At 63.1% G+C, this 56,491-nt stretch carries 53 protein-coding genes and 1 pseudogene; 38 read left to right on the forward strand and 16 right to left on the reverse strand.

Going from position 1 to position 56,491, the window contains the following annotated elements; all coding sequences use genetic code 11:
* The 4 genes and pseudogenes from GM676_RS19300 to GM676_RS19315 all read right to left on the reverse strand — a co-directional run.
* A pseudogene (locus GM676_RS19300) lies at positions 1-591 on the reverse strand (tetratricopeptide repeat protein); the annotation flags it as partial.
* Positions 588-2,453 carry a pilus (MSHA type) biogenesis protein MshL gene (gene mshL, locus GM676_RS19305; protein WP_229262771.1) on the reverse strand — a complete coding sequence of 622 codons (1,866 nt, stop codon included), beginning with the start codon at positions 2,451-2,453 and terminating at the stop codon, positions 588-590. The gene mshL (GM676_RS19305) and the pseudogene GM676_RS19300, both read right to left, overlap by 4 nt.
* A gap of 62 nt (positions 2,454-2,515) precedes the next feature.
* A complete protein-coding gene (locus tag GM676_RS19310) occupies positions 2,516-3,439 on the reverse strand; it encodes an ExeA family protein (RefSeq protein ID WP_229262772.1) in 924 nt (307 codons plus the stop codon).
* Entirely contained in the window at positions 3,436-4,152 is a 717-nt protein-coding gene (locus GM676_RS19315; RefSeq protein WP_155465520.1) for an ABC transporter ATP-binding protein, read from the reverse strand. The genes GM676_RS19310 and GM676_RS19315 overlap by 4 nt, the downstream gene beginning before the upstream one ends.
* A gap of 113 nt (positions 4,153-4,265) precedes the next feature.
* On the opposite strand from GM676_RS19315, the gene GM676_RS19320 reads away from it, so the two are divergent.
* The 15 genes from GM676_RS19320 to GM676_RS19390 all read left to right on the forward strand — a co-directional run bounded on the left by GM676_RS19320 (position 4,266) and on the right by GM676_RS19390 (position 17,473).
* Positions 4,266-5,972 carry a GspE/PulE family protein gene (locus GM676_RS19320; protein ID WP_155465521.1) on the forward strand — a complete coding sequence of 569 codons (1,707 nt, stop codon included), beginning with the start codon at positions 4,266-4,268 and terminating at the stop codon, positions 5,970-5,972.
* A 3-nt stretch (positions 5,973-5,975) separates the two neighbouring features.
* On the forward strand, positions 5,976-7,208 hold the full coding sequence (locus tag GM676_RS19325; RefSeq protein ID WP_371866298.1) for a type II secretion system F family protein: 1,233 nt from the start codon (positions 5,976-5,978) through the stop codon (positions 7,206-7,208).
* Positions 7,209-7,215: 7 nt separating this feature from the next.
* The gene (locus GM676_RS19330; protein ID WP_155465522.1) at positions 7,216-7,734 is read left to right on the forward strand and encodes a hypothetical protein; all 519 of its coding nucleotides are present in this window, start codon (positions 7,216-7,218) and stop codon (positions 7,732-7,734) included.
* A 28-nt stretch (positions 7,735-7,762) separates the two neighbouring features.
* On the forward strand, positions 7,763-8,293 hold the full coding sequence (locus tag GM676_RS32805; protein ID WP_155465523.1) for a type II secretion system protein: 531 nt from the start codon (positions 7,763-7,765) through the stop codon (positions 8,291-8,293).
* Positions 8,294-8,318: 25 nt separating this feature from the next.
* Complete coding sequence (locus GM676_RS19340; protein WP_267875646.1) at positions 8,319-8,906, forward strand: pilus assembly FimT family protein; 588 nt, start codon at positions 8,319-8,321, stop codon at positions 8,904-8,906.
* The gene (locus GM676_RS19345; protein WP_155465525.1) at positions 8,896-9,546 is read left to right on the forward strand and encodes a type IV pilus modification PilV family protein; all 651 of its coding nucleotides are present in this window, start codon (positions 8,896-8,898) and stop codon (positions 9,544-9,546) included. Before GM676_RS19340 ends, GM676_RS19345 begins: the two co-directional genes overlap by 11 nt.
* A complete protein-coding gene (locus GM676_RS19350) occupies positions 9,543-10,433 on the forward strand; it encodes a type II secretion system protein (RefSeq protein ID WP_155465526.1) in 891 nt (296 codons plus the stop codon). The genes GM676_RS19345 and GM676_RS19350 overlap by 4 nt, the downstream gene beginning before the upstream one ends.
* A complete protein-coding gene (locus GM676_RS19355; protein WP_155465527.1) occupies positions 10,430-10,885 on the forward strand; it encodes an agglutinin biogenesis protein MshP in 456 nt (151 codons plus the stop codon). The genes GM676_RS19350 and GM676_RS19355 overlap by 4 nt, the downstream gene beginning before the upstream one ends.
* Positions 10,886-11,069: 184 nt before the next feature.
* Entirely contained in the window at positions 11,070-11,948 is an 879-nt protein-coding gene (pilM, locus tag GM676_RS19360; RefSeq protein ID WP_371866299.1) for a type IV pilus biogenesis protein PilM, read from the forward strand.
* Positions 11,945-12,655: an MSHA biogenesis protein MshA gene (locus GM676_RS19365; RefSeq protein WP_211923265.1), complete on the forward strand. Its 711-nt coding sequence runs from the start codon at positions 11,945-11,947 to the stop codon at positions 12,653-12,655. The genes pilM and GM676_RS19365 overlap by 4 nt, the downstream gene beginning before the upstream one ends.
* Positions 12,652-13,401, forward strand: a complete 750-nt coding sequence (locus GM676_RS19370) for a type II secretion system protein M (RefSeq protein WP_155465529.1) — start codon at positions 12,652-12,654, stop codon at positions 13,399-13,401. The genes GM676_RS19365 and GM676_RS19370 overlap by 4 nt, the downstream gene beginning before the upstream one ends.
* A complete protein-coding gene (locus tag GM676_RS19375) occupies positions 13,398-13,724 on the forward strand; it encodes an MSHA biogenesis protein MshK (protein WP_229262773.1) in 327 nt (108 codons plus the stop codon). Before GM676_RS19370 ends, GM676_RS19375 begins: the two co-directional genes overlap by 4 nt.
* 13 nt (positions 13,725-13,737) lie before the next feature.
* On the forward strand, positions 13,738-15,519 hold the full coding sequence (mshL, locus tag GM676_RS19380; RefSeq protein WP_155465531.1) for a pilus (MSHA type) biogenesis protein MshL: 1,782 nt from the start codon (positions 13,738-13,740) through the stop codon (positions 15,517-15,519).
* Between the two features lie 2 nt (positions 15,520-15,521).
* Positions 15,522-16,415, forward strand: a complete 894-nt coding sequence (locus tag GM676_RS19385) for an ExeA family protein (protein WP_155465532.1) — start codon at positions 15,522-15,524, stop codon at positions 16,413-16,415.
* The gene (locus tag GM676_RS19390) at positions 16,412-17,473 is read left to right on the forward strand and encodes a tetratricopeptide repeat protein (protein WP_155465533.1); all 1,062 of its coding nucleotides are present in this window, start codon (positions 16,412-16,414) and stop codon (positions 17,471-17,473) included. Before GM676_RS19385 ends, GM676_RS19390 begins: the two co-directional genes overlap by 4 nt.
* On the opposite strand, the gene GM676_RS19395 is transcribed toward GM676_RS19390, so the two are convergent.
* The 3 genes from GM676_RS19395 to GM676_RS19405 are packed head-to-tail and all read right to left on the reverse strand — an operon-like array spanning position 17,474 to position 20,110.
* Positions 17,474-18,457: an HD-GYP domain-containing protein gene (locus tag GM676_RS19395; RefSeq protein ID WP_155465534.1), complete on the reverse strand. Its 984-nt coding sequence runs from the start codon at positions 18,455-18,457 to the stop codon at positions 17,474-17,476.
* 14 nt (positions 18,458-18,471) lie between these two features.
* Positions 18,472-19,650, reverse strand: a complete 1,179-nt coding sequence (locus GM676_RS19400; protein WP_155465535.1) for a pyridoxal phosphate-dependent aminotransferase — start codon at positions 19,648-19,650, stop codon at positions 18,472-18,474.
* 25 nt (positions 19,651-19,675) lie between these two features.
* On the reverse strand, positions 19,676-20,110 hold the full coding sequence (locus GM676_RS19405) for a putative toxin-antitoxin system toxin component, PIN family (protein ID WP_155465536.1): 435 nt from the start codon (positions 20,108-20,110) through the stop codon (positions 19,676-19,678).
* A 36-nt stretch (positions 20,111-20,146) separates the two neighbouring features.
* Between GM676_RS19405 and yaaA the strand changes: the two genes are divergently transcribed.
* Positions 20,147-20,917 carry a peroxide stress protein YaaA gene (gene yaaA / locus GM676_RS19410; protein WP_155465537.1) on the forward strand — a complete coding sequence of 257 codons (771 nt, stop codon included), beginning with the start codon at positions 20,147-20,149 and terminating at the stop codon, positions 20,915-20,917.
* A gap of 35 nt (positions 20,918-20,952) precedes the next feature.
* Here yaaA and GM676_RS19415 read toward each other — a convergent pair whose 3' ends face one another.
* Positions 20,953-21,768: an outer membrane protein assembly factor BamD gene (locus tag GM676_RS19415; protein WP_155465538.1), complete on the reverse strand. Its 816-nt coding sequence runs from the start codon at positions 21,766-21,768 to the stop codon at positions 20,953-20,955.
* An 87-nt stretch (positions 21,769-21,855) separates the two neighbouring features.
* On the opposite strand from GM676_RS19415, the gene GM676_RS19420 reads away from it, so the two are divergent.
* Together GM676_RS19420 and pgeF are read left to right on the forward strand one after the other, a co-directional pair.
* Entirely contained in the window at positions 21,856-22,866 is a 1,011-nt protein-coding gene (locus GM676_RS19420; protein ID WP_155465539.1) for an RluA family pseudouridine synthase, read from the forward strand.
* Positions 22,866-23,654 carry a peptidoglycan editing factor PgeF gene (gene pgeF, locus GM676_RS19425; RefSeq protein ID WP_155465540.1) on the forward strand — a complete coding sequence of 263 codons (789 nt, stop codon included), beginning with the start codon at positions 22,866-22,868 and terminating at the stop codon, positions 23,652-23,654. The genes GM676_RS19420 and pgeF overlap by 1 nt, the downstream gene beginning before the upstream one ends.
* 2 nt (positions 23,655-23,656) lie before the next feature.
* On the opposite strand, the gene GM676_RS19430 is transcribed toward pgeF, so the two are convergent.
* Complete coding sequence (locus GM676_RS19430) at positions 23,657-23,854, reverse strand: hypothetical protein (protein ID WP_155465541.1); 198 nt, start codon at positions 23,852-23,854, stop codon at positions 23,657-23,659.
* A gap of 30 nt (positions 23,855-23,884) precedes the next feature.
* Here GM676_RS19430 and phaC point away from each other — a divergent pair, with 30 nt between their 5' ends.
* The 8 genes from phaC to GM676_RS19470 all read left to right on the forward strand — a co-directional run bounded on the left by phaC (position 23,885) and on the right by GM676_RS19470 (position 34,633).
* A complete protein-coding gene (phaC, locus tag GM676_RS19435) occupies positions 23,885-25,534 on the forward strand; it encodes a class I poly(R)-hydroxyalkanoic acid synthase (RefSeq protein WP_155465542.1) in 1,650 nt (549 codons plus the stop codon).
* A gap of 201 nt (positions 25,535-25,735) precedes the next feature.
* A complete protein-coding gene (gene phaR / locus GM676_RS19440; protein ID WP_155465543.1) occupies positions 25,736-26,287 on the forward strand; it encodes a polyhydroxyalkanoate synthesis repressor PhaR in 552 nt (183 codons plus the stop codon).
* 166 nt (positions 26,288-26,453) lie between these two features.
* On the forward strand, positions 26,454-27,812 hold the full coding sequence (locus tag GM676_RS19445; RefSeq protein ID WP_371866300.1) for a GH1 family beta-glucosidase: 1,359 nt from the start codon (positions 26,454-26,456) through the stop codon (positions 27,810-27,812).
* 50 nt (positions 27,813-27,862) lie between these two features.
* On the forward strand, positions 27,863-29,104 hold the full coding sequence (locus GM676_RS19450; protein ID WP_155465544.1) for an ABC transporter substrate-binding protein: 1,242 nt from the start codon (positions 27,863-27,865) through the stop codon (positions 29,102-29,104).
* Positions 29,105-29,107: 3 nt separating this feature from the next.
* Positions 29,108-29,992 carry a carbohydrate ABC transporter permease gene (locus tag GM676_RS19455; protein ID WP_155465545.1) on the forward strand — a complete coding sequence of 295 codons (885 nt, stop codon included), beginning with the start codon at positions 29,108-29,110 and terminating at the stop codon, positions 29,990-29,992.
* 80 nt (positions 29,993-30,072) lie between these two features.
* Entirely contained in the window at positions 30,073-30,951 is an 879-nt protein-coding gene (locus GM676_RS19460) for a carbohydrate ABC transporter permease (protein WP_371866305.1), read from the forward strand.
* A 3-nt stretch (positions 30,952-30,954) separates the two neighbouring features.
* On the forward strand, positions 30,955-32,040 hold the full coding sequence (locus GM676_RS19465) for an ABC transporter ATP-binding protein (protein ID WP_155465546.1): 1,086 nt from the start codon (positions 30,955-30,957) through the stop codon (positions 32,038-32,040).
* Between the two features lie 199 nt (positions 32,041-32,239).
* Positions 32,240-34,633, forward strand: a complete 2,394-nt coding sequence (locus GM676_RS19470) for a TonB-dependent receptor (protein ID WP_155465547.1) — start codon at positions 32,240-32,242, stop codon at positions 34,631-34,633.
* 118 nt (positions 34,634-34,751) lie between these two features.
* Here GM676_RS19470 and GM676_RS19475 read toward each other — a convergent pair whose 3' ends face one another.
* Entirely contained in the window at positions 34,752-35,225 is a 474-nt protein-coding gene (locus GM676_RS19475) for a TspO/MBR family protein (protein WP_155465548.1), read from the reverse strand.
* A gap of 120 nt (positions 35,226-35,345) precedes the next feature.
* Here GM676_RS19475 and GM676_RS19480 point away from each other — a divergent pair, with 120 nt between their 5' ends.
* The 3 genes from GM676_RS19480 to GM676_RS19490 are packed head-to-tail and all read left to right on the forward strand — an operon-like array spanning position 35,346 to position 38,789.
* Entirely contained in the window at positions 35,346-35,729 is a 384-nt protein-coding gene (locus GM676_RS19480) for a nitrogen regulation protein NR(II) (RefSeq protein WP_155465549.1), read from the forward strand.
* On the forward strand, positions 35,726-37,030 hold the full coding sequence (locus tag GM676_RS19485) for a sensor domain-containing diguanylate cyclase (protein ID WP_155465550.1): 1,305 nt from the start codon (positions 35,726-35,728) through the stop codon (positions 37,028-37,030). Before GM676_RS19480 ends, GM676_RS19485 begins: the two co-directional genes overlap by 4 nt.
* Position 37,031: 1 nt before the next feature.
* Positions 37,032-38,789 carry a putative bifunctional diguanylate cyclase/phosphodiesterase gene (locus tag GM676_RS19490; RefSeq protein WP_155465551.1) on the forward strand — a complete coding sequence of 586 codons (1,758 nt, stop codon included), beginning with the start codon at positions 37,032-37,034 and terminating at the stop codon, positions 38,787-38,789.
* Here GM676_RS19490 and GM676_RS19495 read toward each other — a convergent pair.
* Complete coding sequence (locus GM676_RS19495) at positions 38,758-39,765, reverse strand: LacI family DNA-binding transcriptional regulator (RefSeq protein WP_371866301.1); 1,008 nt, start codon at positions 39,763-39,765, stop codon at positions 38,758-38,760. The two genes, GM676_RS19490 and GM676_RS19495, sit on opposite strands and share 32 nt — an antisense overlap.
* 94 nt (positions 39,766-39,859) lie before the next feature.
* Here GM676_RS19495 and rimO point away from each other — a divergent pair, with 94 nt between their 5' ends.
* The 7 genes from rimO to GM676_RS19530 all read left to right on the forward strand — a co-directional run bounded on the left by rimO (position 39,860) and on the right by GM676_RS19530 (position 48,339).
* Positions 39,860-41,251, forward strand: coding sequence for a 30S ribosomal protein S12 methylthiotransferase RimO (gene rimO / locus GM676_RS19500; protein WP_155465552.1), 1,392 nt, complete (start codon positions 39,860-39,862; stop codon positions 41,249-41,251).
* Positions 41,252-41,319: 68 nt separating this feature from the next.
* Positions 41,320-42,156, forward strand: coding sequence for a creatininase family protein (locus tag GM676_RS19505; RefSeq protein WP_155465553.1), 837 nt, complete (start codon positions 41,320-41,322; stop codon positions 42,154-42,156).
* On the forward strand, positions 42,153-43,409 hold the full coding sequence (locus tag GM676_RS19510; protein WP_155465554.1) for a YncE family protein: 1,257 nt from the start codon (positions 42,153-42,155) through the stop codon (positions 43,407-43,409). The genes GM676_RS19505 and GM676_RS19510 overlap by 4 nt, the downstream gene beginning before the upstream one ends.
* A complete protein-coding gene (locus GM676_RS19515; protein ID WP_155465555.1) occupies positions 43,406-44,572 on the forward strand; it encodes a cystathionine beta-lyase in 1,167 nt (388 codons plus the stop codon). Before GM676_RS19510 ends, GM676_RS19515 begins: the two co-directional genes overlap by 4 nt.
* The gene (hisC, locus tag GM676_RS19520; protein WP_155465556.1) at positions 44,572-45,630 is read left to right on the forward strand and encodes a histidinol-phosphate transaminase; all 1,059 of its coding nucleotides are present in this window, start codon (positions 44,572-44,574) and stop codon (positions 45,628-45,630) included. The genes GM676_RS19515 and hisC overlap by 1 nt, the downstream gene beginning before the upstream one ends.
* Before the next feature lie 46 nt (positions 45,631-45,676).
* Positions 45,677-46,909, forward strand: a complete 1,233-nt coding sequence (locus GM676_RS19525; protein ID WP_155465557.1) for a putative DNA modification/repair radical SAM protein — start codon at positions 45,677-45,679, stop codon at positions 46,907-46,909.
* Complete coding sequence (locus tag GM676_RS19530) at positions 46,906-48,339, forward strand: UdgX family uracil-DNA binding protein (RefSeq protein ID WP_229262778.1); 1,434 nt, start codon at positions 46,906-46,908, stop codon at positions 48,337-48,339. Before GM676_RS19525 ends, GM676_RS19530 begins: the two co-directional genes overlap by 4 nt.
* Here GM676_RS19530 and GM676_RS19535 read toward each other — a convergent pair.
* Both GM676_RS19535 and GM676_RS19540 read right to left on the reverse strand, forming a co-directional pair.
* A complete protein-coding gene (locus tag GM676_RS19535; RefSeq protein ID WP_155465558.1) occupies positions 48,311-48,673 on the reverse strand; it encodes a DUF4870 family protein in 363 nt (120 codons plus the stop codon). The two genes, GM676_RS19530 and GM676_RS19535, sit on opposite strands and share 29 nt — an antisense overlap.
* Positions 48,674-48,705: 32 nt before the next feature.
* Positions 48,706-49,605: an alpha/beta hydrolase family protein gene (locus GM676_RS19540; RefSeq protein WP_155465559.1), complete on the reverse strand. Its 900-nt coding sequence runs from the start codon at positions 49,603-49,605 to the stop codon at positions 48,706-48,708.
* Between the two features lie 55 nt (positions 49,606-49,660).
* Here GM676_RS19540 and GM676_RS19545 point away from each other — a divergent pair, with 55 nt between their 5' ends.
* Together GM676_RS19545 and GM676_RS19550 are read left to right on the forward strand one after the other, a co-directional pair.
* On the forward strand, positions 49,661-50,146 hold the full coding sequence (locus GM676_RS19545; protein WP_155465560.1) for a low molecular weight protein-tyrosine-phosphatase: 486 nt from the start codon (positions 49,661-49,663) through the stop codon (positions 50,144-50,146).
* Positions 50,147-50,173: 27 nt separating this feature from the next.
* On the forward strand, positions 50,174-51,142 hold the full coding sequence (locus tag GM676_RS19550) for a sensor domain-containing diguanylate cyclase (protein WP_371866303.1): 969 nt from the start codon (positions 50,174-50,176) through the stop codon (positions 51,140-51,142).
* On the opposite strand, the gene serB is transcribed toward GM676_RS19550, so the two are convergent.
* The 3 genes from serB to GM676_RS19565 are packed head-to-tail and all read right to left on the reverse strand — an operon-like array spanning position 51,143 to position 56,425.
* Positions 51,143-51,985 carry a phosphoserine phosphatase SerB gene (serB, locus tag GM676_RS19555; RefSeq protein WP_155465599.1) on the reverse strand — a complete coding sequence of 281 codons (843 nt, stop codon included), beginning with the start codon at positions 51,983-51,985 and terminating at the stop codon, positions 51,143-51,145. It lies immediately after the preceding gene.
* A gap of 36 nt (positions 51,986-52,021) precedes the next feature.
* Positions 52,022-55,471 (reverse strand): transcription-repair coupling factor, encoded by a 3,450-nt coding sequence (gene mfd, locus GM676_RS19560; protein WP_155465561.1) that lies wholly within the window; start codon positions 55,469-55,471, stop codon positions 52,022-52,024.
* Positions 55,472-55,495: 24 nt separating this feature from the next.
* The gene (locus tag GM676_RS19565) at positions 55,496-56,425 is read right to left on the reverse strand and encodes a 5'-nucleotidase (protein ID WP_155465562.1); all 930 of its coding nucleotides are present in this window, start codon (positions 56,423-56,425) and stop codon (positions 55,496-55,498) included.
* Positions 56,426-56,491 lie beyond the last annotated feature (66 nt).

A 56,491-nucleotide genomic window follows, 5' to 3' on the forward strand; every position in this document is an offset into this window, starting at 1 on the left:
TGCGGCGGCCGGCCCATGCCCGGTCGCGCCGCCGGCCGAGGCCGGGCTTGGCCGGGCCTGGCTGGCCGACGCCGTGGCTGCGCCAGCGATGGCGCCAGATGTGCGGAACGCCATCGCGTCGGCATCCGCGCCAGATGGGCTGGTTCCAGGCGCCGAAGCACCGGCGCCGGCCGGGCTGAGCGCGGACGCTTCCGCAGCCGCGCCGGATTTGGCGGCCGGGGTAAAGGCGAGCGTGTCGTCCGGCGCCGCAGTCGCGGGGCTGGCCGGCGCGGACGGATCGGGGGCGAAGTCCAGCGTCAGGCCGGGGCCCTTATGGTCGCTGGCGGCCGGCAATGGGCTGGGCGACGGGCGCGGCTCCAGGCTGGCCGCCACCGGCGGCGGCGGCTGGTCCGACATCGGTTCCAGGCTCAGACTATCCAGATTGAACTCGCGCTTGGCCGGCGCCGGGGCTGGCGCGGCGGCGGGCGCCGGTTCCGGCGTCAGCGCCAGAATCTCGTCGAAGGCTTCCGACGGTTTATCCAGCTCCTCGTCGGAGATCGAGTTTTGTTTTGCGCGCTCGGCTTTCTTGAGCGCTTGCATCAGGAGACTCATGATCCATTAGCCTTAGGAACGGGATTCGATTCAGGAGCGGTCTGGCCCGGCAGGATGTAGCGGTAATCCTTGTAGTCGCCATTGATGCTGGCGTCCTTGACCACCACCGGCCGCATGAAAATCACCAGCTCGGTCTTGGTGGTGTTCTCGTTACGGTAGGAGAACAGATCGCCCAGCAGCGGAATGCGGCCCAGCACCGGCACGCTGTCGCGCGCGTTGTCGATGGAATCCTGCATCAGGCCGCCCATCACGGCGATCTGGCCGCTGTTGACCTTCATGATGGATTCCAGCTCGCGCGCCTGGATCACCGGCACTTCGCTGGTGACGTTGGCGGTGGCCAGCGCCGGATTCGGGTCCCTGACCTTGCCGACCACGCGGGTGATGGTCGGGCGCACGTTAAGGGTGACCTCGTCGTTGTCGGAAATCTGCGGCGTCACACTCATCACAAAGCCCACCGGCACGGTTTCCAGGTGCGATTCATAGGTGGCCGGCGTGGTAACGCCGCCATTGGGGTTGAGGATGGCCGGCGTCACCTTGATCGAGAAGAAGACGTTGTTGTCGACCACCTTGAGCAGCGCGGTCTGGTTGTTCAACACGCTGATTTTCGGGCTGGACAGCACCTTCACCTTGCCGAACGATTCCAGCAACTGGATGGTGGCGGCCACGCTGCCGAGGCGGCTGGTCGGGTTGGTGTAGTTGAGCAGGAAGATGCCCGGGGTCGAGCCGACCGTCACGCCGCTTGGCAGGGCGCCGACCTGGCCTTGGGTCAGCTTGAGGTTGCTGTTGCTGGTCAGGCTGGACCAGTTGATGCCCTGCTGGTAGGAGTCGCTCAGCTTGACTTCAATAATGGTGGCCTCGATCAGCACCTGGCGCTTGGCCGCGCCCAGCACCAGGTCGAGGAATTGCTGGATCTTCTCATGCTGGCGCGAGGTGGCGCGCACCGCGATCAGGCCGCCCTCGGGATTGACGATGACCGAATTGGTGCGATTGGCGTTGCTGGCCTGTTGCAAGCCGCCCAGGTTCAGGGCCGGCGCCGGCGCGGCCGGCTGGCCCAAGCCGTTGGCCGGCAATCCGCCCGGCTGCGCCGCCTGCTGGCCGCCCAGCGGATCGATCGGGTTGTCGCTGATATTGGTCGCGCGCAGCATGTCGCGGATATTCTTTTCCAGGTTAAACCAGAAATTATTGTCCGAGCGGTTGTTCACCACCGTGGTGGAGTTGTTGGTGCCGTTGGCGGCCGGGCCGTTGTTGCCGGACTGGCCCTGCTGGTTCTGGCTGTTGGCGCCGCCGGTGACATTGACATTGACGTTGTTGCTGGTCGACTGCAGTTGCTGCTGCGACGCCTGCACCGGGTTGGAGCTGCTATCGCCGCCGCCACCGGTGGTGGAAATCTGCGTGGCGATATTCACGCTGCTGGCGGTGCTGCGCGCGATGTTGACGTAGTCGACCTTGTAGTTGCGCCATTCCGGCGTGTCCGGCAGCACGGTCAGGGTTTCGCCGTTGATTTCATAGCGCATGTCGACCTGGCGCTGGATGCGGTTGAGCAGCTGCGGCAGGCTCTGGTCCAGCGCGTTCAACGTGACCAGGCCGTCGATGCCGGGGTGGATGTCCACGTTCAGGCCGGCGTCGCGCGCCAGCGCGAACAGCAGCGACTGCACCGGCACCTTGTGCACCGTCACCGAGTAGGTGGCGACCTTGGCGGCCGGCTTGGGCGGCGGCAGCGCGATGCTTTGCTGGACCGGCTCGGGAATCGCGCCGGCGGCCGGCGGCGGCTCGCTGATGTGGGCCGGGGACGGCGTGATGGGATGGCTGGCGCAAGCACTCAGCAAGACGCTGCAAACCACGGGGACGAAGGGAGTGCGCATTATTTTCATCGGTTCAGGTCGCAGATTTTTGTTGTGCTTTTGCAATTATAGCTGGCATGATCTTACAAATTCCGTGCCGCCGCAAGGAGCAACAGGCAAATCAAGGCCAGCGCGCCCCCTATAACAACAGCGCGGGGCGGCAGGCGCCCGCCCCGGCGGCGGAATGGCGATTCCGAAATGGCCTGGCGCGCGTGGCTGGCCTCGACCGTGTCGGCATCGTCGGCAAACGCCGCCAGCAGCGCCTTGTCGGCCAGGATGTTGATGCGGCGGACGATGCCTTCCGAGGCCTCGGCGATCAGTCTGGCGGCGGCCGGGCTGAACAGGGCGGGGCCTTCGTGGCCTGCCGCGCGCAGGCGGAACGCCAGGAAGTCGCCGGTCAGGTCGGCCTGCAGGGCCGGCACCCTGAAGCTGTGGGTGATGCGTTCCTTCAGCTGACGCATGCTGGACAGTTCCAGATGCGTATCCAGCTCCGGCTGGCCGAACAGCACGATTTGCAGCAGCTTGCTGCGCGCGGTTTCCAGGTTGGTCAGCAGGCGGATCGCTTCCAGCGTGTCGAGCGGCATGGCTTGCGCCTCCTCGACCAGCAACACCACCTGGCGGCCGGCGCTGTGCCTTGCGATCAGCTCGGCATGCAGGCCGCGCTGCACCTCGTCGGCGCGCAGGCCGCTGGTCGGCAAGCCCAGCTCGGCGGCGATGGCATGCTGCACTTCCAGCGGATTGAGGTTGGGATTGACCAGATAGATGACGTCGATGTGCGGCGGCATGCGGCTTTCCAGCATGCGGCACAGCATGGTCTTGCCGGTGCCGACCTCGCCGGTGACTTTAATGATGCCTTCGCCCTGGCCGACCGCGTACAGCAGCGCCTCCAGGATATCGCCGCGCGCGTTCCCCGCATAGAAGAACGCCGGGTTGGGCGTGATGTTGAAGGGCGATTCGCGCAGGCCGAAATGGGATTGGTACATGGTCGTGGTGGCGTCAGGCGTCATGCGATACAGGTGAGGAAGGCTTGTTCCAGCGTCTTCGCGCCAAAACGCGCGCGGCATTCGGCCGGGGTGCCGCTGAAACGGATCACGCCGTCGTGCAGGATGGCCATGCGGTCGCACAGCTCGTCCACGTCGGCCAGGGCATGCGAGGTCAGGAATACCGTGCCGCCGCCCCGGTGCAGGCCGCGCAGCTGCTCTTTGAGGAGCGCGCGCGCTTTCGGGTCCAGTCCGCTCATCGGCTCATCCAATATATAGAGAGGCTTGCGTGCCAGAAGGCAGGCGGCCAGGCCCAGCTTTTGAGTCATCCCCTTGGAATAGCTGCGTACCGTGCGCTTGAGCGCGTCCTGATCGAGGTCCAGCGCGGCCAGCATGGCGTGCACGGCGTCCGGCTGATAAGCCAGTCCTTGCAAGGTTAGCAGATAGCGGATGAAGTCGGCGCCGGTCAAATAATAGGGCGGGGTGAAGCGTTCGGGCAGGAAGCCCAGCGGCTGGCGCGCGGCCGGCTGGTGGTGCGGCTGGCCGAAGATCTCGATGCTGCCGCCGTCCAGCGCGCAGAAATCCAGCAGGCATTTGATCAGGCTGGTCTTGCCGGCGCCGTTGACGCCGACCAGGCCGAAGCACTCGCCGGCGCGCAGCTCCAGGTCCACGCCGCGCAGCACGCTGGCCGTGCCGTAGCGTTTGGTGACTTGCTGGAAGCGCAGGGCGGGGAGGATCATGGCCGACACTGTAGCGCATCCGTCCCAAGAAAGCGACACCTTGGCTCGCGTTGTGGCCGCTTTCTGGACTAGAATGGCCGCAAGTTTTAGTGAGAATCTTAAGGAGTCGCGGAATGTCGAGGCCAGAAAAAGTCCGGCTGGGGGAAATCCTGGTGCAGCAAAAGCTGCTCTCGGAAGAGCAACTGGGGCTGGCGCTGGCCGATCAAAAGCGCAGCGGACGCAAGCTGGGCCGCGTGTTTGTCGAGAACGGCTACGTGACCGAGGAGCAGATCGCCGGCGCGCTGGCGCGGCAGCTGAACATCCCCTATCTCAATCTCAAATTCTTCAACATCAATCCGGAACTGGTGCGGCTGCTGCCGGAAACCCAGGCGCGTCGCTTCCGCGCGCTGGTGCTGGAAGACCGCCACGGCGCGCTGCTGGTCGGCATGTCCGATCCGACCGACCTGTTCGCGTATGACGAGATCGCCCGCATCGTCAAGCAGAACATCGAACTGGCGGTGGTCAACGAGACCGAGGTGATGGCGGCCATCGACCGCATCTACCGCCGCACCGATGATATTTCCGACCTGGCGCGCGAGTTGGAGCAGGATCTGGGCGACGTCTCGGTCGACTTCGGCGCGCTGGCGGCGGCCAATCCCAACCTCGAAGAAGCGCCGGTGGTCAAGCTGCTGCAATCGGTGTTTGACGACGCGGCGCAGGTGCGCGCCTCCGACATCCACATCGAGCCGCAGGAAGGCCGGCTGCAAATCCGCTTCCGCATCGACGGCGTGCTGCACCTGCAAACCGAGGCCGATATCAAGATCGCCCCCTCGCTGGCGCTGCGCCTGAAGCTGATGTCCGACCTCGACATCTCGGAAAAACGCCTGCCGCAGGACGGCCGCTTTGCCGTGCGCGTGAAGAACCAGCGTATCGACGTGCGTATCTCCACCATGCCGACCCAGTATGGCGAATCGGTGGTGATGCGTCTGCTGAACCAGAGCGGCACCCAATTGAAGCTGGACGCGATCGGCATGCCGCGCGGCGTGCTGGAGAAATTCCGCGCCATCGTCCAGCGGCCGAACGGGCTGGTGCTGGTGACCGGGCCGACCGGTTCCGGCAAGACCACCACGCTGTACTGCGCGCTGGCCGAGCTGAACTCGGTGGAGAAAAAGCTGATCACGGTGGAAGACCCGGTCGAATACCGCCTGCCCGGCATCAACCAGGTGCAGGTCAACGACAAGATCGAACTGAACTTCGCGCGCGTGCTGCGCTCGGCGCTGCGGCAAGACCCGGACATCGTGCTGGTCGGCGAGATGCGTGACCAGGAAACCGCCGCCATCGGCCTGCGCGCCGCCATGACCGGTCACTTGGTGCTGTCGACGCTGCACACCAACGACGCCGTCAGCACGCCGCTGCGCCTGATGGACATGGGCGTGCCGCGCTACATGGTGGGGTCGTCGCTGCAAGCGGTGCTGGCCCAGCGTCTGGTGCGGGTGATCTGCGAAAGCTGCACCACGCCGTACGAGCTGACGCCGACCGAGCGCGAGTGGCTGAGCCTGGAACTGAACGACAAGGTCGACAAGGGCCGCTATTTCCACGGCAAAGGCTGCTCGCACTGCAACGGCATGGGCTACCGCGGCCGGACCGGCGTGTACGAACTGCTGGAGATGACGCGGGCGGTGGTGGACGCGGCCAACGATCCCGATCCGGCCAACTTCCTGAAAGTGGCGGCCGCGCAGATGGCCGGCGAAACCTTGCGCCGGCATGCGGTGGCGCTGGTGATCCAGGGCCGTACCACGGTGTCGGAAGCAATGCGCATCAGTAACCAGGTCGAGGACTAACCAGTGCCATTCTTTGCCTACAAGGGACGCAACGCGCGCGGCGAGCTGATGCAAGGCGTGCTGGAGGCGGCCGACAGCGGCGCCGTGGCCGATCAGCTATTCAATACGGGCGTGACGCCGATCGAGATTGTCGTTACCAAAAAAGCCACGAGCGACAATGGCGAAACCTGGTGGGCCAAGCTGCTGGAGAAGAAAGTCACGTCGATGGACGTGCAGCTGTTCAGCCGTCAGATGTACACCCTGCTCAAGTCGGGCGTGCCGATCATGCGCGGGCTGGCGGGTTTGCAGGAATCGGCGGTGAGCAAGGCGTTCGGCAAGGTGATCAAGGATTTGCGCGAGTCGCTGGACTCGGGCCGCGAACTGTCGGCCGCCATGCGCCGCCATCCGGAGGTGTTCACGCCGTTTTATCTGTCGATGGTGCGGGTGGGGGAGATGACCGGCCGGCTGGAGGAAGTGTTCCTGCGCCTGTTCGACCATCTGGAGTTCGACCGCGACATGCGCGAGCGGGTCAAGACCGCCACCCGCTATCCGACCTTTGTGGTGATCGCCATGGTGATCGCCATGGTCGTGGTGAATATGTTCGTGATTCCGGCGTTTGTCGGCGTGTTTGCCAAGTTTAATACCGAGCTGCCGCTGATGACGCGGATCTTGATTGGCACCTCCAACTTCACGGTGCGCTACTGGCCGGTGCTGGCGACGGCAACGGCGCTGGGCATCTGGGGTTTCCGCGCGTGGATCGGTACGCCCAAGGGGCTGTACCAGTGGGATAAGTTCAAGCTGCGGATTCCGGTGGCCGGCAAGATCATCCTGAAAGCCACCATGGCGCGCTTTGCCCGCAGCTTTGCGCTGTCCAGCCGCAGTGGCGTGCCGATTGTGCAGGCTTTGTCGGTGGTGGCGCAGACGGTGGACAACGCTTATCTGACCGCGCGCGTAGAGCAGATGCGCGACGGCGTGGAGCGGGGCGACAGCATCCTGCGCACGGCGGCGGCCACCAATGTGTTCACGCCGGTGGTGTTGCAGATGATCGCGGTGGGCGAGGAGAGCGGTTCCATCGATGACCTGATGGACGAGATCGCGCAGATGTATGAACGCGAGGTGGATTATGAGTTGAAGACCTTGTCGGCGCAGATCGAGCCGATCCTGATTGTCTTCCTCGGCATCATGGTGTTGGTACTGGCGCTGGGCATCTTCCTGCCGATCTGGGATCTGGGCAAGGCCGCCCTCCATCGTTCGTAGGGATATCGTGACTTTCTTGGCAACGTTTGTGTCGGCGAAACAACGGGGCGCCAGTTTGCTGGAATTTGCCGTGGCGGTGACGGTGATCGGCATTTTGTTGGGATTGCTGCTACAACGGATATGGTATTACCAAGGCGAAGCGGAGCGGGTGGCCGTACAGATGACGGTGGCGAACGTGCGCACCGCCTTAGAAATGAAGGTGGCCGAAACCAAATTGCCCGGACGCAGCAGCGATTTAACGTTTTTGGCCGAAGAAAATCCGTTTAATTTATTAAAAAACAAACCGGCCAATTACGTCGGCGAATTATTTCAGCCGGATGACAAGGACATTGGCGAGGGAAATTGGTGTTTTAACCGCACTGATAAAAGTCTGATTTATTTGTTAAATAACGGAAATTCTTTTGGAGATGCTCAATCGAAACGTTTGAAATTCAAGGTAAAATTATTTCGCTTGCCCCATAGCCCCGCCAAGCCGTCAGGCACACCAGAACCCGAAGGTGTGGCCTTTGAGCAAGTTAAGGACTAACCTTCTTAGACGATTTGGAGAGAAACAAATGAACAAGCCAGCACTGACCGCAATGCGCAAACAAGCCCAAGGCGGCTTCACGCTGATCGAATTGATCGTAGTGATCGTCATCCTCGGCATCCTCGCCGCCACCGCCTTGCCGCGTTTTTCCACGTTGGGGAATGATGCTCGTGTCGCTGCGCTGCAAGCAGCGCGGGGTGCCCTCATGTCGACAGCTTCAATGGCGCATGGGCAGTGGCTGATCAATCCGCAGAATGCGACCGTGACCTATGAAGGACAGGTCATTACCTTTGCTACTACGGTGGCATCGGGTTATCCTCGTGCCGATGCTGGCTTTGTCGCGGCTTCCGGTATCACTACGACGGACTACACCATCATCCCGGCAGGCACCACTGCTACCGGTACCGCGCCGGCGGCTGCGGCCAACAGCGTTTCGATTGTACCTAACAGCGTTGCGGGTACTACTCGTGCCCTGACTTGTTTCATCAACTATGCTGAACCTACTGCGGTGAACGCGCAGCCGGTTATTACCTTTACCGCCAATACTGCGGGCTGCTGATCCCCAGCGCGTGCTGGTTGCGTTTATGTTCTCGCGGCCCGCACGCTTTAACCGCGCATGCGCCGGCTTCACGATGGTGGAGCTGATCACTGTGATCGTGTTGATCGGCATTCTGGGCGGTATTGGCTATGCCCGGTTTGCCGATAACACGACCTTCGAAAACCGCGCTTACGCCGATCAGGCCAAGACCATCATCCGCTACGCCCAAAAGCTCGCCATCACGCAGAACCGTGCGGTGTTCGTACGCTCCGAGCCGGGCGGTTTCGCGGTCTGCTACCTGAACAACTGCGGCGGCAACGGTGCGCTGGCTCCGGCGCCGGGCGGTAGCAACAGCGGCAGCGCCGCCACCCGCGCTTACTGCACCCTCGGCGGCGCCTACATTGCCACCTGGATGTGCGAAGCCCGCCCCAACGCTAACGTGGTCGTCACCAGCGACACTGTCCGTCCCGAATTCGGCAACGGCGGCGTATTCTATTTTGACGGCCTTGGCCGACCCTACAATGCCAGCGACGTCTTGGGCTCCTCCCATTTTACCCGTATGATCCTGACCTTCACGCGCGGCACCAGCGCCTACCGCGTGACGATCGAACCGGAAACCGGCTATGTCTACTAAGCCGATCCGCCGCCAATCCGGCCTGACCCTGATTGAGCTGGTGATTTTCATGGTCATCGTCGGCGCGGCGGCGGCCGGTATCATGGGTGTGCTCAACATCGGCGGCAGCAGCAGCGCCGACCCGGTGCGCCGTAAGCAAGCCTTGATGATCGCCGAAGCCCTGATGGAAGAAGTGCTGCTGGCCCGCTTTACTTACTGCGACCCGAGCGACCCCAACGCGGCTACTGCCGCCGCACAGGCCAATTGCTCCCCAGGCCAGCAATTGACGATCGGCATACCCGCCGGCGGCCGGCCCTATGGCAACGTCGCCAACTATGGTGGCGCGGCGGGCACGCCCCGGCGCACTTTTATGACCAACGGCGTGGACGTCGACATTAACGGCCGCCCGCTCGGCCAAAATACCGCATTGGCTACCATGGGCAATATGGCGCTGGGCGGCATTACCACCACGGTCACGCTCAACTATCTGGACGGCGCAGCCGGCGGCGCACTGGGGCCGGTCGGACGCACCATCACCTCCGACGCCAACAATCTCAACGCCTTGCGTATCACCGTGCGCACCACCTACGGCACCGGCGCCAACGACTTTGTCGAACTGGATGCCTATCGCACGCGCTACGCGCCCAATCTGCTGCCATGAAGACCGTCCGCACATACACTCTCAGACAGCGTGGCTTCACGCTGGTGGAGGCCATCATCGTCATGGTGCTGACCGGCGTGCTGGCCGGCGTGATGGTGTTGTTCATCCGCCAGCCGGTGCAGAACTACGTCGACGCCGCCGCCCGCGCCGATCTCAGCGACGCCGCCGATCTTGCCCTGCGCCGCATGGCGCGCGAGCTGCGCGGCGCGCTGCCCAACAGCATTCGCACTACCTTCAACAACGGCGTGTGGTTCGTGCAGTTCATTCCGACCAAGGCCGGCGGGCAGTATCTAGCGGTGGAGGACAACACCACCAGTGGTACGCCGCTCAGCTTCACCTCGGTGGCAGCCAACACATTCAGTGTGGTGGGTCCGCTGCCCATCGGCACCGCCGCGATTGTGCCGAATAACGACTTCATCGCCATCTACAACCTCGGCAACAGCATCGTCGGCGCGGACGCCTACACCGGCGCCAACGTCGCCAGCATCACTGGCGTGAACAACCTGACCCGGGTGGTCACGCTGGGGAGCAATCCATTCGCGGTCGCTGCCGGTGGTACGCCCAATGCGTCGCCGGACCACCGGTTTAGCGTGATCACTCCCCCGGTCACGTTCCGTTGCGAGGGTAACGCGAATGGCACCGGTACGCTGGCGCGCATCACCCAGAGCACATTCGATGCGGTGCAACCGCAACCGGCGGTGGGAGGCAATCCGCTGCTAGCCACCAATGTGCTGGAATGCGACTTCAGCGCCACCCAATCGGCCAGCCTGAACAACGGCCTGATCGGCATGACGCTATCGCTGGCGCGTCAGCGCACCGGTGGCGCGGCCAACGGGCTGGAAACGGTCACGCTGGTCCATCAAATCCACGTGGACAATACGCCATGAAGACGACACGCAAACAAACCGGGCTGGCGCTGGTGACCGCGATTTTCCTGCTGGTGGTGCTGGCCGGCCTGGCGGTGGCTGTAGTGTCGCTGAACACCTCACAGAAGGACGCCGCCGTCAAGGATGAATTAGGCACGCGCGCCTACCTGGCCGCCAAGGCCGGCATGGAATGGGCGCTGTTCACCGCGCAACCGGGCGGTGCCGGCACGCCGGCCAGCAACCTGAATTGCGTGGTGGCGCCGATCCAGTTCGCCATGCCGCCCGGGACGTTGTCGGCGTTTTCGGTCACCATCCAATGCACACAGCCGGTGGCAGGGTTCGGCGTGGCCAGCGGCACGGATCCCACTGCCGGCCACTTCCGGATCACGGTCACGGCCTGTAATCAACCGCCGTGTCCGGCGGCCAATCCGGGGCCGGACTATGTACAGCGGGTGATCACGGCGCAGCTTTAAAGTCGCAACTGTGTGGAAATGTGTGTATTTTTGCGGAATCATTGCCATTCTGAGCATATAAATGCGTGCAACTTGAATATAATCAATCATCTAGCGCGTAAACCTCGTGTGTTGATCTATGGGCTTCTTCAAGAGAGCTAAAAAAACCGATGGCTGGCTCACTGTCACTTTTTTGAGGGACGGTGTGTGTGCGGGCCGCGTGCAGCGCCGGCGCGATGCCAAGGCCTTGGTGGAGCTCTCGGCCTTCTATCCGTCCGACGCCAGCTTCTCGCCCGAAGCGCTCGACAAACTCAACAAGGACCTGAAGGCTGGCGGCTACAACTGCGGCACCATGCTCAGCGGCGGCGAGTACCAGCTGCTGATGGTCGACGCCCCCAACGTGCCGCAAGACGAATTGAAAACCGCGGTGCGCTGGCGCTTGAAGGATATGCTCGACTTCCACGTCGACGACGCCACCATTGACGTGCTCGACATCCCGGTGGACGCCAGCAACGCCGCGCGTGGCCACTCCATGTTCGCGATCGCCGCCCGCAATACGCTGATTCAGTCGCGCCAGACCCTGTTCGAGGAGGCCAAGCTGGGCCTGACCGTGATCGACATTCCGGAAATGGCGCAGCGGAATATCTCGGCGTTGCTGGAAACCGACGGCCGCGGCCTGGCCATGCTGTCCTTCGACAGCGACGGCGGCCTGCTGACCATCACCTACAAGGCCGAGCTGTATTTGTCGCGCCGCATCGACGTCACGCTGGAGCAGTTGCGCGAGCGCGATTCCGACCGCCAGCATGCCTGCTTCGACAAGATCACGCTGGAGCTGCAACGCTCGCTCGATCACTTCGACCGTCAGTTCAGTTATGTGAACGTGCTCAAGCTGTTGCTGGCGCCGACCGGTGCCGAGGGTTTGCACGAGCACCTGGCCACCAACCTGTACATGCCGGTGGAGGCCATGACGCTGGATGATGTGTTCGACCTCAGCAAGGCGCCGGAATTGCAGGATGCCGCGCAGCAGCAGCGTTTCTTCCTGACGCTGGGCGCGGCGCTGCGGCATGAGGAGGTGCATCTGTGAGCCAGCAGATCAATCTCTTCAATCCCATCTTCCTCAAGCAGAAGAAGATTTTCACGGCCTTGCCGATGGCCGAGGCGCTGGGCGTGATCGTGGCGGGCGCGCTGCTGCTGAACTGGTACGCGGGGCGCCAGGTGGCGGACCTGGAAAACGAAGCCGAGACCGGCAAGATCATGCTGGCCAAGCGCGAGCAGCGTCTGACGCAGGCCAAGGCGCAGTTCGCGCCGCGCACCAAGGACCCGGCGCTGGCCGCGCAAGTGCAGGAGGCCGAGGTGGAGTTGAAGTCGCTGCACGATGTGTCGTCGGTGCTGCAAGGCGGCGCGCTGGGCAATACGGCCGGCTATGCGGAATACTTCCGCGCGTTCTCGCGCCAGAACGTTAGCGGCCTGTGGCTGACCGGCGTCAGCATCAACGGCGCCGGCAATGACATCGGCTTGCAGGGCAGGGCCATGCAGGCCACGCTGATCCCGAACTACATCGCCCGCCTGACCGGCGAGCGCGTCATGCGTGGCAAGACCTTTGCCAGCCTGGACATCGCGCGGCCCGGCGCTACCGAGCTGGCCACGCCGGCTGTGGCGCCGAGTGCGGCAGCGCCACAGCCGGCGCCAAACGCAGCGGCGCCAAATGCCGCAGCTCTGGCACCGGCCCCGGCGGCCTCGCCGTTCGTGGAGTTCAGCTTGCAATCGACTGTGCAGGAGGCCGCCAAATGAAACAGCAGCTGCTGCAACAATGGATTAAGCTGAGCACCAAACTGGACGCCATGACGCTGCGCGAGCGCGCCATGGTGTTTGTGGCGGTGGTGGCGTCGATCCTGTTCCTGCTGTACACCGTGTCGGCCGAGCCGCTGTTGAATAAGCAGAAGGCGCTGCGCACCCAGATCAAGCAGCAGCAAAACCAGATCGCCGGCATCGACATGGAAATCACCGCCATGGCGCAGGGTTTTGTGATCGATCCGGACGCCGCCACACGCGAGAAGCTGCAAGCGGTACGGCGTGAAATCGACACCACCAGCGCCGGTCTGATGGCGGTGCAAAAAGGCCTGGTAGCGCCGGACAAGATCGCGCCGCTGCTGGAGCATCTGTTGCGCGGTAACGGCAAGCTGAAGCTGATGTCGATGAAGACCCTGCCGGTGACCGGCCTGAATGAGGCGGCGCAAGCGGCTCAGCCGGCCGCGCCCGCCGCCGCACCGGCCCCGGTCGCCGGCGCCGCGGCCGGTCCCGCGCCGGCCGCGCCGCCGCCACCGCCGAAGCCGCGCGAGCTGCTGTATCGCCACGGTGTGGAAATCGTGCTGCAAGGGAGTTATCTGGACATGGTCAATTATATGGATGCACTGGAATCCTTGCCGGTGCAGCTGTTCTGGGGCAAGGCCAAGCTGGACGCCCAGCAGTACCCGAACTCGCGCCTGACGCTGACCCTGTACACGCTGAGCCTGGACCGGAAATGGATGAAGCTATGAAGCGCCTGTTCTGCATCGCCTTGCTGTTGGCCGGCGCGGCCCGGGCGCAAACGCTGGTCGACCCGACCCAGCCGCCGCCGGAATCGCGCCTGCTGCCGGCCGCCGCCACCGATGCGCCTGTCGTGCCGAAAGGCCCGCAGCTGCAATCGGTGCTGATCGGTTCGCACGGCCGCCAGGTGGCGGTGATCGACGGCCAGACGGTGCGCAAGGGTGAAAAGTTTAACGGTGCGGTGCTGGTGGAAGTCCGCAAGAATCAGGTCGTGCTGCAAAACGGCCGCAACAAACAGGTGTTGACGCTGTTCCCGGAACCGGCGGCTAAATAAACGAAGAACGCTCATGCAAAAAATTCTGACCATCGCCCTCGTGACGACCATGCTGCTCAGCGGCTGCCAGACGCCGTCCACGCGCGACACCTACGACAAGATCAACAACGAGGTGAGCGCCGCAGCGGCCAAGCCGGCCGCCGCCACCCAGAATGACGCCGTCAACAGCGCCTTGTTGCCGCCGGTGTCGCAGTTTGCCGACCAGTTGCCGAAAGCGCGCGCGGTGCTGGATGAGCGCTTCAACGTTTCGTTCAACAATGTGCCGGTGCAGCAGTTCTACAATTCCATCGTGGCTGGCACCCGCTACAACATGCTGATCAATCCCGAGGTGACCGGCAATATCACCGCCAACCTGAAGGACGTGACGCTGTTCGAGGCGCTGGACGCGGTCCGCGAACTGTATGGCTACGACTACAAGGTGGAGGGCACGCGAATCTACATCCGTCCGCTGACCATGCAGACCAAGATGTTCAAGATTAACTACCTGACGGCGATCCGCAAGGGCGCGTCCAGCCTGCGCGTGTCGTCGACCTCGGTGGCGAACGCGGGCACCAGCAACAGCGGCAACCAGAGCAACAACGGCGGTGGAAACAACAATAACAATAACAATAGCGGCGGCAACAACGGCTCCGATCCGAGCAATCCTAATGGCACCGGTACACAATCCCAGCGCGACTCGGCCAACGTCTCCACCCGCTCCGAAAGCGATTTCTGGCTGGAGCTGAAGACGGCGCTGGAAGCGCTGGTGGAAATCGGCAAGGATGGCCGCAGCGTTACCATCAGCCCGCAGTCGGGCGTGATCGTGATCCGCGCCATGCCGGACGAATTGCGCAACGTGGACATGTACCTGCGCGCCACCCAGCTGTCAGTCGACCGTCAGGTGATTTTGGAAGCCAAGATCCTGGAAGTGGAGTTGAACAGCAACTTCCAGAGCGGCGTGAACTGGGCGGCGTTCGGCAAGTTTGCGGCCGGCGGCAATAACCGCTTCTCGGCCGGCACGGTGCAGCCGGATACCACGCTGGGGCCGCTTGGCACTTCGCTGAGCAGCGTCGGCAAGGCCGGCATCAATTCCAATCCGGGCAGCACGCTGGGCGCGGCCGCCGATGCGGCGGGCACGTTGTTCGGCATGGCTTTCCAGACCAGTAATTTCGCCGCGCTGATTTCTTTCCTTGAAGGGCAGGGCACGGTGCACGTGCTGTCCAGCCCGCGCATCGCCACGCTGAACAACCAGAAAGCGCTGCTGAAAATCGGCACCGACGAGTTTTACGTGACCGGTGTCAGCACCACCACCACCACCAACGGCACCGGCGCGGGCGTCAGCTCGCCGACCGTGACGCTGCAACCGTTCTTCTCGGGCGTGGTGCTGGATGTGACGCCGCAGATTGATGAAGACGGCAACATCATCCTGCACGTGCACCCATCGGTGAGCCAGGTGTCGACCATCAACAAGGGCTTGAATCTGGGCTCGCTGGGCAACTTCACCTTGCCGCTGGCGGCGTCTTCCACGTCCGAGATGGACAGCATGGTGCGCGGCCAGAATGGCCAGGTGGTGGCGATCGGCGGCCTGATGCGCCAAGCCACCACCACCGACCGCTCCGGCGTGCCGGGCGCGAACAGCGTGCCGGTGATCGGTGCGCTATTCGGCAGCAAGAGCGAGGTGGTGCAAAAACGCGAACTGGTGGTGCTGATCAAGCCGACCGTGATCGAGTCGTCGTCGGACTGGAATCAGGATCTGCTGGATAGCGGCCGCCGCATGAAGGAACTCGATCCGGGCCGCGCCAAGGGGCGGAATTAACCATGTACAGCAAACACTTCGGCCTGCGCGAGGCGCCGTTCAGCATCACGCCGGACACCAGCTACTTCTTCACCAGCCCGCATTCGCAGGAGGCGCTGAATACCCTGCTGGTGGCGGCCAAGAGCGGCGAGGGCTTCATCAAGATCACCGGCGAAGTGGGCACCGGCAAGACGCTGCTGTGCCGTAAATTCATCTCGACCATCGGGCCGGATTTCGTGACGGCGTATATTCCGAATCCGTATCTGGAACCGCGCACCCTGATGCTGGCCCTGGCCGATGAGCTGGAAGTGTCGCTGGAGCGCGATGTCGACCAGCACCAGTTGCTGAAATCGATCACGAACCGGCTGATGGAGCTGGCGCGCGAAGGCAAGCAGGTCTTGTTGTTGCTGGACGAGGCGCAGGCGATTCCGACCGAGAGTCTGGAAGCCTTGCGCCTGCTCACCAATCTGGAGACCGAGAAGCGCAAGCTGCTCCAGATCGTGCTGTTCGGCCAGCCGGAATTGAACCAGCATTTGCAGGCGAATTCGATCCGCCAGCTGGCGCAGCGCATCACTTTCCATTACCACCTAGGGCCATTGTCGCGCGACGATATCGAATACTATCTGGCGCACCGTCTGCGCGTGGCCGGTTATGCGGGCGGGCGTTTGTTCAGCCGTGGCGCGATTGCCGGCTTGTATAAGTCGAGCGGCGGCATTCCGCGCCTGGTGAACATCATGGCCAACAAGGCGCTGATGCTGTGTTACGGCGAGGGCAAGCAGCAAGTGACGCGCCGTCATGTGAATCTGGCGGCCAGCGATACGGTGGCGTCGCAGGGCGGCTTGCGCTGGACGTGGATGGCGGCCGGCGTGAGCCTGCTGATCGCCGCGTGCGGCTTGACCTGGGCGTTGACCAAATGAGCCTGATTAATAAAATGTTGCAGGACCTCGATGCGCGCGGCGGTGGCGACGCCTCGGCTTTGCAGCAGGAGGAAGTGAAAGCCGTGCCGGTGATGGAGCGCGACCGCCGTCCCTTGCTGCTGGGCGGTGCGGCGGTGGGTGTGCTGGTGCTGGCGGCCGGCGGATGGTATGGCTGGCAGTACTGGCAGGCGCACAAGGCCCCGCCGGTGCCGCAGATGACCAAAGTCAGCGACAGCCGCGTGCTGGATCGCCCGCGCTTCCAGGAGCCGCCAGCGGCTGCCAAGCCGGATGCCAAGCCGGCGGAACCGGCGCCGGTGGCCGAGGTGAAACCGGAGCCCGCCGCTCCAGCTGCCGCCCCCGAGATCAAGCCTAAGCGTCCTGCGGCAGACCATGTGGCACGTGAAGAACGTGCCGAACGTCCGGCCCCGGTACGCGCCGCCAAGCCCGCCGCCGCCGAACCGACGGAAGGCGTGGTGGTGCGCGAGCTGACGCCCAAGCAGGCGTCGGAAAACAGTTACCGCCGCGCGCTGGCGGCGTTGCAGGAAGGTCGCGTGAGCGCGGCGCTGGCAGATCTCGACAAGGCGGTCGAAACGGATCCGCGCAACGACGCGGCACGCCAGACCTATGTCAGCCTGCTGCTGGAAAACCGCCGCACCGATGACGCGATCCGTCAGCTGCGTCTGGCGCTCGGCATTGATCCGCGTCAGCCGGGCCTGGCCATGGTGCTGGCGCGCCTGCAACTGGAGAAGGGTGGCCCGGCGCTGGATACGCTGATGAAGACCCTGCCGTACGCCGGCAATAGTCCCGACTATCATGCCTTCCTGGCCGGCGTGCTGCAACGCGAACAGCGTCATGCCGAAGCGGCCGAGCACTATCGCGACGCCTTGCAACTGTCGCCGCAAAACGCCGTCTGGTGGATGGGATTGGGGATCTCGCTGCAAGCCGACCAGCATCTGCCGGAAGCACGCGAAGCCTTCAGCCGCGCCCGCAGCGCCAGCGGCCTGACGCCGGAATTGCGCGGTTTCGTTGACCGCAAGCTGGAACAACTCTCGCGCTGATTACAGGCTGGCTTGCGGGCCCCAGATCTGTTTCATGCTGAAGCGGATCGAGGCCTGATCCTCGCTCAAGGATTCGGCGATGCAGCAGCCCTCGTCGCCGGTACGGCGCTGCGCCGCCGGCCGCAGCACGCCGCCCGCCGCATCGCGCAGACAATGGATACCACGCCCGTCGCCGCCCGCCAGCCGCTGGCTGACCACGCCAATCTCGCCGCTGGTCAGGCGCACCACGCAACCCGGCGGGAAATCGCCCAGCTCGCGCTGGAAGTACTGCACCAGCACCGGATCGACCGGCGCCACCTTATCCTCGATCAGATTGCGCAAGGCCTGATACGGCGGCAGGGAGCGCCGGTAATTGCGCGCCGATACCTGCGCGCAGTAGCGGTCCGCCAGACTCAATAGCTTGGCATTCAAGGTCACCTCCGGACTGGCGATGCCGGCCGGATAGCCACTGCCTTCATCATTCTCATGGTGCATCAGCACGCAGGAAATCCAATCGTCGTCCTCCACGCCCACGCAGCGCAGCATGTCCACGCTTTCCTCCGGGTGGCGGCGCACGATGGCCATCTCCTCGCTGGTCAGCGGCGTGTTCTTGTTCTGGAAGGTTTCGTGATGACGCAGCATGCCGACATTCATGGTCAGCGCCGCGGCGGTGACGGTCAACGTATTGCCCGCATCCAGATCCATGGCGCGCGCAACCACCACGCACACCACGGCGGTCTCGATGCAGTGCCGCACGGCGTACGTACCGTTGATCTGGCTGAGGAAAATGCAAGCCAGCGCGATGTCCGGATTGATGGACACCGCCCGGATCACCTCGCGCGCGATGTCGCGGATCTCGCGTTCGGCATTGTGCTCGTTGCGCAGGTTGTGCAGCAGGCGCTCCAGCTCGCGGTTGCACAGGTTCAGCTGATGCAGCACCGACGGCGTGGGTTCCGCAAACGCCGGCGCCTCCAGCGGCGATTGCAGTTGATTGGTCTCGGACATTTTGTGATCCCGATCTACACTTTGCCCAGCCGCTCCAATGCGAGTGCCAGGGTCTCATCTTTTTTGGCAAAGCAGAAGCGCACAATGCCCGACTCCTTGCCTTGCTGGTAAAAAGCCGATACCGGGATGGCGGCCACTTTGATCTCGGTGGTCAGCCACTCGGCGAATTCGGCTTCCGCCTGTGTCGATATCTTATCGTAGCGCACGCACTGGAAGTAGGTGCCGTCGGCCGGCAGCAACTCGAAGCGTGTGTTGTTCAAACCGTCGCGGAACAGGTCGCGCTTGCGCTGATAGAACGCCGGCAGTTCCAGGTAGGGCTTGGGATCGGCCATGTAGCTGGCGATCCCGTGCTGCATCGGCGTGTTCACGCTGAACACGTTGTACTGGTGGACCTTGCGGAACTCCGCCATCAGCGGCGCCGGCGCGGCCACGTAGCCGATCTTCCAGCCGGTGACGTGATAGGTCTTGCCGAAGCTGGACACCACAAACGCGCGCGCCGCCAGTTCGGGATAGCGGCTCACCGATTCGTGCCGGTGGCCGTCGTAGACCATGTGCTCGTAGACTTCGTCCGACAGGATCAGGATGTCGGTGCCTTGCACAATGTCCGTCAGCGCCTGCATGTCGGCCGCGCGCAGCACGGTGCTGGTCGGATTGTGCGGCGTGTTGATGATGATCAGGCGCGTCTTGCCGCTGACGGCGGCCGCCACCCTGGACCATGGCACACTGTAACCGTTGGCGCCAACTTCCATCTCCACCGGCACCGGCACGCCGCCGGCCAGCGTAATCGCCGGCACATAGCTGTCGTACACGGGTTCGATGACGATCACTTCGTCGCCCGGATGGACGCAGCAAAAAATGGCGGTGGTCAGCGCCTGCGTGGCGCCGGCGGTGACGGTGAGCTCGCTGTCAACGTGATACTCATGGCCGTACAGCGCCGCGATCTTGGCGGCGATGGCCTGGCGTAGCACCGGCACGCCGCTCATCGGCGGATACTGGTTGAAATCGGCCTGCATGGCGTGGTTGACGGCGCTGATCAGGCTGCGCTCGCAGCCGAAGTCAGGGAAGCCCTGGCCCAGGTTGACGGCGCCCGATTGCACGGCCAGTTGGGACATGCGGGTGAACACGGTGGTGCCAACGGCCGGCAGGCGGGTGGTGAGGGCGGGCGTCATCGGCAGATTGGTGCGGCTGTTCATGGTGGAAGCGTAGTGGGCAGATGGCCTATTCTATCGCAATCCACTTCTCCGGCAACATGACCTTGAACATGCCCTCGCGAGCCAGGCGGCGCGCCAGTTTCAGCAGCGCCTTATCCTTGGTAATCAGCACCTCGGCGCCGGCGTCGCGGGCGATTTCAAGGAATTTCTGGTCGGCCTTGTCGCTGCACACCGGCAGCTTGACGCCGGATTCCGGCGGCGCCACCACCTTGATCAGCTGGTCGAAGCGGGCGGCGGCCAGTGGGCGGCTGTCGTCGTCCAGCGGCAGATGCTTGTAATGCAGCACGATGTTGAACTCGTCGCGGCAGTCCGAGCGCGTGACCGCTTGCACCGCGCCGCTCTCGATGTCGGCCACCAGCCTGGCCCAGCGCGGGTCGTTGAACACGAACAGGTCGAGGCAAACGTTGGTGTCGATAACGACTTTCTTTGGAACAGGTATCATGTAGGCTAGTTATGTGAAAATGTTTTTTGGAATCTTATGCTGATAGTGCTTTCCCCGGCAAAAAGTCTCGACCTGGAGACCCCGCCAACCACCCGGTTGCACACCCAACCGTCGTTTCTTGATCATTCCGAACTGCTGATCAACCGCTTGCGCGAGTTTTCCCCGGCCGAGCTGGGCGAGTTGATGGACCTGTCCGACAACCTGTCGGCGCTGAACGTGGCGCGCTACGCCTCCTGGACCAAGGACACCAGCGACGCGCGCCAGGCCGTGATGACCTTCAACGGCGACGTTTACGATGGCCTTGACGCCCGCACCCTGAAGCCGGCCCAGCTGGACTATGCGCAATCGCGCATCCGCATCCTGTCCGGCCTGTACGGCATGCTGCGTCCGCTGGATCTGATTCATCCGCACCGGCTGGAAATGGGAACCCGCCTGAGCACGCCGCGCGGCAAGAACCTGTACGACTTCTGGGGCGACACCATCGCCCAGGCGCTGAACAGGACGGCGGGCGAGCAGGGCGCTGAAACGCTGGTCAACCTGGCGTCCGAGGAATACTTCAAGTCGGTCAAGCCGAAAGCGCTGGGCCTGCCGGTGATCACGCCGCTGTTCGAGGACTTCAAGAACGGCAAATACAAAATCATCTCGTTCTACGCCAAGCGCGCGCGCGGCCTGATGGCGCGCTACGCTGCCGTGAAAGGCATCACCGATCCGCACAAGCTGAAGAAGTTCGACGTCGACGGCTACCGCTTCGTGCCGGACGCTTCCGACGACAAGACCTGGATCTTCCGCCGCAAGCTGGCGGAATAAAAAACCGGGACTGCGGTCCCGGTTTTTACTCGGCTTTACATCGAACCGTTGGAACTCCAGAAGTTCCACCACTTGCGCTGGGCCTTCTTGCCTTCATCCAGGAACTTGGAGTTCGGGTAGTTCAGCTTGAAGACGCGCTCGGTGTCGTTGCGCAGTTCGGTCATGCCCAGCTTGTCGTAGCTGCGGATCATGATGAACAGCGCTTCCTCGATCGACGGCGAGTCGCGGAAGTCGTTCATGATGCCCATGGCGCGGTTGGCCGCCGCCAGGTAGGCGCCGCGACGGTAGTAATAGCGCGCCACGTGAATCTCGTACGACGCCATGGCGTTGATCAGATAACGCATGCGCGCCAGCGAATCCGGGGTATACTTGCTCTCTGGGAACTTGGTCACCAGCTCCTTGAAGGCCGCATACGCTTCGCGCGTGGCTTTGGGGTCGCGCTCGGTGGCGTCCTGCTCGTAAATGAAATTCAGGAAGCTGACCTGGTCGTTAAAGTTGATCAGGCCGCGCAGGTAGTACATGTAATCGACATTGGCGTGATTCGGGTGCAGCTTGATGAAGCGCTCGACCGCCGCCAGCGCCTGGGCCTGGTCCTGCGATTTGTAGTAGGCGTAAGCGATATTCATCTGCGCCTGCTGGGCGTAGGTGCCGAATGGATAGCTCGATTCCAGCTTCTCAAACAACTGAATTGCGCGCTCGTAGTGCTGGCCTTCCAGTTCTTCGTTCGCCTCCGAGTATAATTTCGTAGCGCTCCAACCTTTTGTTTCGTCGGCTTTTTCAGAGAAAAGGCCACAACCGGACAAACCAAGCAGAACTACTGTTGCTGCGACTACCGATAATTTTTTTTGCATATCTTTTGCAAGAAACTGTTTAACCAAAGTTTTACGAGGCTAATTATAGCCGATAGGATTACCGTGATATTAAACGCAAAGCCGAATTTGGCCGAATCTTCCTCCGAACACGATGCCGACGCCGAACTGGCGCTCCACGATGACGATGACGACGGTCTGGCGCCCATCGAACTCGAACTGAGCCCCGAACACTGCGGCCAGCGCCTCGATAAAGTGATTTCCGGCCTGGTCCCGCAATTTTCCCGCGGCCGCCTGCAAACCTGGATTACCGACGGTTTTGTCACGGTCGACGGCAAAACCGCCAAAAGCACCAAGGACACCGTCTACGGCGACGAGAAGATCGTCATTCTGCCCCAACCGGAGCCGGAAGACGAGGCTTTTAAGCCCGAACCGATGGAACTTAACATTGTTTTTGAAGACGAGCACCTGATTGTCATCAATAAACCGGCCGGACTGGTGGTTCACCCGGGCGCCGGCAACTGGTCGGGCACGCTGTTGAACGGCCTGCTGCACCACTGCCCGCAGCTGAGCGGCGTGCCGCGCGCCGGCATCGTCCACCGCCTGGACAAGGACACCAGCGGCCTGATGGTGGTCGGCAAGACGCTGCCGGCCCAGACCGACCTGGTGCGCCAGCTGGCCGCCCGCACCGTCAAGCGCGAGTACTACGCTTTGGTGTGGGGCACGCCGCGCATCAGTGGTACGATCGACGCTGCGATGGGACGCCACCCGCGCGACCGCGTCAAGATGGCGGTCTCGACAGGCATGGGCTCCAAGCCGGCGATCACGCACTATGCCTTGCTGGCCAGCGGCAAGCTGGGCGAGGGCCGTCCCGTCGGGCTGGTGCAGTGCCGCCTTGAAACCGGCCGCACCCACCAGATCCGCGTGCACATGCAGTCGATCGGCTTCCCGTTGGTGGGCGACACGGTGTACGGCAAGCAGCATCTGGCCGATTATTTCCCGCGTCAGGCGCTGCAAGCGCGCCGCCTGGGTCTGGTGCATCCGGCCACCGGCGAGCAATGCGAATGGCAGGTGCCGCTGGCCGATGATTTTGCCGAATTGCTGGTCCGTGCCGGCATTGAGGAACCGAAAGACAATTGATGTCGATACAGCAGCAATGGTTGATCCCGCACTGGCCGGGCTTGCCAGACAATATCGGTGCGCTGTCCACCACCCGGCGCGGTGGCGTCAGCCCCGCGCCGTATGACGACGGCATGGGCAGCGGCGGCCTGAATCTGGGTACCCACGTCGGCGACCAGCCGCACAATGTGGCGCACAACCGCGCCATTGTGCGTGCCCAGCTGCCGGACGAACCGGTCTGGATGTCGCAGGTGCATGGCACCGCCGTGGCCAATCTGGCCGACGTGAAACCGCAGCAGGTGCCGGAAGCGGACGCCTGCTTCACCACCATGCCCGGCAAGGTGTGCACCATCATGACGGCAGACTGCCTGCCGGTGCTGTTCTGCGACAAGCAGGGCAGGACGGTGGCGGCCGCCCACGCGGGCTGGCGCGGCCTGGCTGCCGGCGTGCTGGAAAATACGGTGGAGTCGATGCGTGCGGCCGGCGCCGGCGAGCTGATGGCGTGGATGGGACCGGCCATCGGCCAGTACCAGTTCGAGGTTGGGCCGGACGTCAAGCAAGCCTTCCTGCACGGCGCGCGCGACGCCTCCGATGTGCGCCATGTGGAGGCGGCGTTCAGCGTCATCGGAGACAAGCCGGGCAAGTTCCTGGCCGATATCTACGGCCTGGCGCGTTACCTGCTGCACCGGGCCGGCGTCAAGGAAGTGCACGGCGGCGAGTTCTGCACCGTGTCCAATTCCGGCCGTTTCTATTCCTACCGCCGCGACGGCGTCACCGGCCGCCAGGCCACCCTCATCTGGATCAAATGAACTTATTGCGCCGGCGGCCGGTCTTTTTCCATGGCGGCACGCCGCCGCGCTTTACGCTTGCCGGTTCCGGCGATGTAAATCAAGGTACCCAAGGGCAGCACGCAATAGAACAAAAACGTTACAATTCCCGCAACGATGGAAGTTTCCGTCAACGCCATCAGGCCGACTACGTAGATCCAAGCAACAGCAACAATCAGCATTGTGTTTAACTCACTTTTAGGGAACCACAGATGAATATGCCAGATCCTCAAGCTTTTGCCAGTGCCTGGATGCAGTCCAATCCGCTGGCCGCCATGATGCAGGATGCCGGTTTGCAGATCAAGCCGGAGGCAATGGAGCAGCTGAAAAACGACTATCTTCGCGATTTCGGCGCATTGTGGCAGGAGTTCATCAGCGGCAAGGCGCCGGCCATCAGCGACCGCCGTTTCAACTCGGCGGCGTGGCAGGGCAATCCGATGTCGGCGTTTAACGCGGCAGCCTATCTGCTCAACGCCAGATTCCTGAATGCGATGGTGGAGACGGTGGAAGCCACTCCCCAGCAAAAACAAAAGATCCGCTTCGCCGTGCAGCAGATCATCGACGCCATGTCGCCGGCCAACTTCCTGGCCACCAATCCGGAAGCGCAGCAAAAGCTGATCGAAACCAAGGGCGAGAGCCTGACCCGCGGCCTGGCCAATATGCTGGGCGACATGGGAAAGGGCCACATCTCGCTGTCGGACGAGTCGGCGTTCGAGGTGGGCCGCAATCTGGCCATGACCGAGGGCACGGTGGTGTACGAAAATCCGCTGTTCCAGCTGATCCAGTACAAGCCGCAGACCGAGACCGTCAACCAGGTGCCGCTGCTGATGGTGCCGCCTTGCATCAACAAGTTCTACATCCTCGACCTGCAACCGGAGAATTCGCTGGTGCGCTACGCGGTGGAGCAGGGCAATACCGTGTTCCTGATCTCGTGGAGCAATCCGGACAAATCGCTGGCGCAAACCACCTGGGACGATTACGTGGAAGAGGGCGTGATCAAGGCCATCCGCGTGACCCAAGGCATCACCGGCGAAGACAAGCTGAACATGTTCGGCTTCTGCGTCGGCGGCACGCTGGCCTCGACCGCGTTGGCGGTGCTGGCCGCGCGTGGCGAGCAGGTCGCCAACAGCCTGACTTTGCTGACCACCTTCCTCGACTTCCGCGATACCGGCGTGCTGGATGTATTTGTCGACGAGGCGCAAGTGGCGATCCGCGAACAGCAGCTGAAAGCCGGTGGCCTGATGCCGGGCCGCGACCTGGCCAGCACCTTCTCCAGCCTGCGTCCGAACGATCTGGTATGGAACTACGTGCAGTCCAACTACCTCAAGGGCAACGACCCGGCCGCGTTCGACCTGCTGTTCTGGAACTCGGACAGCACCAACCTGCCGGGCCCGATGTTCTGCTGGTACCTGCGCAACACCTATCTGGAAAACCAGCTCAAGACCGGCAAGCTGGTGGTGGCGGGCGAGAAGGTCGATCTGCGCAAGATCGAGGCGCCGGCCTTTATCTACGGCTCGCGCGAGGACCACATCGTGCCGTGGCCGTCGGCCTACGACTCGCTGGCGATCTTGCCGGGCAAGACCCGCTTCGTGCTGGGCGCCTCGGGCCACATCGCCGGCGTGATCAACTCGCCGGTGAAGAACAAGCGCAGCTACTGGATCAACGATGGCGGCAAGGCGAAAAATGCCGAGGCCTGGCTGGAAGGCGCGACCGAGCAGAAGGGCAGCTGGTGGCCGGAATGGGCCGGCTTCCTGAACGATCACGGCGGCAAAAAGGTCAAACCGAAAGCCAAGCCGGGCAATGCGACTTACACGCCGATCGAGCCTGCGCCGGGCCGTTATGTCAAGGTAAAAGCAGATTAATTACGCTGGGGAAAAAGCACGGAATTGTCAGGATGTAAAAATGGTTGCGTTGCAATAAAGGCCAAAAGTTATATCAGATTGTGCAAGACGGGCTTTTTCCCCTCTATAATAAGTAAAGTAGGCACGTGGGAAGGGGACTATCCGTTCCTTTCTTTCCGATTTTTAAGAGACATGCGCTGCGGCGCAATAAACGGACTTGTGATGAGTAGTGCGAAAAAAAATGCTGACCGCCTGATTAAAAAGTATCCGAACCGCCGGCTGTACGACACGCAGACCAGTTCGTACATCACGTTGACCGACGTGAAGCAGCTGGTGTTGGACAACGAAGAGTTCACCGTTGTCGACGCCAAGACCAATGAAGACCTGAGCCGCAGCATTCTGTTGCAGATCATTCTGGAAGAAGAGGCCAGCGGCGCGCCGATGTTCTCCAGCGATGTGCTGGCGCAGATCATCCGCTTCTACGGCCACGCCATGCAGGGCATGATGGGTTCCTACCTGGAGAAGAACGTCCAGGCGTTCACCGACATCCAGCGCAAGTTCACCAGCACCGCCGTCGGCGGCCAGCCGTTCAGCCCGGAAATGTGGACCCAGTTCATGAACGTCCAGGGCCCGATGATGCAGGGCATGATGAACAACTACATCGACCAGAGCAAGAGCCTGTTCGTGCAGATGCAGGAGCAGATGCAGAACCAGAGCAAGAATCTGTTTGGCACCTTCCCGTTCGCACCGGTTCCGCCGGCCGACAAAAAGTAATTTCGCTACGCTGCTTTGCAGTCATCGGAAGGCACAGCACCACACGGTGACTGTGCCGTTTTTGTAACTCCACTACAAATTGGTTGACACCCTAAATTCTTCGGTAGTACTATCGACAACATATTGTGGAAGCGCTTCCACTCACAATCAAAACCAAGGAGATGTTGTGGTAGAGCAGACGTTTTCGCCCCCGGCCGACTCGGTCCTGTGGAATAAGGATTTCCTGATAGGCGCGGCCACCGCTGCCTACCAGATCGAAGGCGCCATCCACGAAGACGGCCGCCTGCCGTCGATCTGGGATACCTTTTCCGCCACGCCGGGCAAGACCCTGGCCGGCGATACCGGCGAAGTCGCCTGCGATCACTATCACCGCTGGGAACAGGATGTGGAGCTGCTGGCGTCGCTGAACGTGGGCGCCTACCGCCTGTCGATTTCCTGGCCGCGCGTGATGACGCTGGACGGCCAGCCCAACCAGAAGGGCATCGCGTTCTACCGCAAGCTGTTGAAGGCGCTGCGCGCCAAGGGCCTGCAAACCTACGTCACGCTGTACCACTGGGATCTGCCGCAGCATCTGGAAGACAAGGGCGGCTGGGTCAACCGCGACACCGCCTACAAATTCGCCGAATACGCCGACATGATCAGCAGGGAGCTGAAAGGCCTGGTCGACGCCTGGGCCACGCTGAACGAGCCGTGGTGCTCGGCCATGCACGGCTACGGCACCGGCCATCACGCGCCGGGCAAGCAGGACGTGGTGTTCGCCACCCAGGCCATGCACCACCTGCTGCTGGGCCACGGCCTGGCGGTGAAGCATTTGCGCGCCAACGATCCATCGGCGCAGGTCGGCATCGTCGCCAATGTGGGCCGCGGCACCAGCACCGACAGCAGCGCCATCGGCCAGCGCGCGGCATGGCTGTTTGAACTCCAGCACAATAACTGGGTACTCGATCCGCTGCTGAAGAAATCCTATCCATCGGCGCTGTGGGAACTGTGGCCGGGCGCCGAGCCGACCATCCTGAATGGCGACATGGACATCATCGGCGCGCCGCTGGATTTTTTAGGCATTAACTACTACTTCCGCACCAATGTGGTCAGCGACGGCAAGCATGGCTACACCGAGGTCGATCTGGAAGGCGTGGAGCGCACGCAAATGGGCTGGGAAGTGTATCCGGATGGTCTGCGCCACCTGCTGGTCGGCTTTCACCGCGACTACCCGAATCTGCCGCCGATCTACATCACCGAGAACGGCATGGCCACCGACGATGCGGTAGTGGATGGCGAAGTGCATGACGAGCAGCGCATCTCCTTCCTGAACCGCCACCTGGAAGCGGTTAATCAGGCGGTTAAAGCGGGTGTCGATGTGCGCGGCTATTTCATTTGGTCGTTGATGGATAACTTCGAATGGGCCTTTGGTTATGAACGCCGTTTCGGTATCATCCATGTCGATTACGCCACGCAGAAGCGTACGCTGAAACGCAGTGCAAAACTGGTGACACAATTTTTGGCCGAGCGGTCCGCCAAAAACTAAGCCAGACGAATAGAATGGGGCGCTCGACGCCCCCAAGGGAGACAAACAGTATGGTCAAGGCCTTAAAACTGGCCGGCGCGGTCGCGCTGGCACTGGCGGCAAGCGGCGCCGCGCATGCGCAAGCGCCGCTCAAAGCCACCGTTATTCACTGGTGGACCTCGGGCGGCGAGTCGGCCGCCGTCAAGCAGTTTGCGGAAGCGTACAACAAGGCCGGCGGCCAGTGGATCGACCAGGCCGTCGCCGGCGCCGATCAATCGCGCGCCACCACCATCAACCGCATCGTCGGCGGCAATGCGCCGACCGCAGCGCAGTTCAACACCTCCAAACAGTTCCGCGATTTCGTCGAGCAGGGCTTGCTGAACAACGTCGACGACGTGGCGATTGCCGGCAAGTGGGACCAGATCATGCCGCCGTCGATCCTGCAAGCGATCAAGATCAACGGCCACTTCTACGCCGCGCCGGTGGACATTCATATGCCGGCCTGGTTCTTCTACTCGAAGGCCGCGTACAAAAAAGCCGGCATCGCCAACGAGCCGCAAACGTGGGAAGAATTCCTGACGCAGCTGGCCAAGCTGAAAGCCGCAGGCGTGGTGCCGCTGGCCTTCGGCGGCCAGGTGTGGCAGGAGAAGATCACCTTCGACGCCATCTTCGCCATGGTGGGCGGCGCCGACCTGTATCTCAAAGTTTATCGTGACCGCGACCAGAAAGCCGTGATGTCGCCGCAGTTTAAGCAAGTGCTGGTCGAGTTCAAAAAGCTGAAAGGCTTTGTCGACGCAGGCTCGCCGGGCCGCAACTGGAACGACGCCACCGCCATGGTGGTGCAGGGCAAAGCCGGCGTGCAGATCATGGGCGACTGGGCCAAGGGCGAATTCGCGGCCGCCAAACAGGTCGCCGGCAAGGACTTCGGCTGCTATCCGGGCTTTGGTCCGAAGGCGCCGTACATCGTGGCCGGCGACGCCTTCGTGTTCCCGAAAACGAACGACGCCAATGCGGTCAAGGCGCAAAAACTGTTGGCCAATGTGGTAACGTCTCCAGCGGCGCAAGTGGCCTTCGCCGCGCGCAAGGGCGCGATCCCGATCCGTGGCGACGTCGATGAATCGCAGCTGGATATCTGCGCCAAGCTTGGCCTGTCCATCATGAAGGACAAGTCGCGCCAGCTGCCTAACACCGAGATGCTGGCCACGCCGGACACCACCGGCGCCTTGCAGGATGTGCTGACCAGCTACTGGAACAAGAACCAGTCCGCGGACGATGCGCAAAAAGCCTTCGCCCGCGCTATCAAAGGCGAATAAGCCATGGTGAAGAAACGCCAGAACGTTTCAATCGCGGCCTACATCGCCATCCTGCCGATGGCGCTGACGGTGCTGCTGGCTTACCTGGGCACCATGCTGTGGACGGCGCGCGTGTCGGTCAGCAGCTCGCGCACTTTCCCGGCCAGTGACTTTGTCGGCGCCTCGCAGTACGTCCGCCTGTTCAACAACGAGCGCTGGCTGCTGTCGCTGCAAAACGTGGCGGTGTACGGCGTGCTGTTTATCGCCTTGTGCCTGATCATTGGCTTCCTGCTGGCGGTGTTCATCGACCAGAAGGTGATGGCCGAAGGGGCGCTGCGCACCGTGTTCCTGTATCCGTATGCGATGTCCTTCGTGGCCACGGGCCTGATCTGGCAATGGATACTGAACCCGGAACTCGGCATCCAGGAAGTGCTGCACAAGCTGGGATGGGCCGGCGCGAAGTTCGACTGGATCGTCGATCAGGACATGGCGATCTACACCATCGTGATCGCCACCGTGTGGCAGGCCTCCGGACTGGTGATGGCGCTGATGCTGTCCGGCCTGCGTGGCGTGGATGAGGAAATCTGGAAGGCTGCGCGCATCGACGGCATCCCGCGCTGGCGCGTGTACGGCAGCATCGTGCTGCCGATGCTGGGGCCATCCGTCTCCACCGCCTTCGTGCTGCTGTTCGTGATGGTGGTGAAGGTGTTCGACGCCGTGGTCGCGATGACGCAGGGCGGTCCGGGCACGGCCAGCGAAGTGCCGGCCAAGTTCATCATGGATTATCTGTTCGGCCGCGCCAATATCGGCCTGGCTTCCGCTGCTTCGATCGTGCTGCTGCTGACCGTGCTGGCCATCGTCGCGCCGCTGTACTTCGTGCGCAATCGCCGCGCCGCAATGGGGGCATGATGGGACAAGTTGTGAAACTCGATAAAACCGAAGCTGCCGCCACCGCCGCGCCGCATCCCGCCGCCGCCAACGACGCCAGCATCCCGGCGCCACGCCCGCGCCGCAAGCCTTCGTGGACGCCGGCCCGTATCGGCGTGTACGGCTTCCTGATCGTGGCGGCGCTGTTCTTCCTGCTGCCGCTGTACGTGATGCTGGTGACGTCGGTGAAGCCGATGGAGGAAATCCGCCTTGGCACGCTGTTCGCGCTGCCGCGGCACTTCACGCTGGAACCGTGGGCGCAGGCCTGGTCCTCGGCCTGCACCGGGCTGGAATGCAACGGCATCAAGGGCGGCTTCTGGAACTCCGTCGCCATCGTGGTGCCCAGCACCATCCTGTCGATCGCCATCGGCGCGGTGAACGGCTATGCGCTGTCGTTCTGGCGTCCGCGCGGCGCGGGCTTCCTGTTCGCCATCCTGATGATGGGGGCCTTCATTCCGGTGCAGGTGATGATTTATCCGCTGGTGCGCGTGCTGGCATCGGTGAACCTGTTTAGCTCTCTGCCAGGGATTATCATCATCCACACCATCTTCGGCATGCCGGTGATGACGCTGTTGTTCCGCAATTACTACGCCGCGCTGCCGCTGGAACTGTTCAAGGCGGCGCGCATCGATGGCGGTGGTTTCTGGCGCATCTTCCTGCAACTGATGCTGCCGATGTCGACGCCGGTGATCGTGGTGGCGGTGATCATGCAGGTCACCGGCATCTGGAACGACTTCCTGCTGGGCCTTGTGTTTGCCGGCTCCGAGCATCTGCCGATGACGGTCCAGCTGAACAACATCATCAACACCACCACCGGCGAACGCCTGTACAACGTGAACATGGCGGCGACCATCCTGACGTCGGTCGTGCCGCTGGCGCTCTACTTTATTTCCGGCCGCTGGTTCGTGCGCGGCATCGCTTCTGGCGCAGTGAAGGGTTAAATCATGTCTAACGTAGCTATTCGTAATTTGCAGATCAAGCTGGGCGAGAACAAGGTGATCGAATCGCTCAACCTCGACGTGAAAGCAGGGGAGTTCGTGGTGCTGCTAGGCCCTTCGGGCTGCGGCAAATCGACCCTGCTGCACAGCATTGCGGGCCTGATCGACACCAGCGCCGGCCAGATCGAAATCGGCGGCAAGGACATGACCTGGGCCGATCCGAAAGACCGCGGCATCGCGCTGGTGTTCCAGTCCTATGCGCTGTATCCGACCATGAACGTGGAAGCGAATATGTCCTTCGGCCTGCGCATCAATGGCACGCCGAAAGCGGAAATCGCCCGCCGCGTCTCGCGCGCTTCGGACATGCTGCAACTCGGCCCGCTGTTGAAGCGCAAGCCGGCCAACCTGTCGGGCGGCCAGCGTCAGCGGGTGGCGATCGGCCGTGCCATCGTGCGCGAAGCGGACGTGATGCTGTTCGACGAACCGCTGTCGAATCTCGACGCCAAGCTGCGCACCGAATTGCGTCGTGAATTGAAGCAGCTGCACAAGCAACTCGGCGCCACCATGATCTACGTGACCCACGACCAGGTGGAGGCGATGACGCTGGCGCAGCGCATGGCGGTGATGAAGGGCGGCGTGGTGCAGCAGTTCGATACGCCGGACGTCATCTACAACACGCCGGCCAATCTGTTCGTGGCAACCTTCCTCGGTTCGCCGGGCATGAACCTGTTCAAGGGCGAGTTGGAGCAGCAGGGCGGCCGCGTCCTGTTCAAGAACGAGCACCTGTCGGTCGACGTGACCGGCTATCCATTCCAGGCGCCGCTCACCGGCAAGCACGCATGCGTGCTCGGCGTGCGGCCGGAAGATATCGACGTCGGGCATGGCGACGGGGTCGGTCAGGCGGTGCGCGCATCGGTCTCGCTGATCGAGGCCATGGGCGCGCATCGCGTAGTGTGGCTGGACTTCCACGGCACGCAGATTGCGGGCATCGTGCAGGACCAGCAGCTGATTGAAACCGAGAAGGAGATCAGCTTCTCGATCCGTAGCTATCGTATTTCCCTGTTTGACGGAGCCAGCGAACAGCGGCTCTGAAATCCGGGGTCAGGTCCTCCATTTCTACACGATCTCAGCCGTAGTGAAACCTACGGCTGAGATCGTGTAGAAATGGAGGACCTGACCCCGGAGTTACCGTAGTTATCTAAACACCGGGTCTGCCACGGTATGGCCCGACGCATCCGTGCGTCTCGTGGTGGAAGCGGTTCCACTTAAAAAGAAGCGAGGAGATAGACGAATGAAAAAAACGATACTGGCGCTCAGCATCGCGCAGATTGCGCTCACCACGGCGGCCTACGCGCAGCAGGCGGCCGGCGGCGACGTCGAGAAAATCATCATCACCGCCACCCGCCGCGATACGCTGGTGCAGGACACGCCGCTGGCGGTGACGGCCTACACCCAGGACACGCTGGCCAACAATCAGGTCAAGGATCTGGCCACCATGACCGCCATGGTGCCCAGCCTGGTGGTCGAGCCGCACAGCGATTCGGGCGGCGTGCACGTGTACATGCGCGGCGTCGGCTCGGCCAATCACACGGAGCTGGGCGACCCGGCGGTGGCGTTCTATGTGGACGGCATCTACGTGCCGCGTCCACAGGGCGCGACGGCGCTGATGTATGACCTGAATCACGTCGAGGTGGCGCGCGGCCCGCAAGGCACACTGAATGGCCGCAACTCGACCGCCGGTGCGGTCAACCTGGTATCCGGCGCGCCCAGCACGCAGAAGGTGTTCGGCTCGGCCAGCGTGACGGTGGGCGACTATCATCGCCTGCAAACGCAAGCCATGATCAACATCCCGCTGAGCGACGACATCGCGTTGCGCATCGCCGCCATCAAGGACCAGCATGACGGCTACGTCGATTTCCGCAAGGGCTCCAACGTCATGCCGGGCGCGCAGAAGTACGGCGCCGGCAATCAGCAGGGCGCGCGCGCTTCGCTGCTGTGGAAGTTCACGCCGGACCTGAAGGCTACCTTCATCGCCGATTACTACGCCGATACCGGCGCCGGCAACATTTATCTGTCGGCCGAGCCGAAGCCGGGCCAGGATCTGCGCTCGGCGCTGATCGACACGCCGGGGACGCTAGATCAATCCATCATCACCGCCAAGACCAAGGTGCAATGGCGCCCGGTGGAAGGCATCGAGGCGCAGTACCTCGGCGCCTGGAGCCGCCTGAAACGCAGCAACGCCAGCGATGCCGATGCCGGCTTCTATCCGGGCTTTAAAGCGGAGAACCGCACCGAGTGGGGCCAGTTCGACAGCGTGTCGAACGAGCTGCAACTGCGCTCGGATTCGGAAGCGCCATTGCAGTGGGTGGGCGGCCTGTTCTTCTTCCGCGAGAAGAACAAGATCCGCTTCGACATCGACCGCAGCCAGATTTCGGAAGCGATGCTGGCGCAGGATATCGCCAACGGCAGCGTGATCTTCGTGCAGCCGACCGTGGGCCAGTATGCCTCGGCCATGTCCTTCATCCAGGGCAATCGCCAGCTGCATTCCAGGGCGGCCTTCGCGCAGGCCAGCTATGAGCTGGACCCGGTGTGGAAGCTGACCGCCGGCGCGCGCTACACCAAGGACCACAAGTACGATATCGGCGGCCAGAACTGGGCCTGCCCGAATTGGCCGGACAACGCGCCGCGCGGCGCCACCCTGACGCCGAACCAGATCGCGCAGCTGGTGACACCCGGCACCGGCACCATCAACACCCACAACATCGGGCCGGGCGGCGTGGTGAATCAGGCCACTTGCGGCAATACCTATGGCGACAACACCGCCGATCTGGCTTACGGCCAGGCGACTTGGCTGGGCCGCGTGGAGTACAAGGTGTCGAAGGATATCCTGACCTTCGCCTCGGTGACCACCGGCTTCCACTCGCCGGCCATCGGCGACGGCGGCGCCACCACCAAGCCGGAAAAGCTGACCAGCTATGAGCTGGGCTTCAAGTCGGACCTGCTGGACCGCCAGCTGTCGCTGAACATCGATGCGTTCTGGATGAAGTACAAGGACAAGCTGGAATCGCAGGTGGTCAACAACACGCTGCAAAACTTCAACGCGGCCGGCGCCTCGGTGAAAGGTATCGAAACCGAGTGGGCATGGCGTCCGACCAGCGTCGATCGTTTCAGCGGCAACGCCACTTGGCTGAAAGCGCGCTATGACGATTTCCTGTCCTGCGACGTGGATGCGGCGCGCGCCAACGGCCAGTCTTGCGGCACCACCGCGCCGACCGTCAACGTCGGCGGCAGCGTGCTGAAACACGCTCCGACCTTCGCCGCAACGCTGATGTATGAGCACGACTTCGACACCGGCAAGGGCCGCATCACGCCACGCATTTCGGCGCACTACGAGACGGAATCGTTTATCGGCTCGGGCGCGTTTGCGAACGACGTGCCGGGCCATCCGGGCGTGAAGATGCAAGCGGCGTACACCACGCTGGATCTGAGTGTGCGCTACGAGCCGTTCGGCAAGGCTTACACGGCCGAGCTGTTTGTGAATAACGCCACCGACAAGGATGTGAAGTACGACGCCATCGAAGTCTGCACGCAAGTCGGCGCGCCATGCCAGCCGAAGCAGCAGATCTGGGCGGCGTACTACAACAACCCGCGCACCTTCGGCGCCCGCGTGTCGATGAAGTTTTAAAGCGTAGTAGTAAGGGGTAGTGGTCTTAGGCTGGCGGTTCCCTCCCGCCAGCCTTTTTTTGTCAGGTGCCGCCCGGCACCGCCGCCACGGGTTCGTCGTTCATGTACGTTCCTCGCAGTTACAGCAGGCCCGGATTGCGCTGCCAGATGGAGAAGCACAGCGCGCTGGCGAAACTGACCCAGGCGATGTACGGCAGCAGCAGGGCTGCCGCCAGTGGGTCGATGCGCCCGAACAGCACGATGGTGGCGGCAATCAGCAGCCACAGCACGACGATGCAGGCGAACGCCGCCGCGCCCATGTGCCAGCCGAAGAACAGCCAGCTCCACAAGGCGTTGAGCGCGAGCTGCACCAGATACACCAGCAGCGCCGCGCTGCGGCCGGCGCGGGCCACGCGCCATGCGGCCACAGCCATCATCAGATACAGCACCGTCCAGGCCGGGCCGAACAGCCATGTCGGTGGCGCCCATGCGGGCTGATTCAGTTGAGAATAGAAGGCCGGAGCCGTGGCCGAGCCGAGCCCGCCCAGCGTGGCAAAGGCGGCGGTCAGGGCGATCCAGCCGATCAGGGAAAGCAGATTGCGTGTCTTGGTCATGTCAATGGTGAGCGAACCAGGGCGGAATTAACCAACGTGCTAATATTACTACCGACGAATAAGAAATGCTACTGATTGGTAGTTTGTGTTTTCTGATTGGCAATTGTTGAAGGATGCGCTATGCAAGTACAGATCGATTTCGAGCGGCCCGACCTGGCGGCGCTGCTGGCGGACATGGATGAACCAGCGTTGGACGCGCTGCCGTTTGGCGTGATCGGCTTCGACGCCGAGGACCGGGTACGGCGCTACAACGCCTTTGAATCGCAGGCGGCCGGCCTGCGCCCGGAGCGCGTGCTGGAGCAGAATCTGTTCACGGTGGTGGCGCCATGCATGAACAACTTCATGGTGGCGCAGCGCTTCCTCGATGCGCGCGCCGACGGCACGCCGCTGGACGACACCATCAACTACGTGCTGACCTTGCGCATGCGGCCGACCAAGGTCCGGCTGCGGCTGCTGTCGGCGCCGGCGGCGGCGCTGTCTTACGTGCTGGTGCAGCGTCTATGAGCGCCGCCGTCGCCTATCCCGAGGTGGAGGAATACGAGGCGCTGCTGCAATTCCTGTACATGGCGCCGGTCGGCCTGGTGCAACTGGCCGCCGACGGCAGCATCCTGATGCTCAATCCGCTCTCGGCACAGTTAATGATGCCGCTCAGCCGCCACGGCGAGCTGACCAATCTGTTTGAGGCGCTGGCGCCGGTGGCGCCCGATCTGCGGCAGCTGTGCGCGGCCTATCCTGCGGACAGCGGCCAGATTTGCGACGCCACCCGGCTGTACCTGTACGGCGACCAGGCCGGCCACGGCCCGCAAGTACTGTCGCTGAGCATGTTGAAGCTGGACGCCAACCGCCTGATGGCGGTGCTGAGCGACGTCACCGAGCAGGACCGGCGCGAGCGCCAGCTGCGCAACACCGACGCCTGGCTGCACGCCATCATGACCAATATCGCCGATTACGCGCTGGTCAGCCTGGACCAGCGCGGCCGCATCGCCGCATGGAACGACAGCATAGGCCGCGTGACCGGCCATGGCCGGGAAGCGGTCGGGCAGCCGTATGCCTTGTTCTCTCCCGAGGAGGCAACCACGCCCATGCGGCAACTGGACCGCCTGCGCGAAGCCGACGACAATGGCTGGTCGTTAGACGAAGGCATGCGCCGGCGCGCCGATGGCAGTCAGTTCTGGGCCAGCGCCATGATCGCGCCGCTGCCGGGACGTCTGGAAGGGGAGAGCGGCGAACCGGCCTACTGCATGATCATCCGTGATATTTCGGACAAGCGCGAGATCAGCCAGAGCCTGCGCCAGGCCGCCTACTGCGATCACCTGACCGGCCTGTCCAACCGGCGCGCTTTTTTCGAATCGGCCGAGCTGGAACTGGCGCGCAACAAGAAAGCGCCACGGCCGATTTCCCTCATCATGCTGGACGCCGATCATTTCAAGGCGATCAACGACAGCTACGGCCATCCGGCTGGCGACGCCGTGCTATGCCGGCTGGCGGCCACCATGCGCGCGGTGTGCCGGCAGGTGGACGTGCTGGCGCGTATCGGCGGCGAGGAATTCGCCGTCCTGCTGCCATCGGTGGGACTGGAAGACGCGCTGGCGGTGGCGGAGCGCTTGCGCGCGCAGGTGCAGCGCAACCCGGTGGTGTACCAGCGACAGCGCATTCCGTGTACGGTGAGCCTGGGGGTGGCGGTGATGGACGAAAGCACGACAGGCTTCGAGAGCCTGCTGGCGCGCGCCGACCAGGCTTTGTATCAGGCCAAGCGGCGCGGGCGCAATCAGGTGGCGCTCTGGCAGGCGGGAGGAGGGACGTAACATGCAGACGGACGGCGATGACGCGTATGAAACCTTGATGCAGTTCCTGTACCGCGCACCGGTGGCGCTGATGCAGCTGCGGCAGGATGGCGAGATCGAGATGCTGAATCCGATGGCGTCGCAGTTGCTCATGCCGCTGGCGCCGGACGGCGACCTGGCCAACCTGTTCAAGGTGCTGCAAGCGCACGCGCCGGATCTGGCGCAGCTGTGCGCCGGCTTCGCGCCGGAGCATGGCGTGATTTGCGAGAGCCGGCGTATCCTGCTGTCCGCCGGCGCCGACAAGGGACCGTCGGTGCTCTCGCTAGGCCTGCTGAAGGTGGACGGCCAGCGCCTGATGGCGGTGCTGCTCGATGTCACGCACGAAGTCCAGCGCGAACAGCGCGTGCTGGCGCGTCAGCTGGCCAGCGCCGCGCGGCTGGATCTGTTGACGCAATTGGCCAATCGCAGCCGCGCGCTGGAGCTGTTGCAGGACATGGCGCAGCGCGCGCCGCGGCCGGAGGGCGATCATTGCGCCGTTTTGTTCCTCAACCTGGACCGCTTCAAGCAAATCAACGACGCCTATGGCAACGAGGTCGGCGACCAGATCATGGTGCTGGTGGCGGAGCGCCTGCGCACCACGGTGCGCGCCAGCAGCCGCGCGCCGGGCCAGCCGCATGTCACCGAGATTGCCGCGCGCGTGGGCGGCGACGAGTTCGCGCTGCTGCTGGACGGCCTGCCGCAGCGCGACACCGCCGAGCGCATTGCCGCACGCCTGCTGGACCGTTTAAGCCCGCCGTTCCGCGTGGGCGCCCATGAACTGACCTGTACTTTCAGCATCGGCGTGGTGGTGCTGGAGGACGGGCCGCAGCAGGCCGACGATGTGCTGCGCGACGCCGCCATCGCCATGCGGGCGGCCAAGGCCGATGGCGGCAATCAGTTTGCCGTGTTCGCGCGCCACATGCGCGAGCGGGCCATCCTGCGCGGCGGCTTGCAGGCCGACCTGCGCAACGCCATCGAGCGCGGCGAGTTGTACACGGTGTACCAGCCGGTGGTGGGGCTGCTGGATGACGGCCGTATCGACCGCGCCGCCGGCGTGGAAGCGCTGGTGCGCTGGCGCCATCCGCTGCGCGGCGAGGTCGGGCCGTCGGAATTCATCGGCATCGCCGAGGACTGCGGCTTGATCGGCGCCATCGGCGAGCAGGTGCTGGCCATGGCGTGCGCGGATTTCGCCCGCTGGCGGCGGCAACTGGGCGCGAACGCGCCGCGCCTGCTGGCGGTGAATCTGTCGCGCGCGCAGCTTAACCAGTCCGGATTGTGTGAGCGGGTCAGCGCCATCATGGCTGCCAACGGCATGGAGCCGGGCAGCCTGCAACTGGAGATCACAGAGAGCCTGGCGGCGCAGGGCAGGGATATCCAGGATCAGCTTCTGGGCTTGAAAGCGCTGGGCGTGAAACTGGCGCTGGACGATTTCGGCACCGGCTATTCCTCGCTATCGAGCCTGCACCTGCTGCCGGTGGACACGGTCAAGATCGACCGCTCCTTCATCACGCTGGCGGCCACCAGCCGCCATCACGAAGTGCTGATCGAGGCCACAGTGAAGGTGGCGCGCAGCCTCGGGATGAACACCGTGGCGGAGGGCATTGAAACGCCGCAGCAGGCGGCCGTGGTGTCGGCGCAGGGGTGCGACAAAGGCCAGGGCTACCTGTACAGCCGTCCGCTCAGCGGCGCCGCCATCGAACAATGGCTTATTACTTCGGCGCCGCCACCGAGCCGCGCATAGTGACGGTGACGGGGAACTCGCGCGAGATTTCGTGCTGGGTGCCGTAGCAGATGTTGAGCAGCCAGCGCACGGCGTTCTGTGTCAGCTGCTGCATTGGGATGCGCACCGAAGTCAGGCCCGGTGACGAGAATTCGGCCGAGTAGTCATCGTCGTAGCCGATGATGGACACGTCCTTCGGCACGCTGATGCCGGCGCGGTGGAAGCAGGACATGGAGCCGATCGCCATTTCATCGTTGGCGCAGAACAGGCCCGTGAAATGGCGTCCTTCGTTCAGCAACTGCTGGGTGGCGCCAAAGCCGCCTTCGCGCGAGAAGTCCGATGGAATCTGGCGTACCGCGTCGCGCTGGATGCCGTTGCGCGCCAGCTCGTCGAAGAAGCCGCGCAGGCGCTCCTCATTGTCCGAGGTGCCGACCGGGCCGGAAATCACCGCCAGCTGGCGATGTCCCGCCTCCAGCAGGGTGCGCGCCGCCAGTTCGCCGCCGTGATAATGGTCAGGGCAGAATGACGAGGTCTCCAGCTCCGCGCTGCGGCGGTTGAGGAAGGCCATCTTGGGATGCATTTTGTGCAGCATCTGCATGTCCTCGTCCAGCAGGTCGTGGCCCAGCACCACGATGCCGTCGCAATCGCGGCCGATCAGGAACTTGACCGCTTCAATCGCTTCCTCGCGCGGCGTGCCGTCGCCGCAACCGGTGGCCACCACCACGTGGCGGCGCATGGCGCGCAGTTCGATGTCGGTTTGCTTGAGGATGGTGCCGTAGTAGGCGCCGAAGAAGGAGGGCGCGAAGATCCCGATCATGCCCAGCGACTGCGCCGACAAGGAGCGGCCGATGGAAGAAGGGCGGAAATTCAGCTGTTCGATGGCGGCTTGTACTTTTTTCATCGCCTCGGCCGATACCGGACCGGCGCCTGAAATGGCGCGCGATGCTGTCGACATGCCTACACCGGCGAGCATTGCGACGTCTTTCAGTGTTGCCACACGATCTCCTATGAACCAAGTGCGTTAAGGCTGTATCGTAACATGGTATAATCGTCGATTGCTCGTAATCTTTGTGAAGTATTAAGCAACCATCATGCAATCGCAACCACTCTCTCGTCTTCCCAAGCCAGCCGCCGGCGCGCCAGCACCTAAAGTGGGCTTTGTATCGCTCGGCTGCCCCAAGGCGCTGGTCGACTCTGAACAGATCCTGACCCAGCTGCGCGCGGAGGGTTACGAGACCGCCAAATCCTACGACGGCGCCGATCTGGTGATCGTCAACACCTGCGGCTTCATCGACGCCGCCGTGCAGGAATCGCTGGACGCCATCGGCGAAGCGCTGGCCGAAAACGGCAAGGTGATTGTGACCGGCTGCCTGGGCGCCAAGAAGGACACCGACGGTTCGGACCTGATCACCAAGGTGCACCCGAAAGTGCTGGCCGTGACCGGCCCGCACGCGCTGGGCGAGGTGATGGACTCGGTGCACCAGCATCTGCCGAAACCGCACGAGCCGTTCATCGACCTGATTCCGCCGCAAGGCATCAAGCTGACGCCGAAGCACTACGCCTACCTGAAAATCTCGGAAGGCTGCAACCACCGCTGCTCGTTCTGCATCATCCCGTCGATGCGCGGCGATCTGGTGTCGCGTCCTATCGGCGAACTGCTGCTGGAAGCGGAGAACCTGTTCAAGTCGGGCGTGAAGGAGCTGCTGGTGATCTCGCAGGACACCTCGGCCTACGGCGTGGACGTCAAGTTCCGCACCGGCTTCTGGAACGGCCGTCCGATCAAGACCCACATGACGCAGTTGATGGAAGCGCTGGGCGAACTGGCCAAGTCCTACGGCGCCTGGGTGCGCGCGCATTACGTCTATCCGTATCCGCATGTCGACCAGGTGATCCCGCTGATGGGCGAGCATATCCTGCCTTACCTCGATATCCCGATGCAGCACGCGCATCCCGATGTGCTGAAGCGCATGAAGCGCCCGGCCAGCGGCGAGAAGAATCTGGACCGCATCCTCGCATGGCGCAAGATGAATCCGGACCTGACCATCCGCTCCACCTTCATCGCCGGTTTCCCGGGCGAGACCGAGGCCGAATTCGAATACCTGCTCGACTTCCTGAAAGAGGCGCAGATCGATCGCCTGGGCTGCTTCGCCTATTCGCCGGTGGAAGGCGCTACCGCCAACGAACTGGAAAATCCGGTGCCGGAAGAAGTGCGCGAAGAGCGTCGTGGCCGCGTGATGCTGCTGCAAGAAGAAATCTCGAAAGCACGCCTGAAAGCGAAAGTCGGCAAGACCGTGCGCGTGCTGATCGATGAAGTCAACCGCACCGGCGGCGTGGGCCGCTCGGCCGCCGACGCGCCGGAAATCGATGGCGTGGTGTACGTCAAGCCGCCGTTCGAACCGCACAAGAAACTGGTGGTCGGCCAGTTCGTTGATGTGAAAATCACGACATCCGACGCCCATGACATGTGGGGAGAGGCACTTTAAGCCATTCGTCTACTATAATAAAGGCGGACCAGCGTAACGGCGGTCCGCCTTTTTTGTTAGATGAGCTTATGCCTGACTTGAAATTCCTGGCGGCGCTGGCCGCTTGCATGTTGATGGCCTCCGCAACCGCCGCCGAAGCGCCGGTCATGCTGGAAGAGATGACGAGCACCGAACTGCGCGCCCGCATCGACGGCGGCGCCACCACGGCGATCATTCCCATCGGCGGCACCGAGCAAAGCGGCCCGTATATCGCGCTGGGCAAGCACAATGTGCGCGCCACCGTGCTGGCGCGGATGATCGCGCAAAAGCTGGGCAACGCTGTGGTCGCACCGGTTGTCGCTTACGTCCCCGAAGGCAGCATCACGCCGCCGGCCGGCCACATGAAGTTTGCCGGCACGCTGTCGATACCCGAATCCACGTTTGAAGACCTGCTGTTCTCGGCCGGACAAAGCCTGCGCCAGCACGGCTTCCGCCACATCGTTCTGATCGGCGACCATGGCGGTTACCAGAAAAGCGAAACCCGCGTGGCGCAGCGCCTGAACAAGGCCTGGGCCAAGGATGGCAAAGCTGGCGCGCTGGCGCTGCTGGCTTACTACGACGTCACGCAGGAGCCTTTTATCGCCGATCTTGAAAAGCGCGGCTACAGCAAGGCCGAAATCGGCCTGCATGCCGGCCTGGCCGATGCATCGCTGATGCTGGCAACCGACAAATCCCTGGTCCGTACCGAAGCGTTGGCGCGCGGCCCATCGCCTGGCGTGAACGATGGCGTGCGCGGAGACGCGCGCCGCGCCAGCGCGGAATTGGGCAAGCTTGGCGTGCAGCGCATTGTCGATACCTCGGTTGCGGCTATTTCCGAATTTGCGGCGCATGGCGCGCCGTCCACCTCTAGTAAAGAATCCAAATGAAGACTAATCACATCGCTTATGCGGCATTGGCCGCCACCGGTCTGATCGCAGCGGGCAGCCTGGCCGCTATTGGTTACTCGCAGTCGGTGCAAGCCGCGCAGGCAGGGCAGGCGGCGCCCGCCGCCGGCCAGGGTCAGGCCGCCGCGCCGGCCAACGTTTATGCCGGCATCGCCCCGGCCAATCTGAGCCCGGCGGTGCGCGACCACCTGCCGCGCGTGTACGTGCCCAACCTGCGTTCCAACGACGTCTACGTGATCGACCAGGAATCGCTGAAAGTGGTCGACAAGTTCAAGGTCGGCGTCGGCCCTCAGCACGTGGTACCGGCGTGGGACCTGCAATCGCTGTGGGTGGCGAATAACGCCGAGCGCACCAACAAGGGCAGCCTGACGCCGATCGATCCGCGTACCGGCAAACCGGGCACGCAGGTCGCGGTGGACGATCCATACAATATGTACTTCTCGCCGGATGGCAAATCGGCCATCGTGGTGGCGGAAGCCTTGCACCGCCTGGACTTCCGCGATCCTAAGACCATGCAAATGCAGTACGCCATCGACGTGCCGCAGTGCGGCGGCATCAACCACGCCGACTTCTCGCCGGATGGCCGCTACGCCATGTTCACCTGCGAATTCGCCGGTTCGGTGGCGCGCATCGATCTGCAAACGCGCAAGGTGGAGGGGTATCTGAAACTGTCGATGCCGGCCACGCGCTTCTCGGAAAAAGATCCGATCGACCAGTTGCTGGCGAATGAGGTGTGCAGCAAGAAGAAGGGCATGCCGCAGGATATCCGCGTTTCGCCGGACGGCAAGCGTTACTACATCGCCGACATGGACGCCGACGGCGTGCACATTGTCGATGCGGCGTCGTTCACCAAGGTCGGCTTCATCCCGACCGGCGTCGGTGCGCACGGCCTGTATCCAAGCCGCGACGGCACCAAGCTGTATGTGGCCAATCGTGGCACGCACAACATCCATGGCAAGCCGAAAGGCAAAGGCCGCGTGACAGTGATCGACTTCGCCACCGAAAAAGTGGTGGCGCAATGGCCGATCCCCGGCGGTGGCAGCCCGGACATGGGCAACGTCAGCACGGACGGCAAGTACCTGTGGCTGTCGGGCCGCTTTGACGATGTGGTGTACCGCATCGACACCGCCAACGGCGACGTCAGGAAAATCAAGGTGGGCCAAGAGCCGCACGGCCTGACCGTGTGGCCGCAGCCGGGCAAATACTCGCTGGGCCACACCGGCAATATGCGATGAGCGTGAAAAAATCTCCGCAGACGGCGCTGATCCATACGGATTATCAGGCGCCGGAAGGTTTTGCCGCCTTTCCGAGCGCGATCCATCATGCTTCCACGGTGCTGTTCAAGAACGTGGCGGCCATGCGCTCGGGCGACTGGAAAGAGAAGAACGCCTATACCTACGGCCTGCATGGCACGCCGACCACCTTCACGCTGGAGGCGCGGCTGGCCGAAATCGAAGACGGCAAGCACTGCCTGCTGGCGCCGAGTGGGCTGGCGGCCATCGCCATGGTGAACTTCGCGCTGCTGAAATCGGGCGATGATGTGCTGTTGCCGGAGAACGTCTACAACCCGAACCGGGAGCTGGGACGCTGGCTGTCGGCCGATTTTGGCATCACGGCGCGCTATTACGATCCGCTGATCGGCGAGGGTATTGCGGCGCTGATTCAGCCGAACACCAAATTGATCTGGACCGAAGCGCCGGGATCGGTGTCGATGGAAGTGCCGGACCTGCCAGCCATCTGCAAGGCGGCGCATGAACGCGGCGTGCTTGTCGCACTGGATAACACCTGGTCCGCCGGCCTGGCGTTGCGCGGCTTCGACCTCGGCGTCGACATCATCATGCAGGCGCTGACGAAGTATCAGTCCGGAGGATCGGATGTGCTGATGGGCGCCGTCATCACGCGTGACCGCGGCCTGCACGACCGTATCAGCCTTGCGCACATGCGGCTTGGCATGGGCGTGGGCGCGGACGATGCCTATCTGGTGTCGCGTGGCCTGCCGACCATGCGCCTGCGTTTCGAGGCGCACGACGCGGCTGCACGCAAGCTGGCCGCATGGCTGCAAACGCGGCCTGAAATTACCAAAGTCCTGCATCCGGTCTTCCCGGATTGCCCGGGCCACGAAGTGTGGCAGCGCGATTTCAGCGGCGCCGGCGGCCTGTTCTCGGTGATCTTCGATGAGCGCTACACGGAAGCGCAGACCGATCGCTTTGTCGATGCGCTCAAGCTGTTCAAGATCGGCTATAGCTGGGGCGGCGCGAATAGCCTGGTGATGCCGTACCGCATACAGCAGATGCGCAAGAACTGGCACGGCAGCGGCACGCTGGTGCGCTTCAACGTCGGCCTGGAAGAGGTGCAGGATTTGATCGCAGATATTGAGCAAGCATTTGGGGAATTGTAATGAGTAAGTTCTGGAGTAAAGTCGTACACGGTCTGACGCCCTACACGCCGGGCGAGCAGGTGCAGATGCCTGGCCTGGTGAAGCTGAACACCAACGAAAATCCATACGGCCCGTCGCCAAAGGCCATCGCCGCGATGCAGGCCGCAGCGGGCGACAGCCTGCGCAAGTATTCCGACCCGTCCAACGCGGCGGTGAAGGATGCGGTGGCGCGCCGCTTCGGCCTGACGCGCGAGCAGGTCTTCGTCGGCAACAGCTCGGACGAGGTGCTGGCGCATACCTTCCACGCCTTGCTCAAGCACGACCTGCCGCTGCTGGCGCCCGATATCAGCTACAGCTTCTATCCGACCTATTGCAGCCTGTATGGCATCGAGTGCGTGCAGATTCCGCTGAACGAGCGCTTCGAAATCGATATCGCCGACTATAACCGTCCGTGCGGCGCCATCATCATCGCCAACCCGAACGCGCCGACCGGCATTGGTTTGCCGCTGTCGCAGATCGAGGCGCTGCTGGCTGCGCATCCGGATCAGGTGGTGGTGATCGATGAAGCCTATGTGGATTTCGGCGGCCAGAGCGCCGCCGCGCTGCTGGGCCGTTACGACAATCTGCTGGTGATTCAGACGCTGTCCAAATCGCGCTCGCTGGCTGGTTTGCGCGTGGGCTTTGCGGTTGGCCATCCGGACCTGATCGCGGGTCTGGAGCGCGTGAAGAACAGCTTTAACTGCTATCCGCTGGGACAGGTGCAGCAGGCCGGCGCGGTGGCGGCGCTGGATGACGTGGCCTACACCGAGCAGACCTCGAACGCCGTCATCGCCAGCCGCACCTGGCTGACCGCGCAGTTGCAGGCACTGGGCTTTGAGGTGCTGCCGTCGCAGGCCAACTTCGTGTTCGCCCGCCACCCGCGGCACGACGGCGCCCAACTGGCCAAGGCGTTGCGCGAGCGCGCGATCCTGGTTCGCCACTTCACCGCCGCGCGCATCGATCAGTTCCTGCGGATTTCCATCGGCACCGACGAGGAGTGCGGCAAACTGGTGGACGCACTAAAAGCCATTCTGTCCTGAACAGCTTCTGATATACTGTATATAAACGCAGTATATCGAGGTTGCGATGGAGTTGAAGGACAAGCTGGAAATACTGGCCGATGCGGCCAAATATGACGCCTCCTGCGCCAGCAGCGGAGCGCCTAAGCGTAACTCGGTGGGCAAGGAGGGATTGGGCGCGACTACCGGCATGGGCATTTGTCACAGCTATACGCCCGATGGGCGCTGCGTGTCGCTGCTCAAGGTGTTGTTGACCAATTACTGTTTGTACGATTGCCAGTATTGTGTCAACCGGCGCACGTCGAATGTGCCGCGTGCGCGCTTTTCGGTCGCCGAGGTGGTCCGGCTGACCACCGATTTCTATCTCCGCAATTACATCGATGGGCTGTTTCTCAGCTCGGGCATTATCCAGTCGGCGGATTACACCATGGAGCAGCTGGTGCAGGTGGCGCGTCAGCTACGCGAAGTGCACCAATTCCGTGGTTACATTCATTTGAAGACAATACCGGATGCCGATCCTGCGCTGATTGCGGCGGCGGGGCGCTATGCCGACCGTTTGAGCGTGAACATTGAGTTGCCCACGCAGGACAGTGTACGGAAACTGGCGCCGGAGAAGAGTGTTCACACCATCAAGCTGGCCATGGGCTCGATCCGCCGCAAGCTCGATGAGCGCGCGGAAGAGCCGAAGGCGCCGCGCTTTGCGCCGGCGGGGCAGAGCACGCAGATGATTGTTGGCGCCGATGGCAGCGACGATCAGCAGATTTTGTCGACGGCGGAAACGCTGTACGGCAGCTATAAGCTCAAGCGCGTCTACTACTCGGCGTTTAGTCCGATTCCGCAGAGTCCCCGCAGTGTGCCACTGGCGCCGCCGCCTTTGTTGCGGGAGCATCGCTTGTATCAGGCCGATTTTCTGATGCGCGGTTATGGCTTTCAGGCGGGCGAGCTGCTGCCGGCTGGCGGCGGCAATCTGGCGCTGGATATTGATCCCAAGCTGGCGTGGGCGCTGGACCATCGCGAGCATTTTCCTTTGGATCTCAATCGTGCGGAGCCGCACATGATCGCGCGCGTGCCGGGTATTGGACTGCGCAACGCGCAGCGGATTGTCGAGTTGCGACGGCTGCGGCAGGTGCGCTATCAGGATTTGTCGCGGCTGAGGTGCAGCATGAAGAAGATTGCGCCATTCATCATCACCGCGGACTATTTTCCTGCGCGTGACGCCAGTCCGTCCGAGCATTTGCGGCGGGCGATGGCGGAGGCGCCGCGGCAGATGAATTTGTGGCCGGAGTTGCAAGCGGCATGATGCGCAAGGTGGTGCGGACGTTCGACGAGTGGCGTGCGGCCGTGCGCGACCTAATCGCGCGCCGCGTGCCGCCGGAATCCGTAGAATGGGCTTCCAGCGAAGACGACGCCGACCTCTTCACCATCGCCGCGCCGTCCGCTGCGGGGCTGCTCGCCGACGGCACTTTGGCGGGGGCGTCGCGCTTGCCGCGCGGGTTGGTGGAGATGCTGGCGGCCGCCGCGTGTTTCAGCGCCGCCGATCGCTGGGCTTTTCTCTACAAGCTGGTTTGGCGCTGGCAGCTCGGCGAGCGCGAAGTCATCTCGGCGGCCGATCCGGACGGTGCGCGTCTGCACGCCATGATCAAAGCCGTCCGGCGCGAGGAGCACGACATGCACGCCTACATCCGTTTCCGCGAACGTCCCGAACACGCCGGCGCTCCGCGCTTCATCGCCTGGTTCGAGCCCACGCACGAGGTACTCCCGCAAGTCGCCCGGCACTTCGCCAACCGCATGGGCCACCACACCTGGATGATCGCCACGCCAACCGCCACCGTCATCTGGGACGGCGAACGCCTGCACGACGCGCCGCCACGCCTGCGCAGCGCCGCCGACATCGAAGACAGCGGCGAAGCCCTCTGGCTCACCTACTACCGCAGCATCTTCAATCCCGCCCGCCTGAACGCGGACCTGCTGCGCAGCCACATCCCATCGCGCTTCTGGAAAAATCTTCCTGAAGGCGCCATCGTGCCGGCCATGATCAGCGGCGCCGCCAACGGCGAACGCCGCACCGGCCAGACCAGCACCGTCGGCCGCCGCGGCGGCGCCACCACCATCGCCGTGACGCCGGAACGCGCGCAACCGCGGCGCGACGAACCGGACACGCTCGACCAGTGCCGCCGCTGCGACCTGTGGCGCAACGCCACCCAAGCGGTTCCCGGCGTCGGGCCAAAGAAAGCGCGCATCATGCTGGTCGGCGAACAGCCCGGCGATCAGGAGGATTTGCAAGGCCAGCCTTTCGTCGGCCCGGCCGGCGCGGTGCTCGACCGCGCGCTGGCCGAAGCCGGCGTGGAACGCGACCACGTCTACCTGACCAACGCCGTCAAGCACTTCAAATGGGAGCTGCGCGGCAAACGCCGCCTGCACAAGACGCCTGCACAGCGCGAGGTGGCTGCGTGCCACGTCTGGCTGGAAGAAGAACTGGCGCGCGTGAAACCGGACGTGGTGGTGGCGCTGGGCGCCACCGCACTCAAGTCCGTGATGAAAGACGGCAGCGCCACCATGAGCGCCGTGATGGACGCGCCATTCCAGCATGAGGGCCGCTGGGTGGTCGCGGTCTACCACCCGTCGTTCGTGCTGCGGGCGCGGGATGAGGAAAGCCGGCGGCAGGCCTATGAAGTCATCGTCGCCGGCCTGCGCGAAGCGCTTAAATTGGCGCCGGCTCGTTCCGGTTAATACGGGTGACGCCGACGATCAGGCGATACGCCTTCCACAGCCACGCGCCGATCCAGATCAGCCATGCAACCGGAATGCCGATAATCGTCATGAAGAACACCGCGCCCACCACCACCAGCACGATGTACCACCAGAACGAACGGATCATCCAGGTGTGATGGCTGTGCACAAACGTGCCCTCGGTGCTCGGCCGTTGCAGATAGTTGAAGATCAGCGGCACGATGGAGAACGCGCCCAGCGAGAAAATGAAACTGACCGCATGGATGAGATACAGCCACCACGCGGTGCTCTTGGCCGATTCCAGCCGGTTGTCCAGTACCAGTTCTTGAGACATGACTTCTCCTTGGTCGTTTGTTTTTAGTATAACTAATTGGCTGGGCGATTGTCGCACAGTGTCCGCCGCAGGAACGCCGTCACGTCGGCGAAGAATGCAGGCTGGATGCTTTCGCGGTCGAAGCCTTCGGGATCTTGCGAGGGCTTGAAACCCGGCCGCGTCATCTCGGGCGGGAACTTGCTCATGAAGGCGAAGTGGCCGGCGCCCGGAATATCCTTGTGCTCCACCAGCGCGGGCCGGGCTACGCCCTCGATGATCTTGTGCGCGTGTTCGATGGGCGTGACCTCGTCCTTTTCGCCGGTGCGCATCAGGATCGGCAGATCCACTGGCCGCAGCGAACCGGCGATGAACCAGAAGGTGGCGGGATTGAGCAGTACCAGCGAGCGGATACGGGCGTCCGGCGTCACCGGCACCTGCTCGGGCGGCGCATTGGAATCCTTGCGCTCATATGGTCCGCTCCAGGCGATGCCGCCGGCCGCCGCCAGTGCCGTGTAGCCGCCGATGGAATGGCCGATCACCGCCACGCCATCGCGGGTGATATGCGTTCCCAGCACCGCGTCGTTCAGCGCCGCATCGATGGTGAGCGTGATGTGGCGCGGGCGGTTGGCCAGATTGGCGGCGGTGCCGGCCAGCGTATTGTCGGTGCGCGTATTGCCGGTGTGGGCGGGCAGGGCGACCACGAAGCCCGCCAATGCGAGGTGTCTGGCCAATTGGCGATACGCCCACGGCGTGCCCGAATGCCCGTGCGAGACCACCACCAGCGGAAACACGCCATCGGCCGGCGCCGCGTCGCGCGCCACGTCCAGCGAGTAGGGGCCGAAATGCTCGGTCTTTTCCTCGCCCGTGGCCGGGTAGAGCAGGGCCACAGGCACCACCGCGCCCTGCACGGCATCTTCCACATTCAACAGGCGGCAGCCGCAGATCGGTGTCATTCGGTCTCCATAAAATATAAAATGCAAGCATGTTGATTATATAAGGAGTCCGTCCATGTCCAAGCCGGTATCGGTGCTATTTGTCTGCATGGGGAATATCTGCCGCTCGCCGACGGCGGAGGGCGTGTTCCGGCATCGCGTGGAAGCGGCCGGGCTGGGGCACCGTTTTCACATCGATTCGGCCGGCACGCACGGCTACCACGTCGGCGAACCGCCAGACGCGCGCTCGATGGAATATGCCCTCAAGCGCGGTTACGACCTGTCGGCCCAGCGCTCGCGCAAGGTGACGGCGGAGGATTTCGAAAACTTCGACCACCTGCTGGCCATGGATCACGAGAATCTGAAGTTGCTCAAAGCGGCATGCCCGCCGCGACACCAGCATAAACTGGGCCTCATCATGTCCCACGCCACCCGCAGCGGCTCGGACGTGGTGCCCGACCCCTACTACGGTGGCGCCAAAGGCTTCGACCAAGTGCTGGACTATATCGAAGATGCCACAGATGGGTTAATAGCTGCGCTGGACGGCCGAAAGATGGGGTAGTACTGGGGGCAAGTGCAGGAGGTCGTCGTGAAAGAGCCCAGCTTCCCCGAGAATGAGGCGCTTCGGCTGGTAACGCTGAAGTCGCTGAATGTACTGGATACACCGGCCGAAGAGCGTTTCGACCGCGTTACCCGCATGGCCAGGCGCATGTTCCGCGTCCCTGTCGCTTTGGTCAGCCTGGTCGATGAAAACCGCCAGTGGTTCAAGTCGGCGCAGGGCATCGATACCTGCGAGACGCCGCGTAGCGTCTCTTTCTGCGGCCACGCCATCCTCGGCGACGATATCTTTGTGATTCCCAATGCGCTGCAAGACCCGCGCTTCGCCGACAATCCGCTGGTGACGGGCGACCCGCATATCCGCTTCTACGCCGGTTGCCCGCTGCGTTCCGCCGGCGGTGTCAAGGTTGGCACGCTATGCCTGATCGACCACGTGCCGCGCGAGTTCGAGGAGGAAGACGCCATCGCTCTGCGCGATTTGGCCGCCATGGTGGAGGACGAACTGACCGCCTTCCAGAGCGCTACCACCGATGAACTGACCCGCATTTCCAATCGCCGGGGCTTTCTGCAACTGGCGCAATACGGGCTGAATTTCTGCTCGCGCCACCATCTGCCGGCGGCGCTGGCCTTTATCGATCTCGATCGCTTCAAGCCGATCAACGACAAATTCGGCCACGCCGAGGGTGATCGCGCGCTGATGGCATTTGCGGAAGTGATGCGCGCCTGTTTCCGCAGCACGGATTTGTTTGCGCGGCTGGGGGGCGATGAGTTTGTGGTGCTGCTGGCCGGCGCCACCAGGGACGATGCGCAGGCCGTGCTGGAAAAATTCGGCGGCATGCTGGGTGCCTATAACACCAGGGCGCAGCGTGGATACCGGTTGTATTTCTCCTGCGGCGTGGTGGAATTCGATCCAGCCGCGTCGCACAGCGTGGAGGAGCTATTGGCCGCGGGCGATGCGCATATGTACGCGATCAAGGCGGCCAAGCGGGAATTGCACTAATCAGGTCAGCAGCGGCAGAATGCCATCCAGACCGGCGAAGTTGAGGGCGACGTTGGCCTGCTCGCGCACGACCGGCTTGGCACGGAAGGCCACCGACATGCCGGAGATGCTCATCATCTTCAAGTCGTTGGCGCCGTCGCCCATCACAATCGCCTGCGATGGCTGGATGCCCAGCTCCGCGCAAACACGTTCCACGGTGCGCTTCTTCTCGTCGGCGTCGACGATGCCGCCAATGACTTTGCCGGTCAGTTTGCCGTCCTTGATTTCCAGCTGGTTGGCGTGGGTGTAGTCCAGGCCCAGGCGCGCTTTCAGGCGCTCGGTGAAGAAGGTGAAGCCGCCCGATACCAGCAGGGTTTTCAGGCCGGCCGCCTGCACCGCTTTCAGCATGGTCTCGGCGCCCAGCGACAATTGCAGGCGTTCTTCGTACACCCGCTCCAGTGCCGACGCGTCCAGGCCTTCCAGCAGCGCCACGCGGCGTTTCAGGCTGGCCGAGAAATCCAGCTCGCCGCGCATGGCCGCCTCGGTGATTTCCGATACCTGCTTTTTCAGGCCCTGCATGTCGGCGATTTCGTCGATGCATTCGATGGTGATCAGGGTCGAGTCCATGTCCATGGCCACCAGTTTGAACTCGCTCATCTTGTGATAGCCGATCGAGTAGGTGGCGTCCAGCTGCGCGGCTTGCGCCGCCACTTCGATGGTCTGGCGCAGCGCCGGCGAGAAGGTGATGGCTTCGCAGCGCACGGCGCGCTCGCTCAACCAGGTCAGGTTGGCCGACGCGGTCAATGCGGCGATGCGCTCAAGGCGCGGTTTGCAATTGTCAGCGCCTTGCAGCACCAGATTCATGGCGGTTTGTGCGATAGTCATGTGGCGTAGAGGTAGTTAAGTAAGTTGTTTGATCGCGGCCTTGATCTGCGCTACGCGCGCGGACAGGTCCGGCATGGCGGCGGTGATTTTTAATTTGTCCTGGCCATTCAGCTTGATCTGGCGGTTCTTCTGTATCAGCTCGATGATGCGCATCGGGTCGATCGGCGGCTTGGGCATGAATTGCAGATTGGCCGCTTCCGTGTGGGCGTCGATCTTGATGATGCCGACCGTCTTGGCGGCGATGCGCAGGCGATGGGTTTCGATCAGCGCCTTCACCGGCTCCGGCAGCTTGCCGAAGCGGTCGATCAGTTCCTCCTGCATGTCGTCGATCTTGCCCTGGGATGCGCAGTTGGCCATGCGTTTGTAGATCGACAGGCGTTCGTGCACGTCGCCGCAGAAATCGGCCGGCAGCAGGGCTGGCACGTGCAGGTTGATTTCGGTGGTGGTGGCCAGCGGCGCGGCCAGGTCCGGCTCCTTGCCGGCCTTGAGCGAGCGCACCGCTTCGTTCAGCATGTCCGAGTACAGCTGGAAGCCGATTTCGGTCATCTCGCCGGACTGGTTGTCGCCCAATACTTCGCCGGCGCCGCGAATCTCCAGATCGTGCATGGCGAGGTAGAAGCCCGAGCCCAGTTCTTCCATCTGCTGGATGGCGTCCAGGCGGCGCTGCGCCTGTTTGGTCAGCGATTGCACGTCGTGCACCAGCAGGTAGGCATAGGCCTGGTGGTGCGAACGGCCGACGCGGCCGCGCAGCTGGTGCAGCTGCGCCAGGCCGAATTTGTCGGCGCGGTGCATGATGATGGTGTTCGCGGTCGGCACGTCGATGCCGGTTTCGATAATCGTGGTGCACAGCAGGATGTTGAAGCGCTGCGCCACGAAGTCGCGCATCACTTTTTCCAGATCGCGTTCGTGCATCTGGCCGTGGGCCACGCCGATGCGCGCTTCCGGCAGCAGCTCGGTCAGCATCGCCAGGCGGTTCTGGATGGTCTCCACCTCGTTGTGCAGGAAGTAGACCTGGCCGCCGCGCTTGAGTTCACGCAGGCAGGCCTCGCGGATCACGGACTCCTGCTCGCTGCGCACAAAGGTCTTGATGGCCAGGCGCTTTTGCGGCGCGGTGGCGATGACGGAGAAGTCGCGCAGGCCTTCCAGCGCCATGCCCAGCGTGCGCGGGATCGGCGTGGCGGTCAGCGTCAGCACGTCCACTTCGGCGCGCAGCGACTTCAAAGCTTCCTTCTGGCGCACACCGAAACGGTGTTCCTCGTCGATGATGACCAGGCCGAGGCGGGTGAATTTCACATCGTCCGACAGCAGCTTGTGGGTGCCGATGATGATGTCCAGCGTGCCGTCGGCCATGCCTTTGATGGCCTGGGCGATCTCTTTGCCGGTGCGGAAGCGCGACATTTCGGCGATGCGCACCGGCCAGTCGGCAAAGCGGTCGGCGAAGGTCTGCGCGTGCTGTTCGGCCAGCAGGGTGGTTGGCGCGAGAATCGCCACCTGCTTGCCGCCCATGACGGCGATAAAGGCCGCGCGCAGCGCCACTTCGGTCTTGCCGAAGCCGACGTCGCCGCACACCAGCCGGTCCATCGGCTTGCCCGAGGTCATGTCGCGCACCACGTTGTTGATGGCTTCCTGCTGGTCCGGCGTTTCCTCGAAGCCGAAGCTGTCGGCGAAGCGCTCGTAGTCGTGGGCCGAATATTCGAACGCGTGGCCCTGGCGCAGCGCGCGGCGGGCGTAGAGGTTGAGCAGTTCGGCGGCGGTGTCGCGCACCTGTTCCGCCGCCTTGCGCTTGGCTTTTTCCCACTGGCCGGAGCCCAGCGTGTGCAGCGGCGCGTCGTCCGGCGAGGCGCCGGAGTAGCGCGAGATCACATGCAGCTGCGAGACCGGCACATACAGCTTGGTCTCCTTGGCGTATTCGAGGTGCAGGAATTCCGCCTCGCCTTCGCCCAGGTCCATGCTGGTCAGGCCCATGTAGCGGCCGATGCCATGGTTGACGTGCACCACCGGATCGCCGATCTTCAGCTCGGACAGGTCGCGCACCATCGATTCGACTTGCGTGACGGCTTCCTGTTTCTTCTTGCCGGCGCGGCGGCCGGAGCCCGCATACAGTTCGGTCTCGGTGATGAAAATCAGGTGCGCGCCGTCGGCCGACAATTCGAAGCCGGCGTGCAGCGGCGCCACGCCCAGGGCAAGCCTGGCGTCGGAGGCGATGAAGCCTTGGTAGCCTTCCACGCCGGCCAGCGGCAGGTCGTATTCGTTGAAGTACTGTTGCAGCGTTTCACGGCGGCCGTTGGATTCGGCGCAGATCATCACGCGGCTGCCGGACTGCATCAGATAGGCGCGCAGATTGGTCAGCGGGTCGTCCAGATGGCGGTTGACGGCGATATCCGGCACCGGCGCGGACAGTTCGGAGGCGCCGGCATCGGCGTTATTGCGCACGGCGATCTGCGGATACGGCTTGGCCAGCACGAAGAACTGCTCTTCGTTCAGGAACAGCTCTTCCGGCGCCATGATGGGGCGCTCGCGGTCGGCCTTGATGAAGCGGTAGCGCGACGAGGTGTCGGTCCAGAAGCGCTTGATCGAGGCCTCGATGTCGCCGACGGTGGCCACCACCGCGCCTTGCGGCAGGTAGTCGAACAGCGTGGCGGTCTGCTCGAAGAACAGCGGCAGGTAGTATTCGATACCGGCGGAGGCGATGCCGGCGCCGATGTCCTTGTAAATCACGGCGCGCGAAGGATCGCCTTCGAAATGCTCGCGCCAGCGGCTGCGGAAGGCGGTGCGCGAGGCCTCATCCATCGGGAACTCGCGGCCCGGCAGCAGGCGCACCTGCTTGACCGGGTACAGCGAGCGCTGGGTGTCGGCGTCGAAGGTGCGGATGGTTTCGATGGTGTCGCCGAACAGGTCGAGGCGGTACGGCAGCGCGGAACCCATGGGGAACAGGTCGATCAAGCCGCCGCGCACCGAATATTCGCCGGGCGACATCACTTGCGTGACGTGGGTGTAGCCGGCCAGCGTCAGCTGGGACTTGAGCTGCGCCTCGTCCAGCGATTCGCCCTGCTGGAAGAAGAAGGTGTAGGCGGCCAGGAAGGACGGCGGCGCCATGCGCACCAGCGCGGTGGTGGCCGGCACCAGCATCACATCGCACTGGCCGCTGGAGATTTCGTGCAGCGTCGCCAGACGCTCGGACACCAGGTCCTGGTGCGGCGAGAAGGCGTCGTAGGGCAGGGTTTCCCAATCCGGCAGCAGATGGCAGCGCAGTTGATCGCCGCCGAACCAGGGGATTTCATCCAGCAGGCGCTGGGCGTCGCTGGCGTTGGCGACCACGATGGCCAGCATCTGGCCGCGCGATTTGAGGTCGAGCGCGATTTGCGCGAGGGCGTAAGCGTCCGCCGAGCCATGCAGCGCGGGCAGGGCAAAGCGGTTGCCGGGTTTGGGAATGGATTTAGTTAAGGCTGACGACACAACAGACATTCAACGGTTAATCTAAGCGCTACATTATACGCGGTTAGCCACGCCGAATGGGATGTGCACCATCGGGATATTCCCGGCAGGCGACTTCAGGTGGCTTAGCTGGTCGTCAAAGAACATATGCGGCCTGAAGATGCTCAGCACCCGCGCTTTTTCCATCCCGCCGAGGAAGAAGGTTTCGTTGGCCGACACGCCCCAGCTTTTCAGGGTGGTCACCACGCGCTCGTGCGCCGGCGCGCTGCGGGCCGTGATGATGGCGATGCGCAGGATTTTCTTGTACGCCGGATTGGCGCGCTGCGCGTCTTCCTCCATCTGCTGCATCAGCGACAGCTTGCGGAACAGGTCGGCCAGCGGGCCGGGTTGGTGCGGAATGGCCACGCGCTCGGTCTCGTGGGCGTGGAATTCATCCACATTGTTGTTGCGCTTGAAGACGGTTTCCGACTCATCGTCGGCGATCACGCCGTCAAAGTCGAAGGCGATGCGCAGTTCGCCGTCGTTTTCGTCGTCCTCGGTGCGCGAGGGCAGCACCAGGCCGGCCGGATGGTTGGCGTCCAGCGCGCGCCGCACGTCTTCCTCGTTGGCGCTCAAGAACAGCGAGGTGTTGAAGGCCGGCAGATAGGTGTAGGGCGATTGCCCGGTCAGAAAGCAGGCGCGCGAGATGTCCAGGCCGTAGTGCGCGATCGAATTCATCACCCGCAGCCCGGTTTCCGGCGAGTTGCGCGAAAACAGCACCACTTCCACCGGCGCACTTTGCGGATGGTGCTTGTTGATGCTGAGGAAGCGGCGGATGAAGGGGAAGGCCACGCCCTTGTCCAGCACCGTGCCGATCTGCTGTTCCTGGTACTTGCGGTAGGCTTCGGCGCCGCCCTCCAGGTACACCTGGTGCGAGGCGGTCAGGTCAAACAGGGCGCTGGAGGCGATGCCGATCACCAGCTTGTGCTCAATCGGGTAGGGCATGGGTCTGTCGTTAGTCTGCGATGAACCACACTTTACCCGATCGCGGGCCGCCGTGAGCGCCCGATT

It is taken from the genome of Duganella radicis (assembly GCF_009720825.1).
GTDB lineage: Bacteria > Pseudomonadota > Gammaproteobacteria > Burkholderiales > Burkholderiaceae_D > Rugamonas > Rugamonas radicis.

What these genes read in the sequence shown, in the direction of transcription:
- mshL (WP_229262771.1), bottom strand. Translation starts at nt 2,453, where the DNA reads ATGCGCACTCCCTTCGTCCCCGTGGTTTGCAGCGTCTTGCTGAGTGCT.
- GM676_RS19310 (WP_229262772.1), bottom strand. Translation starts at nt 3,439, where the DNA reads ATGACGCCTGACGCCACCACGACCATGTACCAATCCCATTTCGGCCTG.
- GM676_RS19315 (WP_155465520.1), bottom strand. Translation starts at nt 4,152, where the DNA reads ATGATCCTCCCCGCCCTGCGCTTCCAGCAAGTCACCAAACGCTACGGC.
- GM676_RS19320 (WP_155465521.1), top strand. Translation starts at nt 4,266, where the DNA reads ATGTCGAGGCCAGAAAAAGTCCGGCTGGGGGAAATCCTGGTGCAGCAA.
- GM676_RS32805 (WP_155465523.1), top strand. Translation starts at nt 7,763, where the DNA reads ATGAACAAGCCAGCACTGACCGCAATGCGCAAACAAGCCCAAGGCGGC.
- GM676_RS19340 (WP_267875646.1), top strand. Translation starts at nt 8,319, where the DNA reads ATGTTCTCGCGGCCCGCACGCTTTAACCGCGCATGCGCCGGCTTCACG.
- GM676_RS19345 (WP_155465525.1), top strand. Translation starts at nt 8,896, where the DNA reads ATGTCTACTAAGCCGATCCGCCGCCAATCCGGCCTGACCCTGATTGAG.
- GM676_RS19350 (WP_155465526.1), top strand. Translation starts at nt 9,543, where the DNA reads ATGAAGACCGTCCGCACATACACTCTCAGACAGCGTGGCTTCACGCTG.
- GM676_RS19355 (WP_155465527.1), top strand. Translation starts at nt 10,430, where the DNA reads ATGAAGACGACACGCAAACAAACCGGGCTGGCGCTGGTGACCGCGATT.
- GM676_RS19370 (WP_155465529.1), top strand. Translation starts at nt 12,652, where the DNA reads ATGAAACAGCAGCTGCTGCAACAATGGATTAAGCTGAGCACCAAACTG.
- GM676_RS19375 (WP_229262773.1), top strand. Translation starts at nt 13,398, where the DNA reads ATGAAGCGCCTGTTCTGCATCGCCTTGCTGTTGGCCGGCGCGGCCCGG.
- mshL (WP_155465531.1), top strand. Translation starts at nt 13,738, where the DNA reads ATGCAAAAAATTCTGACCATCGCCCTCGTGACGACCATGCTGCTCAGC.
- GM676_RS19385 (WP_155465532.1), top strand. Translation starts at nt 15,522, where the DNA reads ATGTACAGCAAACACTTCGGCCTGCGCGAGGCGCCGTTCAGCATCACG.
- GM676_RS19390 (WP_155465533.1), top strand. Translation starts at nt 16,412, where the DNA reads ATGAGCCTGATTAATAAAATGTTGCAGGACCTCGATGCGCGCGGCGGT.
- GM676_RS19395 (WP_155465534.1), bottom strand. Translation starts at nt 18,457, where the DNA reads ATGTCCGAGACCAATCAACTGCAATCGCCGCTGGAGGCGCCGGCGTTT.
- GM676_RS19400 (WP_155465535.1), bottom strand. Translation starts at nt 19,650, where the DNA reads ATGAACAGCCGCACCAATCTGCCGATGACGCCCGCCCTCACCACCCGC.
- GM676_RS19405 (WP_155465536.1), bottom strand. Translation starts at nt 20,110, where the DNA reads ATGATACCTGTTCCAAAGAAAGTCGTTATCGACACCAACGTTTGCCTC.
- yaaA (WP_155465537.1), top strand. Translation starts at nt 20,147, where the DNA reads ATGCTGATAGTGCTTTCCCCGGCAAAAAGTCTCGACCTGGAGACCCCG.
- GM676_RS19415 (WP_155465538.1), bottom strand. Translation starts at nt 21,768, where the DNA reads ATGCAAAAAAAATTATCGGTAGTCGCAGCAACAGTAGTTCTGCTTGGT.
- pgeF (WP_155465540.1), top strand. Translation starts at nt 22,866, where the DNA reads ATGTCGATACAGCAGCAATGGTTGATCCCGCACTGGCCGGGCTTGCCA.
- GM676_RS19430 (WP_155465541.1), bottom strand. Translation starts at nt 23,854, where the DNA reads ATGCTGATTGTTGCTGTTGCTTGGATCTACGTAGTCGGCCTGATGGCG.
- phaC (WP_155465542.1), top strand. Translation starts at nt 23,885, where the DNA reads ATGAATATGCCAGATCCTCAAGCTTTTGCCAGTGCCTGGATGCAGTCC.
- phaR (WP_155465543.1), top strand. Translation starts at nt 25,736, where the DNA reads ATGAGTAGTGCGAAAAAAAATGCTGACCGCCTGATTAAAAAGTATCCG.
- GM676_RS19450 (WP_155465544.1), top strand. Translation starts at nt 27,863, where the DNA reads ATGGTCAAGGCCTTAAAACTGGCCGGCGCGGTCGCGCTGGCACTGGCG.
- GM676_RS19455 (WP_155465545.1), top strand. Translation starts at nt 29,108, where the DNA reads ATGGTGAAGAAACGCCAGAACGTTTCAATCGCGGCCTACATCGCCATC.
- GM676_RS19465 (WP_155465546.1), top strand. Translation starts at nt 30,955, where the DNA reads ATGTCTAACGTAGCTATTCGTAATTTGCAGATCAAGCTGGGCGAGAAC.
- GM676_RS19470 (WP_155465547.1), top strand. Translation starts at nt 32,240, where the DNA reads ATGAAAAAAACGATACTGGCGCTCAGCATCGCGCAGATTGCGCTCACC.
- GM676_RS19475 (WP_155465548.1), bottom strand. Translation starts at nt 35,225, where the DNA reads ATGACCAAGACACGCAATCTGCTTTCCCTGATCGGCTGGATCGCCCTG.
- GM676_RS19480 (WP_155465549.1), top strand. Translation starts at nt 35,346, where the DNA reads ATGCAAGTACAGATCGATTTCGAGCGGCCCGACCTGGCGGCGCTGCTG.
- GM676_RS19485 (WP_155465550.1), top strand. Translation starts at nt 35,726, where the DNA reads ATGAGCGCCGCCGTCGCCTATCCCGAGGTGGAGGAATACGAGGCGCTG.
- GM676_RS19490 (WP_155465551.1), top strand. Translation starts at nt 37,032, where the DNA reads ATGCAGACGGACGGCGATGACGCGTATGAAACCTTGATGCAGTTCCTG.
- rimO (WP_155465552.1), top strand. Translation starts at nt 39,860, where the DNA reads ATGCAATCGCAACCACTCTCTCGTCTTCCCAAGCCAGCCGCCGGCGCG.
- GM676_RS19505 (WP_155465553.1), top strand. Translation starts at nt 41,320, where the DNA reads ATGCCTGACTTGAAATTCCTGGCGGCGCTGGCCGCTTGCATGTTGATG.
- GM676_RS19510 (WP_155465554.1), top strand. Translation starts at nt 42,153, where the DNA reads ATGAAGACTAATCACATCGCTTATGCGGCATTGGCCGCCACCGGTCTG.
- GM676_RS19515 (WP_155465555.1), top strand. Translation starts at nt 43,406, where the DNA reads ATGAGCGTGAAAAAATCTCCGCAGACGGCGCTGATCCATACGGATTAT.
- hisC (WP_155465556.1), top strand. Translation starts at nt 44,572, where the DNA reads ATGAGTAAGTTCTGGAGTAAAGTCGTACACGGTCTGACGCCCTACACG.
- GM676_RS19525 (WP_155465557.1), top strand. Translation starts at nt 45,677, where the DNA reads ATGGAGTTGAAGGACAAGCTGGAAATACTGGCCGATGCGGCCAAATAT.
- GM676_RS19530 (WP_229262778.1), top strand. Translation starts at nt 46,906, where the DNA reads ATGATGCGCAAGGTGGTGCGGACGTTCGACGAGTGGCGTGCGGCCGTG.
- GM676_RS19535 (WP_155465558.1), bottom strand. Translation starts at nt 48,673, where the DNA reads ATGTCTCAAGAACTGGTACTGGACAACCGGCTGGAATCGGCCAAGAGC.
- GM676_RS19540 (WP_155465559.1), bottom strand. Translation starts at nt 49,605, where the DNA reads ATGACACCGATCTGCGGCTGCCGCCTGTTGAATGTGGAAGATGCCGTG.
- GM676_RS19545 (WP_155465560.1), top strand. Translation starts at nt 49,661, where the DNA reads ATGTCCAAGCCGGTATCGGTGCTATTTGTCTGCATGGGGAATATCTGC.
- serB (WP_155465599.1), bottom strand. Translation starts at nt 51,985, where the DNA reads ATGAATCTGGTGCTGCAAGGCGCTGACAATTGCAAACCGCGCCTTGAG.
- mfd (WP_155465561.1), bottom strand. Translation starts at nt 55,471, where the DNA reads ATGTCTGTTGTGTCGTCAGCCTTAACTAAATCCATTCCCAAACCCGGC.
- GM676_RS19565 (WP_155465562.1), bottom strand. Translation starts at nt 56,425, where the DNA reads ATGCCCTACCCGATTGAGCACAAGCTGGTGATCGGCATCGCCTCCAGC.